We start from the raw sequence: 55830 nt of genomic DNA, 5'->3' as shown, positions 1-55830 counted from the left end.
CTACTGGCTGTCGAAGCTCGGCGTCGACAAGACCTCGATCGGCCTGTTCGCGCTGCTCGGTCTGCCCTACACCCTCAAGTTCGTGTGGGCGCCGCTGTTCGACCTGACGCCGCCACCGGGGCTCGCGCGGCTCGGGCGCCGGCGCGGCTGGCTGCTGCCGGTGCAGGCGCTGCTGGTGCCGGCGATCTACTGGCTGGGTCATACCGACCCGCTGCAGGCGCCGCTGGCCACCGCACTCGCGGCGCTGGCGGTGGCGTTCCTGTCGGCGAGCCAGGACGTGATCATCGACGCCTACCGCATCGAGATCCTGCACGACAGCGAGCAGGGTGCCGGGGCCGGCGCGACCCAGGTCGGCTACCGCTTCGGCCTGCTGGCGGCGGGTGCCGGCGCCGTGGCGGCGGCGGATTTCATCGCCTGGCCGTGGGTGTTCACCGGCCTTGCCGCGCTCGCCGCGCTCAACCTGCTGCTGACGGCCCTCGCGCCCGAGCCGCACGGCCCGGCGGCGCCGGCGCGGCCGACGCTGCAGAGCATGATCGTCGCGCCGTTCCGCGATTTCGTGCAGCGCCCGGCGTGGCCGCTGATCCTGCTGTTCGTGCTGTTCTACAAGTTCGGCGATGCCGTCAGCGGCGGCATGGCCAACCCGTTCTACAACGAGATGGGGTTCAGCGGGGTCGAGATCGCCACCATCACCAAGCTGTTCGGCGTGGTGGCGACGCTGGCCGGGGCGCTGGCCGGCGGCGCCATCGCCGCGCGCCTCGGCATGCTGCCGGCGCTGCTGCTCGGCGGGGTGCTGCAGGCGGCGACCAACCTGACCTTCGCCTGGCTCGCCGGGCGCGGCCATGACCTGGTCGCGCTCACCTGCGCGATCGGCGCCGACAACGTCGCCGGCGGGCTCGCCTCGGCGGCCTTCGTCGCCTACCTGTCGTGGCTGTGCAACCAGGCCTACACCGCCACCCAGTACGCACTGCTGACGTCGTTCATGTCGGTCGGCATGACCTTCTTCGCCGCCGGCGGCGGCTGGCTCGCCGATCGCCTGAGCTGGGCGCAGTTCTGGAGCGGCTCGGCGCTGCTCGCGCTGCCCGGGATCGCGCTGCTGCTGTGGCTGATGCGCCACCCCGGCGCGGCGCAGCCCGCGGCGGCGCCGGCGCGCGGCTGAGGCCGGCTCACATCAGCGTGCGGCCGTGCGCGGCGCCGGGCGCGGCGATGCGCTCCAGCGCCGAGAGCGTGGCGGCATCGAGGTGGATGTCGGCCGCGGCGGCGTTCTCGGCGACGTGGGCGGTGCTGCGCGAGCCGGGGATCGGCACGATGGCGTTGCCGCGTCGCAGGATCCACGCCAGCGCGAGCTGCGCCGGCCTGATCCCCAGGCGGCGCGCGATGTCGGCGAGCGGCGCGAAGTGCCTGGCGTTGTAGGCGCGGTCCTCGCCCTGGAAGCGCGGGTTGCGGGCGCGGAAGTCGTCCTCGCCGACCTGCTGCGTGCCGGCGAAGAAACCGGCGCCGAGCGGCGACCACGGGATGTAGCCGATGCCGAGCTCGCGCAGCGTCGGGAACAGCAGCGTCTCGTCCTCGCGCCGCCACAGCGAGAACTCGTTCTGCACCGAGGCGATCGGGTGCACCGCGCAGGCCCGGCGGACCTGGTCGGAGGTCACGTTGCACAGCCCGAGGTGGCGCACGTGGCCGGCGCGCACCTCCTGCGCCATCGCCCCGACGGTTTCCTCGATCGGCGTGGCCGGGTCGGGGAAGTGCAGCTGCCACAGCCCGATGCAGTCGGTGCCGAGCCGCTCCAGGCTCGCCTCCAGGCAGCGCCGCGCGTACTCGGGGCGGCCGTTGACCCGCAGCGTGATGCCGAAGCCGGTGGCGAGTTCGGTGCCGGGGCTGCGCTCGTCGTAGACGATGCCGAACTTGGTCGCGATCACCATCCGCTCCTGGCTGCCGTGGAAGGCGCGGCCGACCAGGGTCTCGTTGTGGCCGGCGCCGTAGGCGTCGGCGGTGTCGATCAGCGTGATGCCGCAGGCCGGTGCGGCCCGCAGCGTGGCGATCGCCTCGGTGTCGTCGACCGCACCGTAATAACCTTCGAGCACCATGGCGCCGTAACCGATGGCGGACACTTCCGGCCCGGTACGGCCGAGTCTGCGCGTATGCATGATGGGTCTCCTGAGCGGGGGCGCGGCGGGCGCGCCGACACCTTCAAGCGTAGGTCGCCCCGCCACGATCAGGCGGTTTGACAACGCGCCGCGCGCCGTGATCCGCGCCCCCCGTGCGCTCAGAACGGCCAGTCGTAGTCGAGCGTCAGCGGGGCGTGGTCGGAGAAGCGCGCGTCCTTGTAGATGGCGGCGGCGCGGATGCGCACCTTCAGGCCTGGCGTGACCACCTGGTAGTCGATGCGCCAGCCGACGTTCTTCGCCCAGGCCTGGCCGCGGTTCGACCACCACGTGTACTGCTCGGGTTCCGGGTTCACCGCGCGGAAGGCATCGACCCAGCCGACGGTATCGAACAGCGCGTCGAGCCACGCCCGCTCCTCGGGCAGGAAGCCCGAGTGCTTCTGGTTGCCGCGCCAGTTCTTCAGGTCGATCGCGCGGTGGGCGATGTTCCAGTCGCCGCAGATGACGTACTCGCGCCCGCTCGCGCAGAGTTCCCGCAGCCGCGGCAGGAAGCGCTCCATGAAGCTGAACTTGACCTGCTGGCGCTCCTCGCTCGACGAGCCCGAGGGCAGGTACAGCGACACCACCGACAGCGCGCCGAAGCGCGCCTCGACGTAGCGGCCCTCGGCGTCCATGTCCTCGAAGCCCGCGCCGAGGCCCGTGATCACCGCGTCGGGCGCGCGCCGCGCATACAGCGCGACACCGCTGTAGCCCTTCCTGACGGCATCGACGTAGCTGCAGTGGTAGCCGGGCGGGTAGTGCAGCGCGGCTTCGAGCTGGTCTTCCTGCGCCTTGGTCTCCTGCAGGCAGACGACGTCGGCGTCCTGCGCGGCGAGCCAGGTGAAGAAGCCCTTCTTCGCGGCCGAGCGGATGCCGTTGACGTTGAGCGTGACGATGCGCATGCGGGCGTCCGGGTGGCGGGGGCGGGGGCGGCATTCTCGGCGAGGCGCCGCGACGCTGCCAGCCGCCGCGCGCGGTTGACCGCACGGCCGAACTCCCCTAGACAGGCGCCTCTCCCGCGTTCACGAGTTCCGCCCCATGCAGTCCTACCAGCGCGATTTCCTCGACTTCGCCCTCGCCCGCGGCGTGCTGCGCTTCGGCCGCTTTACGCTCAAGTCCGGCCGCGAGAGCCCGTACTTCTTCAACGCCGGCGTGTTCGACAGCGGCGGCGCCATCGCCCGCCTCGGGCGCTTCTACGCCGATGCCATCGTCGCCGCCGGGGTCGAGTTCGACATGCTGTTCGGCCCCGCCTATAAGGGCATCCCGCTCGCCGCGGCCACCGCCATCGCGCTGGCCGACCACCATGGCCGCGACCTGCCCTGGTGCTACAACCGCAAGGAGGCGAAGGACCACGGCGAAGGCGGCACCACCGTCGGCGCCGCGCTGGCCGGGCGCGTGCTGATCGTCGACGACGTCATCAGCGCCGGCACCGCGGTGCGCGAGTCGATGGCGCTGCTCGCGCGCGTCGGCGCCGAGCCGGCCGGCGTGGCCATCGCGCTCGACCGCCAGGAGCGCGGCCTCGGCGCGCGCTCGGCGATCCAGGAGTTCGAGCAGCAGTTCGGCAAGCCGGTGGTGAGCATCGTCACCCTCGCCGACGTGATCGCCTACGTCGGCCAGCGCCCCGAGTACGCCGTGCACCTGCCGGCGATCGAGGCCTACCGGGCGCAGTACGGGGTGTGATGCGGTCAGCGCCGCGCCACGCGGCCGGTACCTGCCTGCCATCCGCCGGTCATGCCGGCGTCATCACCGGCGGCGAACATCGCGGTCCGTTCAGGACCTCGATGGGGCCGCCGCGATGCCCAAGCGCCACTACCGCTCGATCTGGATCTCCGACATCCACCTCGGCCTGCCCGACTGCAAGGCCGGCTTCCTGCTCGACTTCCTCGAAGCCACGCAGTGCGAGCAGCTCTACCTGCTCGGCGACGTCATCGACCTGTGGGACCTGGGCCGGCGCCAGCGCTGGCCGGCCGAGCACAGCCGGGTGCTCGCGCACCTGATCAACCGCGCCGCCAGCGGCACCCGCGTGATGTACATCCCCGGCAACCACGACGAGCGGGTGCGCGAGTTCGCCGGGCTGTTCTTCGGCGGCATCGAGATCCAGCCCGAATGGGTGCACCGCACCGCCGACGGCCGCCGCCTGCTGCTGGTGCACGGCGACGGCTTCGATGCCGAGGTGCGCGGCGCGCCCTGGCTCGACCTGATCGGCGACGGCGCCTACGACCTGCTGCTGTTCATCAACCGCTGGGTGCACCGCGCACGCCGGCTGCTCGGGCTGCCGTACTGGTCGGCGGCGCGCGAGCTGAAGACGCGCATCGACCTCGCCGCGCGCGCGATCGCGCGCTTCGAGCACGCCGCCGCGCGCGAGGCGGCGCACCGCGGGCTCGACGGCATCGTCTGCGGGCACATCCACCAGGCGGAGCTGCGCAGCCTCGACGGCGTGCTCTACTGCAACGACGGCGACTGGGTCGAAAGCTGCACGGCGCTGGTCGAACACGCCGACGGCCGGCTGGAGGTCCTGCACTGGGCCGACGAGGCGCACGTCACCCACCGCGAGCACCCGGTGCCGGCGCCGGCACCGACCACGCCGCTGCCGGCGGCCGCACGGCGCGGCTTCGAGCCGGGCTGGTACGGCTGGGCCGCGCTCGACGGCGTGCGCGGCTGGCCGTTCGCCGCCGGCCGGCGCGCCTGAGCGGAGGCCTCGCGCCGGCGCCGTGCTCAGCCGGCGAAGAGCGCCTGCGGGTGGCGGAAGGCCGTGAACTCCAGCGCGTTGCCGGCGGGGTCGAGGAGGCACATCGTGGCCTGCTCGGCACGCTCGCCGGCGCAGCGCAGCTGCGGCGCCAGCACGAAGTCGACGCCGTTCGCGCGCAGGCAGCCGGCGAGGAACTGGAACACCTCCCAGTCGAGGACGGCGCCGAAATGCGGCATCGGCACCGCCTTGCCGTCGACCTGACCGAGATTCGCCGGATCGTGCACCGGCGTGCCGAGGTGCGCCGAGAGCTGGTGGCCGAAGAAGTCGAAGTCCACCCAGGTCGGCGCGCTGCGGCCCTCGCGACAGCCCAGCAGGCCGCCGTAGAACGCGCGCGTGGCGGCGAGGTCGGTGACGAGGAAGGCGTAGTGGAAGGGGGGCATGCGACGCTCCGGGCCGGGGTTCGCCGCCGAGGCTGAACCCGCCGGCGCACGACGGCAAGCCCGGCGGCGGCGCTTCATCCGCCCGCCTCCTGCGCGTCGGGCACGGTGGCGTCCACGGTGCCGGCGGCGAGCGCGGCGTAGAAGCCGGCGAGCGCGGCCGCGGTGGCGTCGGCACGCCAGCGCCGCGCGTGCGTGCGTGCCGCGGCGCCGAGGCGCGCGCGCAGCGCCGGGTCGTCGAGCACGCGCGCGACCTTGGCGGCGAAGTCCGCGGGGTCCTCGCGGGCGACCAGCGCGCCGACGCCGGGGCCGACGATGTCGCGCGTGCCCATCACCGCGGTCGATACCACCGGCACGCCGAGGCTCATCGCTTCGAGCAGCACCAGGCCCTGGGTTTCGGTGCGCGAGGCGAACACGAAGGCGTCGCCCGCGCAGTAGCAGTCGGGCAGCGCGCGCTCGCGCTCCAGGTAGCCGACGAACAGCAGGTGGGCGCCGAGCCCCAGGCGTTCGCCGAGGCGGCGCAGGTGCGCGGCGGCCGGGCCTTCGCCGGCGATCACCAGCAGCACCTGCGGATGGCTGCGGCGCAGCGTCGCCAGCATGTGCAGCAGGAAGTCGATGTTCTTCTCGTGGGCGACGCGCCCGACGTGCACCAGCAGCGGACGCCGCGGGTCGATGCCGTGTGCGGCGCGAAACGCCGCGCCGTCGCCGTGCGCTGCCGTGTCGCGGTCGAGGCCGGTGGGGATGATGCGGGCCGGTGTGCGCACGCCGTAGCCGCGCAGCACGTCGAGCATCGCCTGCGACGGCACCACCAGGCCGTCGAGGGCGTTGCACTGGCGCCGCGACAGCGCGCGCGCCGCGGCGCGCAGCCAGGCACGGGGCAGCGCCGGCACGTAGTGGAACAGGTATTCCTCGAAGAAGGTGTGGTAGGTCTCCAGCGTCGGCACGCCGAGCGCGCGCGCCAGACGCACGCCGAGCCAGTGCGCGACGAACGGCGTCTGGATGTGCACGAGGTCGAAGCGCCGCGCGCGCAGCTCCGGCAGGTGCGCCCACACCGGGCCGGTGCGCAGCATGCGGTCCTCGGGGTCGACGACGACGCCGCGCGCCGGCAGGCGCAGCAGGTCGGGCTCGGCCGGGTCGTCGGGGCCGTAGGCGGGCGCGAGCAGGCAGACCTCGTGGCCGAGGCGCTGCAGTTCGCGGCGGAAGGTGCGGATCGAGGTCGACACCCCGTTAACACGCGGGAAGTAAACATCGGAGAGCATGAGGATGTTCATCGGCGCGCCTTGCGGCTGTCGGCACTCGGGGTGCCGCGCAGCCTAGGCCGCCGATGTTGCCGTTTCGCGACGGCCGCGCGGCGACACCGCGCGCCGGGCGCGTGCACACCGTCGTTCGGCCGCCGGCGAGGCCTGCGGGGAGCGCGGTTGTGCGGGGCCGACGCTTGTGTAACTCTGCGCGTCGCGCGCCGGTCGGACCCGAAAACCGTCTTGCGGTGAGGTGCGAGGGCGAGCGCCGCGCGGTGCTGCACCGCGATCGCGCGGCGCCTCTAGAGGCGTCTACAACGATGACACGATTCGTGAGGAGTAACGATGGCTAACAGTAAGAAAGTCGCATTGGTCACGGGCGGCATGGGCGGCATCGGCAATGCGATCTGCGAAGCGCTCGGCAAGGCCGGGAACAAGGTGATCGCGACCTACACCGCCGACCGTGACGGGCGTGTCGCCAAGTGGCTGGACGACATGAAGTCCAAGGGCTACGACGTCGATGCGGTGCAGTGCGACGTGACCGACTGGGATTCCTGCGTGGCGATGGGCCAGAAGGTCGGCGCGGTCGACATCGTGGTCAACAACGCCGGCATCACCAAGGACGGCATGTTCAAGAAGCAGGACCGCGAGCGCTGGGACGCCGTGATGGGCACCAACCTCACCAGTTGCTTCAACGTCTGCAAGCAGTTCGTCGACGGCATGGTCGACCGTGGCTGGGGCCGCGTGATCAACATCTCGTCGATCAACGGCGTCAAGGGCCAGCTCGGCCAGACCAACTATTCGGCCGCCAAGGCCGGCATGCACGGCTTCACGATGGCCCTGGCGCAGGAAGTCGCCCGCAAGGGGGTCACCGTCAACACCATCTCGCCGGGCTACATCGGCACCGACATGGTGATGGCGATCAAGGAAGAGATCCGCAACTCGATCATCGCCGGCATCCCGGTCGGCCGCCTCGGCAAGCCGGAGGAGATCGGCGCCGCGGTCGCCTACATCGCCTCGGAAGACGCCGGCTTCATGACGGGTGCCAACCTGAACATCAACGGTGGCCAGCACACCCACTGAGGTCGCGTCCGGCGTAACGCCCGCGCACCACGAAGCCCCGCCGCCGCGGGGCTTTTGCTTTTCCCGCCGGGGCCGTGCGCGATCCGCCGCGCTCCGGCCCGTCCTGCGCCGGCCTCACCCGGGCCGCGGCCGGAGACCACGCCATGATCACGCTCGACGACATCCACAAGGCCCGTCGCCGCATCCGCGACACCCTCGCCGACACCCCCTGCTCGCGCGCCGTGCGCCTGAGCCGCGCGTTCGGCTGCGAGGTGTTCCTCAAGCTCGAGAACCTGCAGATGACCGGCTCGTTCAAGGTCCGTGGCGCGCTGTCGAAGATGCTGCTGCTGACCGAGGCCGAGCAGGCCGCCGGGGTCATCGCCGCCAGCGCCGGCAACCACGCGCAGGGGGTGGCCTACGCCGCGCAGCGCCTGGGCCTGCCGGCGACCATCGTGATGCCCGAGACCGCGCCGCTCGCCAAGGTGCGCGGGACGCAGGCCTTCGGCGCCACCGTGGTGCTCGCCGGCACCAGCTACGACGCCGCCTACGCGCGCGCGGTCGAGATCCAGCGCGAGACCGGCGCCACCTTCATCCACGCCTTCGACGACCCGGCGGTGATGGCCGGCCAGGGCAGCATCGGCCTCGAACTGCTCGAACAGCTGCGCGACGTCGATGCGGTGGTGGTACCGGTGGGCGGCGGCGGGCTCGCCGGCGGGGTGGCGACGGCGATCAAGGAGACCCGCCCGAGCATCCGCGTGATCGGCGTGCAGGCGGCGCGCATCCCCGGCATGCAGGCGAGCATCGCCGCCGGCCACGTCACCGTGCTGCCGCCCGCGGCGACCCTCGCCGACGGCATCGCGGTCGGCCGCGTCGGCGTGCACACCTTTCCGCAGGCCGCGCACTACCTCGACCGCATCGTCACCGTCGACGAGGAGGCGATCGCCCGCGCCATCCTGACGCTGCTGGAGGAGGAGAAGCTCCTCGCCGAAGGCGCCGGCGTGGTCGGCGTCGCCGCGCTGCAGAGCGGGGCGCTGCCCGAACTCGCCGGCAAGCGCGTGGTGGTGGTGGTCAGCGGCGGCAACATCGACACCATCGACCTGACCAAGATCGTCGAGCGCGGCCTGGAGCAGGACGGCCGGCTCGCGCGCCTGCGCGTGGTGGCGCCCGACCGCCCCGGCACCATCGCCGAGATCGCCGGCGTGCTCGCCGCGCAGCGCGCCAACATCCTGCAGATCCAGCAGAGCCGGCCGGCGGCCGACGTCGGGCTGCGCGAGGCCGAGATCGACCTCACCCTCGAAACCCGCGGCCACGCCCACGTCGCCGAGATCACCGCCGAGCTGCGCGCGCACGGCCTCACCGTCAAGTAGGCGCGCGGCCCGCCGCGGTCACGGCCGGGGCGGGTCGTCGGGGTGCGGGCAGAAGGCCGCGGTGCCGAGCAGCGTGGCGAGCGCCGCCGGCAGGTCGAGCGCGGGATCGGCGGCGAGCGCCGCGGCGGCGGCGTCGAGCAGCGGCGTGCCGGCGACGAGTGCTCCGACCAGCGCGTCGAGCCCGGCGTCGAGCGCGCGCTGCTCGACGCGCCCGTCGCGCCGCCACACCAGCACGGTCTCGGCGCGCGCGAGGTCGATGCCGTCGAACCTGACCGGATCGCGCTGGTGCGCGCGCCACAGCGCATCCACCGGGTGCGCGGCGTGCAGCAGGCGCAGCGCCGGGTGGGGGTGCAGGCGCAGCGCGGCGAGCCGCTCGGGCGCCAGGCCGGCGAGGGCCCCGGGGGCGAGCGCGGCGGCCTCGGCGGCGAACCAGGCCTCGTGGCGCGCCCATTCGAGCGCCGCGAGCGGCGCCAGGCAGGGCCAGTCGACGGCGATCGGGTGCGCCGCGAGCCAGTCCGGCCACTCGGCGCCCCAGGCCAGCAGCCAGGGCCGGCGCGGCGGACGCTCCGCGCTGAAGGCGAGCGCGAGCGCCGTGAAGCACGCCTCGCCGAGCATCCGGCGCAGCACCGGGAAGGCGGTTTCGAGGCCGGCGAGCAGCGTGCCGCGCACGCTGTTGCGGTGGACGGCAAGGCGCGCGGCCGGTGCCGACGCCCAGGCGCCGCCGGCGACGGCGGTTTCATCGAGCAGCGCCGGGGCGAGCGCGCGCTGGTCGTCGAGCAGGCTCATGCGGCCACCGTCGCGGCGCGCAGCGCGGCCTCGGCGCGCGTGGCCTCGGCGAGCAGCTCGGCGAGCGGCGGGATGCGGGTGTCGCGCTCCAGCAGCACCGGCACCGGGCCGCAGCGGCGCAGCGCCGCGTCGAGCAGCGCCCAGACGGGCTCGGCGACCGCCGCGCCGTGATCGTCGATCAGCAGCGTGGCCGCGCCCTCGCCGCAGGCCGCGTGGCCGGCGACGTGGATCTCGCCGACCGCGGCCGCGGGCAGCGCGGCGAGCCAGGCGAGCGGGTCGAAGCCGTGGTTGCACGCGCTCACGTAGACGTTGTTGACGTCGAGCAGCAGCCCGCAGCCGCTGCGGCGCACCACTTCGGCGAGGAAGTCCGGCTCGTCGTAGTCGCCCGCGGCGGCGAGGTAGGTCGACGGGTTCTCCAGCAGCAGCCGGCGGCCGAGCAGCGTCTGCGCGTGGTCGAGGTTGCGCACCACCACCGCGAGCGCCTCGGCGGTGTAGGGCAGCGGCAGCAGGTCCGGCAGGTAGTGGCCGTCGAGCCGGCACCAAGCCAGGTGCTCCGAGACCAGCCCCGGTTCGAGGCGCGCGTACAGCGCCCGCAGGCGCCGCAGGTGCTCGTCGTCGAGGCCCTGCGGCGAGCCCGGCGAGAGCCCGACGCCGTGGCAGGCGAGCGGCCGGTCGCGGCGGATGCGTTCGAGCGCGGCCAGGCGCGGGCCGCCGTCGCCGAGGTAGTTCTCGCTGTGCACCTCGACCCAGGCGACCGGCGGCCGGCCGTCGAGGAACTCGGCGACGTGCGGCGAGCGCAGGCCGATCCCGGCGCGCAGCGGGATCGCGCCGGCGGCGGCGCGGGCGGGCATCGCGGGCGGCCCGCTCACATCGCCTTGGGCATGCCCTTGCCGTCGAACGGGGCGAGCTTGCCGCCCAGCTTCTCGCAGGTCCCCGCGGGTGCGTACTTCCACTCCCGGCCGTCCAGCGCCACCGTGCTGTTGCCGGAGCACGCATGTGCCGCGGAGGCGCAGTCGTTCTCGCCGGCCTTGGCGATGCCGTAGCACTTCTCCTGCTCGGCGGCCTGCGCGGCGACCGGGGCGGCGAGCGCGCTGAGCGCGCCGGCGACGGCGGCGGCGAGGCTCAGGCTGTTGAGGGCGGTGCGGGACATGGGGCGATCTCCTCGGCCGGGGCCCGATGCCCCGTCAGCGCTACCTTACGCGACGGCGCCCGCGGCGGATGCCCCCGCGCCGGCCGGCATCCGCCTGCCGCGGTGCGGTTCAGGCGCGCGCGGCGAGTCGGTGGGCGCGGATCGCGAGCAGCGACAGCATGCCGAGGGCGGCGACGATCAGCACCATGCCGACCTGTTCGGCGCTGCTCGGCACCTCGCCGAGCAGCCACCAGGCCAAGGCCACGCTGAGCGCCGGCGTGGCGAGCGAGGTCAGCCCGGCGACCCCGGCGGAGAGGTGGCGCAGCGCGTACAGCCACAGCAGCCACGCCGAGGCGGTCGCGCACAGCGCGTTGAATGCGAGTGCGCCGAAGAAGTACGGCGTCGGCAGCAGCGGGCGCTGGTGCAGGAACGGCGTCACCACGCACAGCGCCAGCGCGCCGAACAGCATCTGCCAGGCGGTCATCGACAGCACGTCGAGCGGCGTGCGGGCCTGGATGCGCTTGGCGAGCACCGCGCTCAGCGCCCAGGTGAGCCCGGCCGCCAGCGGCAGCAGGCTGCCGGCACCGAGTGCGACGCGGCCGGCCGGGGCGATGATCAGCCCGAGCCCGAGCGCGGCGAACGCCACGGCCGCCCACTGCGCGCCGCGCACGCGCTCGCCGAGCAGCGGCCAGGCGAGCAGCAGCAGCCAGAACGGCATCGTGTAGGTGATCACCGCCGCCTTGCCGGCCCCGCCGTAGACCACCGCGAGCTGGATCAGCAGCGAGAACAGGCCCGTCTGCAGCAGCCCGAGCAGCATCAGTGGCGCCACCGGGCCCGGTCGCCACGGCTTGCCGAGCACGGCGAGCAGCCCGAACAGCGCCGCGGCGCCGAGCACCGTGCGCATCGCGGTGAAGTCGAAGGGGTCGACGTAGGCGATGACCTGCTTCATGACGATCCAGTTGAGGCCCCAGATCAGCGACAGCACGAGCAGGGCGAGCAGGGCGCGGGGTGTATGGGCGTGTGGCATGGCGGAGCATCCCGATGCAAGGTGCACGGCGGCCGTCGGCCCGGGTGAACCGACGGTATGCACGATTAGTTTATATAGAATACAAAAATAGTCGTTTTTGTCTACAATTTTGCATGGCTGCAACCGTGACGCATACCGCCGCGTCACGCAACCATCACCGTGCCGTCAACGGGTTGTCGCGGGGCGGGGCGATAGTGGCGGGCATGATGCCGACGCGCGCGAGCCCCGCTGCCGTGGCCGCGCGACCGCTCGCGGTCGCGCTGGTCACCGAAACCTTCGCCCCCGAGATCAACGGCGTGGCGATGACCCTCGGCCGCCTGGTCGACGGCCTGCTGGCGCGCGGCCACCGCGTGGAACTGCTGCGGCCGCGGCAGCGCCGCGACGAGGCGCCGGGCGTGACCGGCGCGCTCGCGGTGCAGCCGCTGCCCGGCTGGCGCCTGCCGATGTACCGCCAGCTGCAGTTCGGCCGGCCGGCGCCGCGGTGGCTGCTGGCGCGCTGGCGGGCCGCGCCGCCCGACCTGGTGCACATCGCCACCGAAGGGCCGCTGGGCGCATCGGCGCTGTTCGCCGCGCGCCGGCTCGGCCTGCCGGTGGTCGCCGGCTTCCACACCAACTTCCACGCCTACAGCCGGCATTACGGCTGGGCGGCGCTGGCGACGCCGATCCGCGCCTATCTGCGCGCCTTCCACCGCCGCTGCGACTGCACGCTGGCGCCGACCGAGGAGCTCGCGCGCGCGCTCGCCGCCGACGGCTTCGGCGCGATGCGGGTGCTCGGGCGCGGCATCGATACCGCGCTGTTCCACCCCGGGCGGCGCAGCGCCGCGCTGCGCGCCGAGTGGGGGCTCGGGCCGACCGACCCGGCGGTGCTGCACGTCGGCCGCTTCGCCCCCGAGAAGAACCTCGAGCTCGCGCTCGCCGCCTTCGCCGCGGTGCGGGCCGTGCGCCCCGGCGCGCGCCTGATCCTGGCCGGCGAAGGCCCGCTCGAAGCGCGCCTGCGCGCGCGGGTGCCCGCGGCGGTGTTCTGCGGACCGCTCGCCCCCGAGCGGCTGGCCGCGCATTACGCCTCGGCGGACCTGTTCGTGTTCCCGAGCCTCACCGAGACCTTCGGCAACGTCACGCTCGAAGCGATGGCGAGCGGCCTGCCGGTGCTCGCGTTCCGCTACGCGGCGGCCGCGCGCTTCATCGACGACGGCGTCAGCGGCTGCACGGTGCCGCCGGGCGACGCGGCGGCATTCGTCGCCTGCGCCGGCGCGCTCGCCGCCGACGACGAATGGCGCGAGCGCCTCGGGCGGGCGGCGCGCGCGGCGGTCGCACCCGCCGCCTGGGGGCGCGTGCTCGACGCGCTCGAAGCGATTTACGACGAGATCATCGACAGCGGAGGGCGCCACCATGAACGCACACGGCTTGCCGCCGGCGCGGATGCAGCGGCTGAGTGACTACGAACTCGCCTGGTGCCGGCGCTTCAACGGCGCCGCCCGGCGGCGTGCGGTGGAGCGCCTGTTCGCCGGCGTCAGCCGGCTCGGCGACGGGGTGTTCTGGTACGCGCTGATGGGCGTGATCGTCGCCTGCGAGGGCGCCGCCGGCGCCAGCGCCGTCGCCCGCATGCTGGTGGCCGGCGGCCTCGGCCTCGCCCTCTACAAGTGGCTGAAGCGGCGCACGGTGCGGCCGCGGCCGTGCGCACGCTCGGCGGCGATCAGCGTCACCGTGGCGCCGCTCGACGAGTTCAGCTTTCCCTCCGGCCACACGCTGCACGCCGTGGCCTTCACCACGGTCGCACTCGCCCACTACCCGGCGCTGGCCTGGCTGCTGCTGCCGTTCACGCTGCTGGTGGCCGCCTCGCGCCTGGTGCTCGGCTTGCACTATCCGAGCGACGTGCTGGCCGGCGCGCTGCTCGGCGGCGCGCTCGCGCGCACCGTGCTGGCGCTGTCATGACGGCCCGGCCGGTGGCTGAGAAGGTGTAAAAAAAGTTATTGCGTTGCAGCACGAGCGTGGTATGCTGCAACGCAACAGGAACCCAATCACCTCCAAACTGAGGAAACTGCCATGACCAAGCTCACCGTCCCCTCGCTCGAAGCCGTCGTCGCCCCGGTCGTCAGCGCCAACAAGCTGGCCGTCGCCAACCTCGAGAAGCTGACCGCCTTCCAGTTCGGCGTGCTGCGCAGCTACGCCGACCTCAGTGTCGCCCGTCTGAAGGCCGCCACCGACGTCACCGACGTCGACAGCCTGAAGGCGTTCGGCGAGAGCTCCGTCGAAGTCGCCAAGGAGCTGGGCGCCAAGGTCCAGGCCGACGCCAAGGCGCTGGCCGACCTGCTGGCCGGCTTCAAGGCCGAGTTCGACAAGCTCGCCAAGGTTGCCTGAACCTGCGCCGCGGCGCCCCGCGCGGGCGCCACGTGCCGATGAGCGACCGCCCGGCCCCGTGCCGGGCGGTTTCTTTTTGGGCGTCCGGCAGGCGGGCCGGGCTCAGTCGGGCAGTTCGACGCCGCGCCGGCGGCAGGCGGCGGTGAGGGTGTTGTGCAGCAGGCAGGCGATGGTCATCGGGCCGACGCCGCCGGGCACCGGGGTGATGTGGGCGGCGACCGTCACGGCCTCGGCGAAATCGACGTCGCCGGTCAGGCGGGCGCGCCCGTCGGGCAGCCCGATGCGGTTGATGCCGACGTCGATCACCGTCGCGCCGGGCTTGATCCAGTCGCCGCGGATCATGCCCGGCCGCCCGACCGCGGCGACCAGGATGTCGGCGCTGCGGCACAGCTCGGGCAGCGCGCGGGTGCGCGAGTGCGCCACGGTGACGGTGCAGTCCTCGCGCAGCAGCAGCTGCGCCATCGGCTTGCCGACGATGTTGGAGCGGCCGACCACGACGGCGTTGAGCCCGCGCAGGTCGCCGAGGCGGTCGCGCAGCAGCATCAGCGCACCGAGCGGGGTGCAGGGCACCAGGCCGAAGCCGTTGCCGGTGGCGAGCAGGCCGGCGTTGAGCGGGTGGAAGCCGTCGACGTCCTTGGCCGGGTCGATGGCGTTGAGGATGACGTCGGCGTCGATCTGCGCCGGCAGCGGCAGTTGCACGAGGATGCCGTCGACCGCGGGATCGTCGTTGAGGCGGCGCACCAGCGCGAGCAGTTCCGGCTGCGCGGTGTGGGCCGGCAGGCGGTGCTCGAACGAGATCATGCCGGCTTCGAGCGTCTGCGCCGCCTTGTTGCGCACGTAGACCTGGCTCGCCGGATCGTCGCCGACCAGCACGACGGCGAGCCCGGGGGTGAAACCTTCTTCTGCGACGAGCCGCGCGACGCGGCGGCCGATGTGGGCGCGCAACTGGGCCGCGAACGCCTTGCCGTCGATGATCTCTGCCATGGGGGTGTTCTCGTGGGCACGCGCGCCCTGCAGGCGCGCAAAGGGCGCATTCTACCCGCTCGGCGCGCCGCCGACGTGTCGCGGCGGGTGTCCGGTTGTGCCACTGCGGCGGCGCTGGCACTCTGGCCGCCCCAGGACCACCCCCCGGAAAACGGCTGCTCCATGTCCGACGACGCGCACTACATCCTCACCCTCGCGTGCCCCGACACCACCGGGATCGTCGCCGCGGTGTCGGGATTCCTGGCCGATAACGCCTGCAACATCGTCCAGGCCGCGCAGTTCGGCGACAGCCACAGCGGGCGCTTCTTCATGCGGGTGAGCTTCCTCGGCAGCCCGCTGCGACCCGACCGCGCCTCGCTGGCCGAGGCGTTCGCGCCGCTGGCGACGCGCTTCGCGATGGACTGGCACCTCTATGATCTCGCGCTGAAGCCGCGCATGGTGATCATGGTGTCGAAGTTCGGGCACTGCCTGAACGACCTGCTCTACCGCTACCGCGTCGGGGCGCTCAAGGTGGAGATCCCGGCGGTGATCTCCAACCACCGCGACTTCTACCAGCTGGTCGCCGGCTACAACATCCCGTTCCACTACCTGCCGATCATCAACGGCGACAAGGCCGCCCAGGAGGCGCGCGTCTACGAGGTGATCGAGCAGGAGCAGGCCGACCTGGTGGTGCTCGCGCGCTACATGCAGGTGCTGTCCGACGATCTCTGCCGCAAGCTCGCGGGCCGCGCGATCAACATCCACCACTCCTTCCTGCCGAGCTTCAAGGGCGCCAAGCCCTACCACCAGGCCTACGAGCGCGGGGTCAAGCGCATCGGCGCGACCGCGCACTACGTGACCTCCGACCTCGACGAGGGGCCGATCATCGAGCAGGAGGTGGCACCGGTGAGCCACGCGATGACGCCCGACGACTTCATCGCCGTCGGCCGCGACCTCGAAAGCGTGGTGCTGGCGCGTGCGGTCAAGGCGCACCTCGAACGGCGCGTGCTGCTGAACGGCCAGCGCACCATCGTCTTCGCCTGAGCCGCGGCCGCCGCGGCGCGCACGCTATAGTCTGCGCAGCTTCGAGGGCCGCAGCCGTGCCGCGTCCGTGACCGACCTCTCCACCGCCTTCGCCACCGCCCTGCGGCTGATCACGACGCTCGACGCGGCGCTGGTCGAGATCGTCACGCTGTCGCTGCGGGTGAGCTTCGGCGCGGTGCTGGTGGCCTGCGTGCTGGGGCTGCCGCTCGGTGCGGCGCTGGCGCTGGCGCGCTTCCCCGGCCGCCAGGCGCTGGTGGTGCTCGGCAACGCGCTGATGGGGCTGCCACCGGTGGTGGCGGGCCTCGTCGTCTACCTGCTGCTGTCGCGCGCCGGGCCGCTCGGCGAATTCGGGCTGCTGTTCACGCCGAGCGCGATGGTGATCGCGCAGGTCGTGCTGATCACGCCGATCATCGCCGCGCTCGCGCGGCAGGTGGTCGAGGATCTCTGGGCCAGCCTCGGCGAGCAGTTGCGCTCGCTCGGCGCCGGCCCGTGGCGGGCGGTGCCGACGCTGCTGTGGGAGGGGCGCTTCAGCCTGGTCACCGTGGTGCTGGCCGGGTTCGGCCGCTCCATCGCCGAAGTCGGCGCGGTGATCATCGTCGGCGGCAACATCGCCCACGTCACCCGCACCATGACGACCGCGATCGCGCTCGAAACCAGCCGCGGCGACCTGCCGCTCGCGCTGGGCCTGGGCTTCGTGCTGATGCTGCTGGCGGTGCTGGTGAACGGTGCGGCGTACTGGATACGGGATTTCGCCCGCGCGCGCGGAGGCTGAGCACGTGGCGATCCTGCCGCTCGCGCTCGCCGGGGTGCGCTTCGTGCGCGCCGGCGAGACCCTGCTCGGCCCACTCGACCTCGAACTCGGCGCCTGCGGCACCAGCGTCGTCATCGGCCCCAACGGCGCCGGCAAGAGCCTGCTGCTGCGCCTGTGCCACGGGCTGCTGGCGCCGAGCGCCGGGCGCGTGCGCTGGTGCGGCGCGGATGCCGGCAGCGCCGCGCAGCGCCAGGCGATGGTGTTCCAGCAGCCGGTGGTGCTGCGCCGCTCGGTGCTGGCGAACGTCGATTACGCGCTGGCGCTGCGCGGCCTGCCGCGGCGCGAGCGCCAGCGGCGCGCGGCCGAGGCGCTGGCGCTGGCCGGGCTCGAGGCGCTGGCGCGCCGTCCCGCGCACGTGCTGTCGGGGGGCGAGCGCCAGCGCCTCGCGCTCGCCCGCGTCTGGGCGCTGCGCCCCGAGGTGCTGTTCCTCGACGAGCCCACGGCGAGCCTCGACCCGGCGGCGACCGCCGCGGTGGAGGCGCTGATCGGCCGTTTCCGCCAGGCCGGCACGGTCGTCGTGATGACCACGCACGACCTCGGCCAGGCGCGCCGGCTCGCCGACGAGGTGCTGTTCCTCTACCGCGGACAGGTGCGCGAACGGGCCCCTGCCGCCGCTTTCTTCGCCGCGCCCGCGTGCGCCGAGGCACGGGCCTTCGTGCGCGGCGAGCTGCTGTGGTGACCGCGCCCGCGCGGTCCGCCGACCCACCCGACGAGAGGAGCCCCCGATGCGTTCGTTGATCCCGATGGACCTGCTGCGTCGCCTGACGCTGCTCGCCTGCGCCGCCGCGACCCTCGCCTGGGGCACGGCGGGGGCCGAGGAGCGCTTCATCACCGTGGCCTCGACCACCTCGACCGAGCAGTCGGGCCTGTTCGGCCACCTGCTGCCGCGCTTCACCGCGAAGACCGGCATCGCCGTGCGCGTGGTCGCCGTCGGCACCGGGCAGGCGATCCAGATCGCCGAGCGCGGCGACGCCGACGTGCTGTTCGTCCACCACACGCCGTCGGAGGAGAAGTTCGTCGCCGACGGCTTCGGCGTCAAACGCTACCCGGTGATGTACAACGACTTCGTGATCGTCGGGCCGAAGGCCGACCCGGCGGCGATCCGCGGCGGCAGCGACGCCGTCGCGGCGTTCGCCGGGATCGCCCGCGCGCAGGCGCCGTTCGCCTCGCGCGGCGACGACTCGGGCACGCACAAGGCCGAACTCGCACTGTGGAAGGCCGCGGCGGTGGACGTGAAGGCCGCCTCGGGGCAGTGGTACCGCGAAACCGGCTCGGGCATGGGCCCCACCCTCAACACCGCGGCCGGGCTCGGCGCCTACGCGCTCACCGACCGCGGCACCTGGGCGGCGTTCAAGAACCGCGGTGAGCTGGAGGTGCTGCTGGCGGGCGACCCGCGCCTGTTCAACCCCTACGGCATCATCCTGGTCAACCCCGCCCGCCACCCCCACGTGAAGGCGGCGGACGGCCAGGCCTTCATCGACTGGGTGATCTCGCCCGCGGGCCAGCAGGCGATCGCCGACTACAAGGTCGACGGTGAGCCGCTGTTCTTCCCCAACTACCGCCCCTGAGTCCGGGCGTGGCGCCGCTGCCCCTGCCGCGGGGCGCGGCGCCGCCCGTCCCCCCGCAGGTCCTCCGCAGCGCCCCGCGGCGGGCGAAATCCTGACCTGCATCAACGGCGCACGCGTTGCCGCGACGACGGGCGCGACAGCTCCGCGATGGTGCACTACGTTCGTTCGCAAACACCCGTGCGGGAACGCGGCCGGGGGCGTTGCCGTGCGCCGGTGCGACCGCGCCGGCGATGCCGGGGCCGTGACCCGCGCGCATCGGGGGGCCGGGCCGTTGCGTCGCGGTGCCGGCCGCGCCGGAAGGCGAGGAGGGGCGTGATGGGCTGGCCAGTGATCGAGAAACCCCGCGGCCTCGCCGGGCCGGCTCCCAACCTGGCCGACTACGCGGCGGCGCGGGCGGGCTTTTCCTGGGAGGCGGCCCGCCGCGAACTCGACGGCCTGCCGGGTGGCGCCGGGCTCAACATCGCCCACGAGGCGGTGGACCGCCACGCCGCCGGGCCGCGCCGCGAGCACCTCGCGCTGCGCTGGCTCGGCGCCGACGGCCGCGTCGAGGATTTCAGCTACGGCCGGCTCGCCGCGCTCAGCAACCGTTTCGCCAACGCGCTGCAGGCGCTCGGCGTGCGCCGGGGCGAGCGGGTGTTCGTGCTCACCGGGCGCATCCCGGCGCTCTACATCGCCGCGCTCGGCAGCTGGAAGGCGGGCGCGGTGTTCTGCCCGCTGTTCTCGGCCTTTGGCCCCGAGCCGATCCTGGCGCGCATGGGCATCGGCGACGCCCGCGTGCTGGTGACCACCGCGCCCCAGTACCGGCTGAAGATCGCCGGGCTGCGCGAGCGCCTGCCCGGCCTGCGGCACGTGCTGCTGGCCGGCGCGCGCGACGAGGCCAGCGCGCTGCCCGGCACGCTCGATTTCCAGGCGGCGCTCGACGGCGCCGCGGACACCTTCACGATCGCCCCCACCGAGCCCGAGGACTGGGCGCTGCTGCACTTCACCAGCGGCACCACCGGCAGGCCCAAGGGCGCGATCCACGTCCACGGCGCGGTGCTGGTGCACCACCTGACCGGCCGCTACGCGCTCGACCTGCACCCCGACGACGTGTTCTGGTGCACCGCCGATCCCGGCTGGGTCACCGGCACCTCGTACGGGATCATCGCGCCGCTGTGCAGCGGCGTGACCAGCATCGTCGACCAGGACGAGTTCGACGCCGAGCGCTGGTACCACATCCTCGCGGCGCAGCGCGTCAACGTCTGGTACACCGCGCCGACCGCGATCCGCATGCTGATGAAGGTGGGCACCGAGGCGGTGCGCGGCCACGACCTCGCGTCGCTGCGCTTCCTCGCCAGCGTCGGCGAGCCGCTGAACCCCGAGGCCGTGGTGTGGGGCAACGAGGCCTTCGGGCGTCCCTTTCACGACAACTGGTGGCAGACCGAGACCGGCGGAATCATGATCGCCAACTACGCCGCGATGCCGATCAAGCCCGGCTCGATGGGGCGCCCGCTGCCCGGCGTCGAGGCGGCGATCGTGCGCCATCGCGACGGCGGCCTCGAGGTCGTCGACGCGCCCGACACCCAGGGCGAGCTCGCGCTGCGCCCCGGCTGGCCGTCGATGTTCCGCGGCTACCTGAACGAGGACGAGCGCTACCGCAGGTGCTTCGCCGACGGCTGGTACCTGACCGGCGACCTGGCCCGGCGCGACGCCGACGGCTACTACTGGTTCGTCGGCCGCGCCGACGACGTGATCAAGTCCGCCGGCCACCTGATCGGCCCCTTCGAGGTGGAAAGCGCGCTGATGGAGCACCCGGCCGTGGCCGAGGCCGGCGTGATCGGCGTGCCCGAGCCGGTGGCCGGCGAGGTGGTCAAGGCCTTCGTCGTGCTGCGCCCCGGCGTCGTGCAGGACGAGGCCCTGCGCCGCGGGCTGCTGGGCTTCGCGCGCAAGCGCCTGGGGGCGGTGGCGCCGCGCGAGATCGATTTCCGCGCGGCCCTGCCGAAGACACGCAGCGGCAAGATCATGCGCCGGCTGCTGAAGGCGCGCGAACTCGGCCTGCCCGAGGGCGACCTGTCGACGCTCGAGGAGGACGAACGGCGATGAACGACGTGGCGCACGATGAACACCGGCGGCAGCTGCTGCGCGAGATGCTGCGCATCCGCCGCTTCGAGGAGAAGTCGGCCGAGCTGTACACGCAGGAGAAGATCCGCGGCTTCATGCACCTGTACGTCGGCGAGGAGGCGGTGGCGGTGGGGACGCTGCAGGCGCTCGACGCCGACGACGCCGTGGTCTCCACCTACCGCGAGCACGGCCACGCGCTGGTGCGGGGCATCCCGGCGCGGGCGGTGATGGCGGAGATGTACGGCCGCCAGGAGGGGTGCAGCCGCGGGCGCGGCGGCTCGATGCACATCTTCGACGCGGCGACGCGCTTCTGCGGCGGCAACGCCATCGTCGGCGGCGGCCTGCCGCTGGCGGTGGGGCTCGCGCTCGCCGACAAGCTGCAGGGGCGTGCGCGCGTCAGCGCCTGCCTGTTCGGCGACGGCGCGGTGGCCGAGGGCGAGTTCCACGAGTCGCTGAACCTGGCCGCGCTGTGGAAGCTGCCGGTGCTGTTCCTGTGCGAGAACAACTTCTACGCGATGGGCACGGCGCTGGCCCGCGCCCAGTCGCAGCCCGACCTGCACCTGAAGGCCGCGAGCTACGCGCTCGGCGCCGAGGTCGTCGACGGCATGGACGTGCTCGCCGTCGAGGCGGCCACGCGGCGGGCGGCGCAGGCGGTGCGCGGCGGTGGCGGGCCGTACTTCCTGGAGCTGCGCACCTACCGCTTCAGTGCCCACTCGATGTTCGACGCGCAGCTCTACCGCGACAAGGCCGAGGTCGAGGACTGGCGCCGGCGCGACCCGATCGTGCTGTTCGAGCGGCAGCTGCGCGCGGCGGGGGTGCTCGACGACGCCACGCTGGCGCGGATGGAGGCGGAGATCGCGGCCGAGATCGCCGCGGCCGTCGCCTTCGCCGAGGCCGGCAGCTGGGAGCCGGTCGAGGACCTGACGCGCTTCGTCTACAGCGAGGGCCCGGCGCCATGAGCACGGTCACCACCACCTACCGTGAGGCGATCCGCGAGGCGATCCGCGAAGCCCTGCGCCGCGACCCGCGGGTGTTCCTGATGGGCGAGGACGTCGGCGCCTACGGCGGCTGCTTCGCGGTCAGCAAGGGCCTGCTCGACGAGTTCGGCCCCGAGCGCATCCGCGACACGCCGCTGTCGGAGTCGGCCTTCGTCGGCGCGGGGATCGGCGCGGCGCTGGGCGGCATGCGCCCGATCGTCGAGATCATGACGGTCAACTTCAGCCTGCTCGCGCTCGACCAGATCCTCAACAACGCCGCCACGCTGCTGCACATGTCCGGCGGCCAGTTCAACGTGCCGCTGGTGATCCGCATGACCACCGGCGGCGGGCGCCAGCTCGCCGCGCAGCATTCGCACAGCCTCGAAGGCTGGTACGCGCACATCCCCGGCCTGCGGGTGCTGGCGCCGGCGACGCTGGAGGACGCGCGCGGCATGCTGTGGAGCGCGCTCGAGGACCCCGACCCGGTGCTGATCTTCGAGCACGCGCTGCTCTACAACCAGGCCGGCACGCTGCCGGCCGACGCCGGCGCGGTCGACATCCGCCGCGCCCGGGTGCGCCGGCCGGGGCGCGACGTGAGCCTGATCACCTACGGCGGCAGCCTGCCGAAGACGCTGGAGGCGGCCGGGCGCCTCGCCGCCGAGGGCATCGACGCCGAGGTGATCGACCTGCGCAGCCTGCGCCCGCTCGACGACGCGACGATCCTGGCCTCGGTGGCGGCGACGCGCCGCGCGGTGATCGTCGACGAGGGCTGGCGCAGCGGCAGCCTCGCCGCCGAGATCAGCGCGCGGATCATGGAGAACGCCTTCTACGAGCTCGACGCGCCGGTGGCGCGCGTGTGCAGCGCCGAAGTGCCGATGCCCTACGCGCGCCACCTCGAACAGGCGGCGCTGCCGCAGGCGGACACCGTGATCCGCGTCGCCCGCGGGCTGGTGCGGGGCGATGGCTGAGTTCCGCATGCCCTCGCTCGGCTCCGACATGGAGGCGGGCACGCTGCTGGAGTGGCGGATCGCCCCCGGCGACGCGGTCAGCCGCGGCGACGTGGTCGCCGTCGTCGACACCTTCAAGGGGGCGATCGACGTGGAGATCTTCGAGACCGGCGTGGTCGAGGAGATCCTCGTCCCGGTCGGCGAGAAGGTGCCGGTGGGCACGCCGCTGGCGCGCCTGCGCGTCGAGGGCGAGCCTGCCGCCGCCCCGGTCGCTGCCGCGCCCGCGGCGCCCGTGCCCGCAGCGGCGGCCGTGGCGCCGCCCGCCGCCGTCCCCGCGCCGGGCGGACGGCTGCGCGCATCGCCGGCGGCGCGCCAGCGCGCCGCCGCGGCCGGCATCGACCTCGCCACGCTGCGCGGCAGCGGGCCGCAGGGCGCGCTGACCCTCGCCGACGTCGAGCGCGCCATCGCCGTCCGTCCTGCCGCGCGGGCGATGGCACCGGCCGAGCGCCTCGCCGGCATGCGCCAGGCGATCGCCGCGGCGATGCTGCGCTCGAAGCGCGAGATCCCGCACTACTACCTCGGTACCACCCTCGACATGGCGCGCGCGCTGGCGTGGCTGGAAGAGGAGAACGCGCGCCGCCCGGTCACCGGGCGCCTGCTCGCCGGCGTGCTGCTGCTGAAGGCGGTGGCGCTGGCGCTGCGCCAGGCGCCCGAACTCAACGGGCACTGGCTCGACGGCGGCTTCCGGCCGGGGAGCGGCATCCACGTCGGCACCGCCATCGCGCTGCGCGGCGGCGGCCTGGTCGCCCCGGCGCTGCACGCCGCCGACGCCGCGACGCCGGATCAGCTGATGGCGGAGCTGCGCCAGCTCGTGCAGCGGGCCCGCGCGGGCTCGCTGCGCAGCTCCGAACTGGCGGACGCCACGATCACCGTCACCAGCCTCGGCGAGCAGGGCGTGGACACGGTGTACGGCATCATCCACCCGCCGCAGGTGGCGCTGGTCGGCTTCGGCCGTATCGCCGAGCGGCCCTGGGTGGTCGACGGCCGCGTCGTCGCCCGGCCGCTGCTGCAGGCGACGCTGTCCGCCGACCACCGCGCCAGCGACGGGCACCGCGGCGCCCGCTTCCTGGCGCTCGTCGAAAGCCTGCTGCAGGAGCCCGAGACGCTATGAGCGACACCCCGATCCGCGACACCGTGCTGCGTGCCCTCGGCGAGGCGGTGCCCGACGCCGACGTCGGCCACCTCGACCCCGACCGGCGCCTGCGCGACCAGCTCGACTACTTCGACTCGATCGACTTCCTCAATTTCGTCGAGGGCCTGCACAAGGCATTCAACCTCGACATCCCCGAGCGCGACTACCCGCAGCTCGCGACCCTCGCGGGCTGCATCGACTACCTGCAGACGCGGCTCGCCGCGCGCTGACCCGGCGCGCGCGGCACTCCGGCCGCAGCACCCTGCGGCGGGCGGCGCTGCTCAGGCGACGACGGGCCGGTTCTCCGGGTGGAAGCCCAGGCGGGCGGACAGCTTGTCGCCGGCCTGGCGGATCGTCGAGATCCACGCTTCCCGGCGGCGCTCGATGGGGGCCGATACCGAGATGCCGGCGACGATGTGGTTGGTGCTGTCGCGCACCGGCACACCGATGCAGCCGACGCCGAGCTCGGCTTCCTGGTCGTCGAGCGCGAAGCCCTGCTGCAGCGAGCCTTTGACCGCCCGCCACAACTGGGTGGCGTCGGCGATCGAGTGCGGCGTGTTGGGCGGCAGCCCCGTGCGCGCGGCGTATTCGAGGCAGGCCTCGGCACCGCCCTCGGCCAGGAACAGCTTGCCCACGGCGGTCACGTGCAGCGGCGAACGGCCGCCGATCACCTGCTCGACGCGCATCATGCGGTTGGGCGTCACGCGCTCGACGTACACCACTTCGTCGCCCTCGCGCACGATCAGGTTCACCGTTTCCCCGGTCTCGTTGCGCAGCCATTCCATGATCGGGCGCGCCTCGCGGCGAATGTCCAGCCGCCCCTGCACGCGCGATCCGAGCTGCAGGAGCTTCACGCCGAGGCGGTAGTGCCCGGACGAACTACGCTCCACGAAGCCGTGCTCGGACAACGAGGCCAGGATGCGGAACGCCGTCGAGGGATGCAGGCCGGTTTCGGCGGAGAGCACCTTGAGGCTGACCGGGTTGTTGCTCGCGGCGATGGCATCCAGCAGGCGAGCGAGGCGATCGATGACCTGAATCGACGAAGTGGTGTGATTGACCATGGCGCTCCGCGGTCCCCGTGCAGTCCGAGTGGAGAAAACCGTTCTACATCATGAAACGAAGTATATTGCGACGCACCATAAATTTCCATAAGAAGCGAACATTGCGGTGTGAATTTCATAATACAGAATATAGGTGATTTCATAATTGGTAAGGCCATTTGACCAATGATTTCAACGATGGCATAGTGCGCAGCGATTCGCTCGATAGAAGTGAACGCAAAATACCGATGAGGCGGCCGTCGACACGGGGTCGTCAGTTCAGGATCGCGAGGAGAGGAGGTAAGACCAATGTCTGCTCCCGTCAATCTGTACACCAAGCTTGCCGCTGGCGTGCCCGAGCACCTGTTGCTCGTCGAAACGGAGGATTTGCGGCCCTACGAATGCGACGGGCTGTCCGCCTACCGCCAGGTGCCGCTGCTGGTGGCGCTGCCCGAGACCATCGAACAGGTGCAGCACGTGCTGCGCACCTGCAACGAGCTGCGGGTGCCGGTGGTCGCGCGCGGGGCCGGTACCGGGCTGTCGGGCGGTGCGCTGCCGCTCGCCGAGGGCGTGCTGCTGTCGCTCGCCAAGTTCAACCGCGTCCTCGACATCGATCCGGTCAACCGCACCGCGCGCGTGCAGCCGGGCGTGCGCAACCTGGCCATCTCGCAGGCGGTCTCCGACCTCGGCCTGTACTACGCGCCCGACCCGTCGTCGCAGATCGCCTGCACGATCGGCGGCAACGTGGCCGAGAACGCCGGCGGCGTGCACTGCCTCAAGTACGGGCTGACGGTGCACAACATCCAGTCGATCGAGCTGGTGACGATGACCGGCGAGCGCCTGACGATCGGTTCGCAGGCGCTCGACAGCGCCGGCTTCGACCTGCTCGCGCTGCTCACCGGCTCCGAGGGGCTGCTCGGCGTGATCGTCGAGGTCACCGTCAAGCTGCTGCCGAAGCCGCAGGTCGCACAGGTGGTGATGGCGGCGTTCGACCGCGTCGACACCGCCGGTGCGGCGGTGGGGCGGATCATCGCCGAGGGCATCATCCCCGGCGGGCTGGAGATGATGGACCAGGGCTGCATCCAGGCGGCCGAGGACTACCTGCACGCCGGCTACCCGACCGGGGCGGCGGCGATCCTGCTGTGCGAGCTCGACGGCACCGCCGAGGAGGTCGCCGAGCAGATGGAGCAGGTGCAGGCGCTGCTGCGCGACGCCGGGGCCACCGAGCTGCGGGTGTCGCGCAACGAGCAGGAGCGGCTCCTGTTCTGGGCCGGGCGCAAGGCGGCGTTCCCGGCGGTGGGGCGCCTGTCGCCCGACTACTACTGCATGGACGGCACCATCCCGCGCAAGGAGCTGCCGCGCGTGCTGAACGGCATCGAGGCGCTGTCGCAGGAATTCGGCCTGCGCGTGCTCAACGTCTTCCACGCCGGCGACGGCAACCTGCACCCGCTGATCCTGTTCGATGCCAACCGCGAAGGACAGCTGCACGCCGCCGAGGAACTCGGCGGGCGCATCCTCGAACTCTGCGTCGAGGTCGGCGGCGCCATCACCGGCGAGCACGGCGTCGGCATGGAGAAGATCAACCAGATGTGCGTGCAGTTCCGCCGCGAGGAGATCGTGCAGTTCCACGCGCTGAAGGCGGCCTTCGACCCGCATGGGCTGCTCAATCCCGGCAAGGCGGTGCCGACGCTGAACCGCTGCGCCGAGTACGGCGCGATGCGCGTGAGCCGCGGCGAGCTGCGCTTCCCCGAACTCGAACGCTTCTGAGCGCCGCGGGCGCAACGGCATCGCCGAGGCCGCCGTCGCGAGCGGCCCGGTCCGCACCTGGAGAGAGAATCCCATGCACGATCAGGATCTGAGCGCCGCGCTCGCCGAGGCGGTCGTCGACGCAGCCGCCGCGGGGCGGCGGCTGCGCATCGAAGGCGGCGGCAGCAAGGCCTTCTACGGCCGCCAGGCCGAGGGCGAGCCGCTCGCCGTCGGCGCGCACCGCGGCATCGTCAGCTACGAGCCCACCGAGCTGGTGCTGACCGCGCGCGCCGGCACCCCGCTCGCCGACATCGATGCCGCCCTCGCCGCGCAGGGCCAGATGCTCGGCTTCGAACCGCCGGGTTTCGGCCCCGGTGCCACGCTCGGCGGCACCGTTGCCTGCGGCTTCTCCGGCCCGCGCCGTCCCTACGCCGGTTCCGCGCGCGATTTCGTGCTCGGCGTGCGGCTGCTGAACGGCAGGGGCGAGAACCTGCGCTTCGGCGGCGAGGTGATGAAGAACGTCGCCGGCTACGACGTGTCGCGCCTGCAGGTCGGTGCGCTCGGCTGCCTCGGCGTGCTGCTCGACGTCTCGCTGAAGGTGCTGCCGCGCCCGCAGGCCGAGCTCACCCTGGTGCAGGACGTGACCCTCGCCGGTGCGGCGATCGAGCGCCTGAACCGCTGGGCCGGCCAGCCGCTGCCGCTGTCGGCCAGCGCCTGGGACGACGGGCGCCTGTACCTGCGGCTGTCGGGGGCCGGCAGCGCGGTGCGCGCCGCGGCCACGAGCCTCGGCGGCGAGGTGCTCGCCGAGGACGCCGCCGCCGCGTACTGGCAGGGGCTGCGCGAGCACACGCATGCCTTCTTCGCCGGCGATGCGCCGCTGTGGCGCTTCTCGGTCACGCCGGCCGCCGCGCCGCTCGATCTGCCCGGTGCGACCCTGATCGAGTGGGGCGGGGCGCAGCGCTGGTGGCGCGGCGAGGCTGAGCCCGCAGCGCTGTTCGCGCTGGCGCGCGCCGCCGGCGGCCACGCCAGCCGGTTCCGCGGCGGCGATCGCGGCGGCGAGGTGTTCCAGCCGCTCGCACCGGCGCTGGCCGCCCTGCACACGGGCCTGAAGGCGAGCTTCGACCCGCGTGGCGTGTTCAACCCCGGCCGGCTCTACGCCGGGCTGTAAGCCGACCCCAGGTACCGACCATGCAGACCCAGCTCGCCGATTTCATCAAGGACACCCCGCAGGGCCGCGAGGCCGACGCCATCCTGCGTACCTGCGTGCACTGCGGCTTTTGCACCGCCACCTGCCCGACCTACCAGTTGCTGGGCGACGAACTCGACGGCCCGCGCGGGCGCATCTACCTGATCAAGCAGGTGCTGGAAGGCCACGAGCCGACCGCGCGCACGCAGACGCACCTCGACCGTTGCCTGACCTGCCGCTCCTGCGAGACCACCTGCCCGTCGGGCGTGAAGTACCACCGCCTGCTCGACATCGGCCGCGAGGTCGTCGCCGGGAAGGTCGGGCGTCCGCTCGGCCAGCGCCTCGCGCGCTGGGCGCTGCGCCGCGTGCTGCCGCATCGCGCGCGCTTCACGCCGCTGCTGCGCCTCGGCCAGGCGCTGGCACCGATGCTGCCCGCCGAGATGCGCGCCAAGGTGCCGCCGCAGCGCGCGGCCGGGCCGTGGCCGCAGGTGCGCCACGCCCGGCGCATGATCGCGCTCGACGGCTGCGTGCAGCCGGGCATCGCGCCGAACATCAACGCCGCCACCGCGCGCGTGCTCGACCGTCTCGGCATCGCCCTCGAGGTGGCACCGGCCGACGGCTGCTGCGGCGCGGCGAGCTTCCACCTCGACGCGCAGGACGAGGGGCTGGACTTCGCGCGCCGGCGCATCGACGCCTGGTGGCCGCTGATCGAAGCCGGCGCCGAGGCGATCGTGATCACCGCCAGCGGCTGCGGCGCCTTCGTCAAGGAATACGGCGACCTGCTCGCCGACGATCCGGCCTACGCGGCACGCGCCGCGCGGGTCTCGGCGCTCACCCGCGACATCGTCGAGGTGCTCGCCGACGAGGCGCTCGAGCACCTGGCGCCGCGGCCGCAGGGGCGGCTCGCCTTCCACTGCCCGTGCACGCTGCAGCACGCGCAGAAGCTCTCCGGCAAGGTCGAGGGGCTGTTGCGTCGGCTTGGCTTCGACCTGGCGCCGGTGGCCGACGCGCACCTGTGCTGCGGCTCGGCGGGCACCTACTCGCTGCTGCAGCCGGAGCTGTCGCTGCAGTTGCGCGCCAACAAGATCGCCGCGCTGGAGGCCGGCGCGCCGGCGGCGATCGCGACCGCCAACATCGGCTGCCTCGCGCACCTGCAGGGCGGCACCGCGAAGCCGGTCAGGCACTGGATCGAGATCGTCGACGAGGCGCTCGCCTGAGACCGGCCCCGCCGCCCGCCGCCCGCCGGGCGGCGGGGAGGCGTGGGCGGCTGCGCAGCGGGGCCGCCCGGGTTTGCTAGAGTGCGTGCGCGCATCGGCAGCAGTCGATGTGTTCATTCGAACATTATCGCGCGCGCCCGGGAGCAAACGAACATGCAGTTGAGCAAGCGTCAGCAGGCAGTGCTGGACCTGGTGCGGGCCCAGCGCTTCGTCACGGTCGAGGCGCTGGCCGAGCACTTCGACGTCACCCCGCAGACCATCCGCCGCGACTTCAACGCCCTCTGCGACAGCGGCCTGCTACGCCGCCACCACGGTGGTGCGGGCTTGCCGTCGAGCGCCGAGAACCTCGCCTACACGACACGCCAGGTGCTGCAGCGCGAGGAGAAGGAGCGCATCGCCGCGCTGGCCGCCCGGCAGATCCCCGACTACGCCTCGCTGTTCATCAACCTCGGCACCACCAACGAGGCCTTCGCCCGCGCGCTGCGCAGCCACCGGGGCCTGCGCGTGATCACCAACAACCTCAACGTCGCCACCGAACTCTGCGATTACCCCGGCTTCGAGGTGATCGTCGCCGGCGGGCAGGTGCGCGCGCGCGACCGCGGCGTCACCGGCGAGGCGACGATCGACCTGATCCGCCAGTTCCGCGTCGACTTCGGCGTGATCGGCGTATCCGGCATCGAACCCGACGGCACGCTGCTCGACTTCGACTACCACGAGGTGCGGGTGTCGGAGGCGATCATCGAGAACTCGCGCCAGGTGTTCCTGCTCGCCGATCACACCAAGTTCGGCCGCAACGCCATGGTGCGGCTCGGCCACATCGCACAGGTGCACGCGCTGTTCACCGACGCGCCGGTCCCGGAGGCGCTGCAGCGGGTGATCGTCGAGGCCGGCACCCAGGTGCACATCGCTGCAGTCGATTAAAAATGTTCGAATGAATTGTTTTTGATCTTCACTTAAACATTTTTTCGCGCCCTGATACTTTCTTTCGAAACGACGGTGGCGTCGGCCGCGCGCGGCGGGCATCCCCTCCGGTGCGGTGCGAACGAGGTAAGGGCAGATGGCGGCGAACGAGCGGTACGACCTGCTGGTGGTCGGCGGCGGCATCAACGGGGCGGGCATCGCGCGCGATGCGGCGGGGCGGGGGCTCAGCGTGCTGCTGTGCGAGCAGGACGACCTCGCCGGCCACACCTCGAGCGCGAGCACCAAGCTGATCCACGGCGGGCTGCGCTACCTGGAGCAGCGCGCGTTCCGGCTGGTCGGCAAGGCGCTCGCCGAGCGCGAGGTGCTGCTGCGCGCCGCGCCGCACATCAGTTGGCCGCTGCGCTTCGTGCTGCCGCACCAGCCGCACCTGCGCCCGGCCTGGATGATCCGCCTCGGGCTGTTCCTCTATGACCACCTCGATTTCGGCAAGCGCAAGCTGCTGCCGGGCTCGCACGCCGTCGACCTGCGCACGCATCCGGCAGGCGGGCCGCTGCAGCCGGAGCTGGTCCGGGGTTTCGTCTACTCCGACGGCTGGGTGCAGGACGCCCGCCTGGTGGTGCTGAACGCGCTGGCCGCCGCCGAGCACGGGGCGAGTGTGCTGACGCGCACGCGCTGCGTCGGCGCGCGCCGCGTCGACGGCCTGTGGCGCGTGCGGCTCTGCGGCGCCGACGGCGGCGAGCACGAGGTCGAGGCGCGCGCGCTGGTCAACGCCGCCGGGCCCTGGGTCGCGCGGCTGCTCGACGAGGTGCTGCACGCACCCCACGCGCGCGCGCTGCGGCTGGTCAAGGGCAGCCACATCGTCGTGCCGAAGTGCTTCGACCACCCCTACGCCTACATCTTCCAGAACCCCGACCAGCGCATCGTGTTCGCCATCCCCTATGAGCGCGACTACACGCTGATCGGCACCACCGACGTCGAGTACGCGGGCGACCCGCGCGCGGTGGCGATCGACGACGACGAGATCCGCTACCTGTGCCAGGCGGCGAGCCGCTACTTCCGCCAGCCGGTGCTTCCGGCCGACGTGGTGTGGTGCTACAGCGGCGTGCGCCCGCTGCTCAACGACGACAGAGGCGCCCCCGCCGAGGTCACGCGCGACTACCAGCTGGAACTCGACGCCGGTCCGGCGCCGCTGCTGTCGGTGTTCGGTGGCAAGCTGACCACCTACCGCAAGCTCGCCGAGGAGGCGGTCGACCGGCTGGCGCCGCTGCTCGGCTGCAGCGCGGGGGCGTGGACCGGAGCCGGCGCGCCGCTGCCCGGCGGCGACATCGCCGATGCCGACGTCGAGCGCTTCCTCGCCGGGCTGCGCACCGCCCACCCGTGGCTGCCGCCGGAACTGGCCGCGCGCCTGGCCCGCACCTACGGCACCCGCACGGCGCGGCTGCTCGGCACGGCGACCCGCCTCGCCGAGCTCGGCGAATGCCTGGGCGCCGACCTGTACGCGGCCGAGGTCGACTACCTGGTGGCCGAGGAGTGGGCGTGCAGCGCCGAGGACATCCTCTGGCGCCGCACCAAGCTCGGCCTGCGCTTCGATGCCGCGGCGGTCACCCGGCTCGAACGCTACCTCGGTGTCCAGGCCGAGCTGCCCGCGCGCCGCTGCGGCTGAGCCGCCAGCGTCCATAACCAGAACGGCCCCCGACCACCCTGCGAGGAGACCCCCATGGACAAGCCCTACATGCTGGCGATCGATCAGGGCACGACGAGTTCGCGCGCGATCCTGTTCGACCGCGCCGGGCGCATCGTCGGCAGCGCGCAGCGCGAGTTCACGCAGCTGTTTCCGCAGCCCGGCTGGGTCGAGCACGACCCGCTGGAGATCCTGTCCTCGGTGCTGGGCACCGTGTCCGATCTGCTGGCCGAGCAGCGCGTCGATCCGCAGCGCATCGCCGGCATCGGCATCACCAACCAGCGCGAGACCACCGTGGTCTGGGAGAAGGCCACCGGCCGGCCGGTGTACAACGCGATCGTCTGGCAGTCGCGCCAGACCGCCGGCCTCTGCGACGAACTGCGCGCCCGCGGCTACGAGGAGCTGGTGCGTGCCCGCACCGGGCTGCTGATCGACGCCTACTTCTCCGGCACCAAGCTCAAGTGGATCCTCGACACGCTCCCCGGGGCGCGCGAGCGTGCCGGGCGCGGCGAGCTGCTGTTCGGCACGGTCGACACCTGGCTGATCTGGAACCTCACCGGCGGGCGCGTGCACGTCACCGACTACTCCAACGCCGCGCGGACGCTGCTGTACGACATCCACGCCCGGCGCTGGGACGACGAGCTGCTGGCGATGCTCGACGTGCCGCGGGCGATGCTGCCCGAGGTCCGCCCCTCCAGCGAGGTCTACGGGCTGACCGCCGAGCGGCATTTCTTCGGCGCCGCGGTGCCGATCGCCGGCGTGGCCGGCGACCAGCAGGCGGCGCTGTTCGGCCAGGCCTGCTTCACCCCCGGCATGGCCAAGAACACCTACGGCACCGGCTGCTTCATGCTGATGAACACCGGCGAGCAGGCGGTGGCCTCCCGCCACGGCCTGCTCACCACGATCGCCTGGGGTCTGGAGGGGAAGGTCGAGTACGCGCTCGAAGGCAGCATCTTCGTCGCCGGCTCGGCGGTGCAGTGGCTGCGCGACGGTCTGCAGCTGATCGGCAGCGCCGCCGAGTCCGAAGCCCTGGCGCTGCGCGCGGCCTCGACCGACGGCGTCTACTTCGTGCCGGCCTTCGTCGGGCTCGGCGCCCCGTACTGGCAGAGCGACGTGCGCGGCGCGATGTTCGGGCTGACCCGCGGCAGCGGGCGCGAGCAGATCGTGCGCGCGGTGCTGGAGTCGCTCGCCTACCAGACCCGCGACGTGCTCGCGGCGATGCAGGCCGATTCGGGCATCGCGCTCACCGCGTTGCGCGTCGACGGCGGCGCCGTGGCGAACGGCTTCCTGCTGCAGTTCCAGAGCGACGTGCTCGGCGTGCCGGTCGAGCGTCCCCGCGTCGCCGAGACCACCGCGCTCGGCGCGGCCTGCCTCGCCGGGCTCGCGGTCGGCTTCTGGCACGACCGCGCGGAGCTCGCCCGGCACTGGGCGCTGGAGAAAAGCTTCCACCCGCAGATGGACGCGGCGGCGAGCGCGGCGCTCTACGCCGGCTGGCAGCGCGCGGTGCAGGCGACGCTCGGCTTCCGCGTCGAGCCGCCGTCGCGTTAGCCGGTGCGCAACGGCGCCGTGATCCGGCGCCTTCCGGATGGTAGCTTGCGGTCTCTCGCACCGCCGCGGCGGGGAGGGGGGTGAACCGTGCCGCGGGCGCTTGCGCCGGAGGCCGGTGGCGCCGCCCGGCCGGTGCAGCCTGGGAGGTCGGTCCACAGCCCTGCGGCGCCGCGGACCGGACCGCATAACATTCCGATAAAACAAACATTCGAGTTTTCCTATGGAGACGACCGATATGCGCCGCAGACTGGTGCTGGGCAACTGGAAGATGAACGGCTCGCGCGCCTCGGTGCAGACCTGGTGCGCGGCGCTCGGCACCGCGGCGGCGGGCGGCGGCCCCGCCGTGGGGGTGTTGCCCCCGTTCCCGTATCTGCACCTGCTGGCCGAAACGCTCGCCGACACCGACTGGCGCGTCGGCGCGCAGGACATCTCGATCCACGCCGCCGGCGCCTACACCGGCGAGGTGGCGGGCGCGATGCTCGTCGACGTCGGCTGCCGCTGGGTGCTGGTCGGCCACTCGGAGCGGCGCACGCTGCACGCCGAGGGTGACGCGCTGGTGGCGACCAAGTTCGGCGCGGCGCTGAAGGCCGGGCTGACGCCGGTGCTGTGCGTCGGCGAGACCCTCGCCGAGCGCGAGGCGGAGGTCACCGAGGAGGTGATCGCACGCCAGCTCGGCGCGGTGCTGGAGGCGCACGGCGCGGCGGGCTTCGCCCGCGCGGTGGTCGCCTACGAGCCGGTGTGGGCGGTCGGCACCGGCCGCACCGCCTCGCCGGCGCAGGCGCAGGCGGTGCACGGCTTCATCCGCGCCCGCGTCGCCGCCGTCGACGGCGCGGTCGCCGCGGCGTTGCCCATCCTCTACGGCGGCAGCGTGCGGGCGGCGAACGCCCCCGAGCTGTTCGCGATGCCCGACATCGACGGCGGGCTGGTCGGCGGCGCCTCGCTCGACGCCGCCGAGTTCGTGGAGATCGTGCGTGCCGCCGGCTGAGCCGTCGGTGCGTCGCGTGCGGGCGCGGGGCGCACGCCGGTGAACCGTGCCCCGGCGCGTGCCCGCGACGCCTTCACCAGTCGCCTCGGCGTCATCCTCGCCACGCTCGGCTCGGCGGTCGGCCTTGGCAACATCTGGAAGTTCCCCTACCTGACCGGCGACAACGGCGGTGCGGCCTTCCTCGTCGTCTACCTGCTGGCGACACTCGCCGTCGGCCTGCCGGTGATGATCGCCGAGCTGGTGATCGGCCGGCGCGCGCGCGCCGACGCGGTCAGCAGCTTCGAGCGCCTCGCCCCGCCCGGCGGCGGCGCCTGGCGCTACGTCGGCGTCGCCGGCGTGTGCAGCGCGGTGTTCCTGCTCGCCTTCTACAGCGAGGTGGTGGGCTGGGTGTTCGCCTACCTGTTCGAATCGCTGCGCGGGGCGGCGCTGAGCAGCGACCCGGCCGCCAACGCGGCGCGCTTCACGGCGCTGGCGCACGACCCCGTGGCCGCCCTCGGCTGGCAGTGGGCGGCGCTCGCCTGGGCCGCCGGCATCATCGTGTGCGGCGTCGCGCGGGGCATCGAGGCGGTCACCAAGCGGCTGATGCCGCTCCTGTTCCTGCTGCTCGCCGGGCTCGCGGTCCACGCCCTGACGCTGCCCGGCGCCGGCCGCGGCCTCGCCTTCCTGCTGCAGCCGGACTTCTCGCGCATCGGCCCGGCGGTGGTGCTGACCGCGCTCGGGCTCGCCTTCTTCAAGCTCTCGCTCGGCATCGGCGCGATGATCACCTACGGCTCGTACTTCCGCGCCGACCAGGACATCCCGCTGACCGCCACGCGCGTGATGCTCGCCGACCTGACGGTATCGCTGCTCGCCGGCATCGCGATCTTCCCGGCGGTGTTCAGCTTCGGCTTCGCCCCGGCCTCGGGGCCGGCGCTGGTGTTCATGACGATGCCGGCGGTGTTCTCGCAGCTGCCGGCCGGCGGCGTGCTGCTGGCGGTGTTCTTCGCGCTGATCGCGATCGCCGCCACCGGCGCGATGCTGTCGATCCTCGAAGTGCCGGTGGCGTGGCTGGTGGAGCGCCACGGCTGGGGCCGCGCCCGCGCCACCGTGGCCGCGACGCTGGTGATCGCGCTGTTCGGCGCGCCGGCGGCGCTGTCGCAGGGGGTGGGGGCGGCGTTCACGCTCGCCGGGCGCAGCGTGTTCGAGCTCTACGACTTCCTCACCTCGCAACTGCTGATGCCGCTCACCGGCATCGCCATCGCGCTGTTCGTCGGCCGCACCTGGAGCGCCGCGGCGCTCGCCGCCGAGCTCGGCCAGGGTGGCGGCGCGCGCCGTGCCGCGCTGGTCGGTCCGCTGCGCGTGCTGCTGCGCTGGGTCGCGCCGCTGCTGATCGCGGTGGTGCTGCTGCACGGCTGGTGGGGCGGCTGACGGCGCGCGGCAGTCGCCAGCGGCGACGCCGGCGGGCAGAATCGGCGGCCGGCTTTGCAAACTGGAAGGCCCATGGACCCCGCCCGCCGCCGACGCCTGGTCGGCCTGCTCCTCGTGCTCGCCGCCGCCGCGAGCTTCGGCCTGATGGCGCTGTTCGCGCGCCTCGCCTACGCCGCGGGCATGAACCCGCCGTCACTGCTCGCGCTGCGCTTCATCATCGCCGGCGCCTGCATCGCGCTGATGGTGCGCTGGCGCGGCGAGCGCATGCCGCGCGGGCGCGCGCTCGGCGGGCTGGTGGCGATGGGCACGGTGTTCTACGCGCTGGTCGCGCAGGCGTACTTCGTGGCGCTGCTGCACGCCTCGGCGGCGCTGGTCGCGCTGGTGCTGTACACCTTCCCGGTGCTGGTGATGGCGGCGAACATCGCCTTCTTCGGCGAGCGCGCGACCGGGCGCAAGCTCCTGGTGGCGCTGCTGACCATGCTCGGGCTGGCGACCACGATCGGCGGCGAGCTGCGCGGCGAGTGGCTCGGCATCGGCCTCGCGCTCGCCGGTGCGTTCGGCTATGCCGCCTACATCATCGTCGGCGATCGCCTGGCGCAGGGCGTGCCGCCGCTGCCCGGCGGGCTGGTGGTGATCCTCGGCTGCGCCTTCACCAGCGCCGTCTTCGCGCTCGCCGCGGGCGTGCGCCTGCCGCAGACCGCGCTCGGCTGGGCGGCGGTGTGCGGCATCGCGCTGCTCTCGACGGTGTTCGCGATCGCCGCCTTCCTCGAAGGCCTGAACCGGGTGGGTTCGACCACCGCGGCGATGGCCTCGACCCTCGAACCGGTGGTCACCGTGCTGAGCGCGGCGGCCCTGCTCGGCGAGCCGCTGAGCGCGAGCACCGTCGGCGGCGGCCTGCTGATCGTCACCGCGGTGATCCTGCTCGCCCGCACCCCTCACCCCAGCCAAGGAGTTGTCACATGATCCCGCGCCTGCGCCGTTCCGTGCTCTACATGCCCGGCGCCAACGCCCGCGCGCTCGACAAGGCGCGCGCGCTGACGGTCGACGCGCTGATCTTCGATCTCGAGGACGCCGTCGCCCCCGAGGCCAAGGGGCTCGCCCGCGAACAGGTGGTGGCCGCGCTCGGGCGCGGCGGCTACGCCCCGCGCGAGGCGATCGTGCGGGTCAACGCGCTCGGCACGCCTTGGGGGCACGACGACATCAAGGCGGTGGCGAAGATCGGCGCCGACGCGATCCTGCTGCCGAAGGTCGAGACCCCGGAGCAGGTCATCGAGGCGGTGGCCGCGCTCGACGCCGCCGGCGCGCCGCCCGGGCTGTCGCTGTGGATCACCATCGAGACGCCGCGCGGAGTGCTCGGCGCCAACGCCATCGCCGCCGCCAGCCCGCGCGTCGGCGCGATCGTGGTCGGCACCAACGACCTCGCCAAGGACCTGCGCGTGCGCCCGACCGTCGACCGCCGCGGCCTGCTCGCGGCGCTGTCGGCGTGCGTGCTCGCCGCGCGTGCCCACGGCCTCGCCGTGCTCGACGGCGTGCACGCCGACCTCGACGACGAGCCCGGCCTGCGGGCCGCCTGCGAGCAGGGGCGCGACCTCGGCTTCGACGGCAAGACGCTGATCCACCCGCGGCAGATCGCCGCCGCCAACGCGGCGTTCGCGCCGGGCGAGGCCGAGATCGTGGCCGCGCGGGCCGTCGTCGCCGGCTGGGAGCGCGCCCAGGCCAGCGGCCAGGGCGTGTGCGTGGTCGACGGGCGCATGGTCGAGCGCCTGCACGTCGACGAGGCGCTGCGCACGCTCGCGCTCGCCGCGGCGATCGAGGCGCAGCCATGAGCGGCGTACCGGCCCTGCTCGGCGTGCACCACGTCGCCATCATCACCGCCGACTACGCCCGCTCGAAGCGCTTCTACACCGAGGTGCTGGGCCTTCGCGTGGTCGCCGAGACCTGGCGGGCCGAGCGCGAGTCGTGGAAGCTCGACCTCGCCGGCCCCGGTGGCATCGCCATCGAGCTGTTCTCGTTTCCCGCGCCGCCGCTGCGCCCCGGCCGTCCGCACAGCGCCGAGGCCTGCGGCCTGCGCCACCTGGCCTTCGCGGTCGCCGACGTCGCCGCGGCCAAGGCGGCGCTGGAAGCCGCCGGCGTCGTCGTCGAGCCGATCCGCGTCGACGAACTGACGCAGCGGCGCTTCACCTTCTTCTTCGACCCCGACGCCCTGCCGCTGGAGCTGTACGAGACGTGAGCGGACCGCCGCGGCAGCGTGTCAGCGCGCCGGCGCGGCGAGGAGGGTGTCGAGCATGTGGCCGATCGCCGCCGCGTTGTGCGCGGCGACCAGCAGCGTGTACGCGGCGAGCGCTGCGGTGATGCGGGGTGCGGCGTGGCGGCGCAGCAGCAGTGCGAACAAGAACCACACCGCCGCCTGCCAGTGCTGGCTGTAGAGGAAGTATTCGTTGCCCCACACGGCGTGCAGCGCGCCGTTCCAGGCCAGCAGCAGCAGCGCTGCCGGCAGCAGCGCGCTCCCCGCTGCCGTGCCGCCGAGCCCGGCGCGCACACCTCCCGCCAGCGCCAGTGCGCCGATGCCGGCGAGCGCCAGTCCGAAACCGAGCGCCATCGGCACGGCTTCGAGCGAGAAGGCGAACAGGTAGCGTGTCTCGGGTGTGGCGGCGAGCCGTGCGGCAACGGTTCCGACCGTCGCCGGTGCGATGGCTTCGGCGAGCGCCAGCGGAAAGCGCGCCAGCGTGGCGAGCGGGTCCGCACGCAGGTAGCTTTGGGTGAACTGCACGGTCGTCGCGAGATCACCGCCCTCGGCGTGGTAGGCGAGGTTGAGGAGTTTCTGCAGCACGAGGTTGGCAGCCACCGCGACCACCATCAGGAGCGCCGCACGCGACAGGGCCGATCGCCAGGTCGAGCTCCGTCGCAGTACACAGCAGGCGACCGCCGCGCAACCCAGCAGGTTGGTGATCGTGATGCCCGCGGTGAGCACGGCGAGCGCGAGCCATCGCGGCCAGCGCAGGTGGCCGGCACGCAGGTCGGCCAGGCCGAGCAGGAAGGCCAGGGTCAGTGACAGGCCGCCAAGGCCGAAGTGATCAGGGATGCTGAAGAACACGAGGCCGCTGAACGCGCTCGCCGACAGCGCCGCGAGCAGCAGCGCCGGCAGGAAGGTCATGCCGGCGAACGTGGCGATGCCGTACACCGCCAGCGTATTCAACGTGCCTGCCGCCGGCAGGATGCGCAGCGCGATCGCCTCGCGCAGCGCCTCCTCGCTGTCGCCGCCGACGCTTGCAAGCCCCTTGGCCAGGGCGCGCACCGGCGGATTGATGAAGTTGCACAGGTTGGGGTGCTGGATGCTGCGCCCCTCCTGTTGCCAGCCGTGGGCGAAGCAGCCGAGCCGCTGATTGGGATCGGCGTCGAACAGCACGTTGTACTGATCGAACACGCCCAGCGCGCGCCAGCGTTGCGCGAGCCCGTCGTGCGCCACGAAGACGAGCGTGGCGAGCAGGGCGAGCGCCAGGGCCCGCACCCCGGCATGTACGGTCGTTCCGGTATCCGCGATGGCCGACACGGTGCACCGCTCAACTGCGCGCGAGGCAGGCAATGCCGGCCATCACCAGCAGGGCGCCCGCCCAGCGGGTCGGGCCGACGGCCTCGCCGAGCACCAGCGCGCCGAGCACCAGCGTCAGGATGAAACCCAGCCCGACGAAGGGGTACGCCTGGCTCACGTCGACACGCGACAGCACGGCGAGCCACACGAGTGCTCCCAGGCCGTAGAGCAGGAAGCCGAGCAGCACGTAGCCGTTGCTGATCACCGCCCACGCCTGGGTGAGCCGGCCGGCGTTGCGCACGAGGGGGTCGAGCGGCGTCGAAACGCCGAGTTTGAGAACGATCTGCGCCAGCGCGGAGATGCTCACGCTGAGCACGATCAGGCCGAATACCTGCCAGGTCATCTTGCTGCCCCTCATGCGGCGGCCACGGTGATGGCGGCCATCGCCACCAGGATGATCCAGCTCGCGCGGTCGCGCAGGCTGTAGACCAGCGGGTCTTCGTGCATCTCGCCGCGCCAGGTCTTGATCCACAGCCGGCTGACCCAGTACAGCATCAACGGGCACAGCAGCCAGAGCACCCACACGTGCGTGTAGTGCGCGACGCTGCCGGGGCTGTCGATGAACAGTGCCAGCACCAGCACGGCGAGGTAGCCGCTGCTCACGCCCATGGCGCCGAGGCACGGGAGGTCCGACACGCGGTAATCGCGCCCGCGTGCCGCGGTGCGCTGCAGCCGCTCCAGCGTGAGCAGTTCCGAGCAGCGCTTGACCAGCGCCAGGCTCATGAAGATGAAGGTCGAGAACGCCAGCAGCCACGACGATACGGCGACGTCGATGGCGAAGGCGCCGGCGACGATGCGCACGGTATAGAGCCCGGCGAGCAGGATCACGTCGATCAGCATGTAGGTCTTGAAGTGCAGCGAGTAGCTGACCGTCAGCACCAGGTAGGCGAGCAGCGTGAGCGGGAAGGCCGGCGGCAGCGTGGCCGCCAGGCCGAGGCCCGTCGCCAGCAGGGCCGGCATCAGCAGCACCGCGTGCATCAGCGGCAGGTCGCCGGCGGCGAGCGGGCGCCGCGACTTGCTCGGATGCACCCGGTCCGCCGGCAGATCGAGCAGGTCATTGAGCAGGTAGGTGGCGGAGGCGCACAGGCCGAAGGCGACGAAGGCGACGATCGCCGCGCCGATCGCGTCGCCGTCACTCCAGGCATGGGCGGTGAGCACCGGCACACCGAGCAGCAGGTTCTTCATCCACTGATGGACGCGCAGCGCCCGCAGGTATGCGCGCAGCGCCGGCGGGCGGTCGTCGAACACCCGCTCGACGCGCGCCCCGGCGCGGGCGGCGCGTTCGATGCCGGGCTCCGGGTTGACCACCACGGCACGGCGTGCCCGCGCCCAGATCGCCAGATCCGGGCGCGCATTGCCGGCGTAGTCGAACGCACCGCCGCCGGTGACTTCGAGGATGGCCTCGCGCTTGTGGGCACCGGCCAGGTTGCGCCGGCCGTCGCTCGCCAGTACGCCGGCGAACAGGCCCAGGTATTCAGCGATCGGCGTCACCAGCCGCGCATCGGAGGCGCTGGCGAGCCACACCGGGCGCTGCGCGGCCTCATCGCGCAGCCAGGCGAGAAAGTCCTTCTGGAATGGTAGGGCCGCGGTTTCGAGCGAGGCACGCTGCGCGATCTCCGCCTTCAGGCGGGCCTTGCCGTGCAGCAGCCACATGAGCATCGGGAAGATCATCAACGGCGCACGCTTGAGCAGCGCGAAGGCGCTTTCGACCAGCAGGTCACTCTTCAGCAGGGTACCGTCGAGGTCCACGAACAGGGGCACGGCCGTATCGGCCGTGTCGGTAGCGTCATGCATGGCAATGGCCCCGGAATAATCAAGACGGACCGCAGCTTGCGGTCCGGCCGGCATTGTAACCGGGTGGTCCGCGTGCCACTGCCACCGACACGATTCGACACGACGCCCGCGGACCGCCGCGGCGTCAGCCGCGGCGGCGTTCGGGGCGGGTCAGCAGGTAGACCAGCAGCGTGGTCGCGCCACAGGCGAGCAGCACGGCGAGCGGCAGCGGCGTGACGGGCAGCGTGAGGGTGAGGCTCGCGAGGATGCCGAGGCTGGCGTAGCGCTTGGCGCGGGCGTCGAGCACGCCGTGGCCGAGCCAGTCGGCGAGCGTGCGGCCGTAGCGCGGGTGGGTGAGCAGGCGCTGCGCGAGGCGCGGCGAGCTCTTGGCGAAGCACCACGCGGCGGCGATCCAGAACACCGTGGTCGGCAGCAGCGGCACGGCCAGACCGAGCGCGCCGAGGGCGAAGCAGGTGGCGCCGGCCGCGGACAGCGCCATGCGCAGCGGGCGGCTGCCGGCGGGGCGGATGCGGACGGCGGTGTCCATCAGGGCGGTCTCCGGGGTGGTGCCCGCGGCCGGCGGGTGGCCCGCCGCGGGTCGGGATCCGCGCAGCCTCGACCGGGTCCGGCATGAGCCGGGCCCGCCCGGGGCTGCGTGGTGCGGGAGGTTTGAGTCCCGCCCTTCACGATCACGCCAGGTCGAAGCGATCCAGGTTCATCACCTTGTTCCAGGCCGCCACGAAGTCGCGCACGAACACCCCCTGCGCGTCGCTGCACGCATACACCTCCGCCAGCGCGCGCAACTGCGAGTTCGAGCCGAAGACGAGGTCGACGACGGTGCCGGTCCACTTCAGCTCGCCCGTCGCCCGGTCGCGGCCCTCGAAGACGCCTTCGTCGGCGGCGGACTTCTGCCACTTCGTACCCATGTCGAGCAGGTTCACGAAGAAGTCGTTGGTCAGCGTTTCCGGGCGCTTGGTGAACACGCCGTGGGGGGTTTGGCCGGCGTTGGCGTTCAGGGCGCGCAGGCCACCGATCAGCGCCGTCATCTCGGGGGCGGTCAGCGTCAGCAGCTGCGCCTTGTCCACCAGCCGCTCGGCCGCCGATCCTTCGAGCCCCTGGCGGGCGTAGTTGCGGAAGCCGTCGGCGACCGGTTCCAGCACGGCGAACGCGCTGACGTCGGTCTGCTCCTGCAGCGCGTCGGTGCGCCCCGGTGCGAAGGGGACGGTGAGGTCGTGGCCGGCCTGCTTCGCCGCGGCCTCGACGGCGGCGCAGCCGCCGAGGACGATCAGGTCCGCGAGCGAGACCTTCTTGCCGCCGGCCTGCGCGCCGTTGAAGTCCTGCTGGATCGCTTCCAGCGTCCGCAGCACCGTGGCCAGTCCGGCCGGCTGGTTGACCTCCCAGTCCTTCTGCGGTGCCAGGCGGATGCGCGCGCCGTTGGCGCCACCGCGCTTGTCGCTGCCGCGGAACGTCGCCGCCGACGCCCAGGCGGTGGTGACCAGCTGGGAGATCGACAGTCCCGAGGCGAGGACCCTGGCCTTCAGGGCGGCGATGTCCTGTGCGTCGACCAGGGGGTGGTCGACGGCGGGAACCGGGTCCTGCCACAGCAGCGTCTCCCTGGGCACGAGCGGGCCCAGGTAGCGCGACAGCGGGCCCATGTCGCGGTGCGTCAGCTTGAACCACGCCCGCGCGAAGGCATCCGCGAGCTGATCCGGATGCTCGTGGAAGCGCCGCGAGATCTTCTCGTAGGCCGGGTCGAAGCGCAGCGACAGGTCGGTCGTCAGCATGGTCGGCACGTGTTTCTTCGACGGATCGTGGGCGTCCGGGATCGTCGCGCCAGCGCCCTTGGCGACCCACTGGTGGGCACCGGCCGGGCTCTTCGACAGTTCCCATTCGTAGCCGAACAGGTTCTCGAAGTAATTGTTGCTCCACTGTGTGGGCGTGGTGGTCCAGGTGACTTCGAGGCCGCTGGTGATCGCGTCACCGCCCTTGCCGCTGCCGAAGCTGCTCGCCCAGCCCAGGCCCTGCGCCTCGATGGGGGCGGCTTCGGGCTCGGGCCCCACGTTCGAGGCCGGGCCGGCGCCGTGGGTCTTGCCGAAGGTGTGGCCGCCGGCGATGAGCGCCACCGTCTCCTCGTCGTTCATCGCCATGCGCCCGAAGGTCTCGCGGATGTCCCGTGCCGCGGCGAGCGGGTCCGGGTTGCCGTTCGGGCCTTCCGGGTTCACGTAGATCAGGCCCATCTGCACCGCGGCGAGCGGGTTTTCGAGATCGCGGTCGCCGGAGTAGCGCTGGTCGCCGAGCCAGGTCTTCTCGACGCCCCAGTCGATGTCCTCTTCCGGCTCCCAGATGTCCTCGCGCCCGCCGGCGAAGCCGAAGGTCTTGAAGCCCATCGATTCCAGCGCGACGTTGCCGGCGAGGATCATCAGGTCGGCCCAGGAGATCTTCTGCCCGTACTTCTGCTTGATCGGCCACAGCAGCCGGCGCGCCTTGTCGAGGTTGCCGTTGTCCGGCCAGCTGTTCAGCGGGGCGAAGCGCTGGTTGCCGGTCCCCGCGCCGCCGCGACCGTCGCCGATGCGGTAGGTGCCGGCGCTGTGCCAGGCCATGCGGATGAACAGCGGGCCGTAATGGCCGAAGTCCGCCGGCCACCAGTCCTGCGAATCCGTCATCAGCGCGTGGAGGTCCTTGATCACGGCATCGAGGTCGAGGCTCTTGAATGCCTCGGCGTAATTGAACGCCGTGCCCATCGGGTTGGACTTGGCGGAGTGCTGGTGCAGGATGTCGAGCTTCAGTTGGTTGGGCCACCAGTCCGCATTCGTCGGGGCGTCCGCCACCGTGTGCCGGGGCGCGCCGCCCGAGAACGGGCACTTCGATTCGTTTGACATGGCTCTCTCCTCCGGTTGTTTGCGATGCACCACCCGGTCCGCTACAGGGCTGCGGCCGTGCACGTCCGTTCGTGGCCCGGGGCAGCGGCTGCCGTCCCACGCAAGCAAAAAGTAGAAGCGGATCGGCCCGTCGTGAAATGAATCCTTCGTATCGGCGCGATGCTTCGCGGCTATCGCACCGGCGGCGCATCACACCAGCAGCAGCACCAGTGCGAGCGCCGGCGCCGACAGGAGCGTCGACAGCAGGATGCCGCCGGTCGCGATCGCCTCGTCGCCGTCGAACTGGCGCACCAGCACGTACGAGGCCGCCGCGGTCGGCGTGGCGAGCAGGATCAGCGCGGCGCGGGTGTGCTCGGCGGACAGGCCGAACAGCCAGGCGCAGCCCCAGCCGAGCAGCGGCAGCAGCGCCGTCTTGATCAGCGCGGCGATCAGCGTCGGCTTCAACTGCCCGTGCAGGTGCACGCCGAGCAGCGAGCCGCCGATGCCGAGCAGCGCCAGCGGCAGCGCCATGTGCCCCAGGGCTTCGAGGCTGCGCGCCAGCGCCGGCGACAGCGGCAGCCCCAGCGCCGCCCAGGCGAAGCCGCCGGCCGCGGCCAGCAGTTGCGGATTCTTCAGCACCCCGCCCCAGGCGCCGCCGCTGGTGCGTGCGCCGTCGCGGCTCGCCTGCAGCACCAGCACCGCCACCACGCTGTAGAGCGCCACGGTGGGGGCGAACACCATCAGCGTCGCCGCCTTCACCGCGGCGTTGCCGGGCATCGCGTAGACGATCACCGGCAAGCCGATGAAGGCGAGGTTGCCGCGGAACGCCACCTGCACGAAGGTGCCGCGCGCGCGCCGGTCCGCTCCGCAGCGGGCCGCGCCGTACCAGGCCAGCACCCCGCCGGCGAAGGTCGCCAGCAGCACGCTGAGGAACAGCCCGGTCGCCGGGCCCAGCGCCACCGGCGCGGTGGCGATGCTGACGAAGGTCAGGCAGGGCAGCCCCACCCAGTACGCCAGCCGGTTGACGTCGGCGAGCGCCTGCGCCGACAGGAAACCGCACGCGCGCAGCGCGGCGCCGAGCGCGACGATCAGGAACACCGGCGCGAGCGATTCGAGGATGGGGGTCGACATGGCAGCGGTACGGGCAGCGGGGCGGGGCCGCCAGCATGCCCGAAAGCGGCTTTCGGCGGTCTGTCGCCGCGGGCTGGCGCCGCGCTCAGCCGGCTGGCGTGCCGATCACGCCGCGGCGGAGCTGGTCGCGCTCGATCGACTCGAACAGCGCCTTGAAGTTGCCCTCGCCGAAGCCGTCGTCGCCCTTGCGCTGGATGAACTCGAAGAACACCGGCCCGAGCACGGTGTTGGAGAAGATCTGCAGCAGCAGGCGCGGGGCGCCGCCGCGCGTGCTGCCGTCGAGCAGGATGCCGCGTGCCTGCAGCGCGCCGGGGTCCTCGCCGTGGCCGGGCAGGCGCTCGTCGAGCATCTCGTAGTAGGTTGCCGGCGGCGCGCTCATCAGCGGCACGCCGGCCGCGCGCAGGCGGTCGACGCTCGCCGGCAGGTCGTCGGTGAGCAGCGCCACGTGCTGGATGCCCTCGCCGTTGAACTGCATCAGGAACTCCTCGATCTGCCCGCCGCCCTGGCGCGACTCCTCGTTCAGCGGGATGCGGATGCGGCCGTCGGGCGCGGTCATCGCCTTCGAGGTGAGCCCCGTGTACTCGCCCTTGATGTCGAAGTAGCGCAGCTCGCGGAAGTTGAACAGCCGCTCGTAGAAGTCGGCCCAGTAGCCCATGCGCCCGCGGTAGACGTTGTGCGTCAGGTGGTCGATCAGCTTGAGGCCGTGGCCGCGGGGGTGGCGGTCGACGCCGTCGATGAAGGCGAAGTCGATGTCGTAGATCGACTTGCCGTCCTCGAAGCGGTCGATCAGGTACAGCGGCGCGCCGCCGATGCCGCGGATCGCCGGCAGGCGCAGCTCCATCGGCCCGGTCGGGATGTCGACCGGCTGCGCGCCGAGCTCGAGCGCGCGGGCGTAGGCGCGGTGCGCGTCGCGCACGCGGAAGGCCATGCCGCAGGCCGAGGGGCCGTGCTCGGCGGCGAAGTACCAGGCGATGCTCTTCGGCTCGTGGTTGACGATGAAGTTGATGTCGCCCTGGCGGTACAGCGCGACGTCCTTCGAGCGGTGGCGCGCGACCAGCGTGAAGCCCATGCGCTCGAACAGCGGCTCCAGCACGCCGGGCGTCGGCGCGGCGAATTCGACGAATTCGAAGCCCTGCAGGCCCATCGGGTTGTCGAAGAGGTCGGTCATGGCGGGTACTCCTGGCGAGCGTTGACGGTGGGCCCCGGGCGCCGGCGGCTCAGCGCCGCGGCAGCACGGTCTCGGCGACGAAGTGGGTGACCAGCGGCGGGTCGTCGCCGAGGTGCAGCGCGTAGCGGCGCGTGCGCATCTCGACGTCGTAGGCGGTGACCCGCTCGTGGTGGCGCAGCAGCGCCACCCAGGAGTCGTCGATGAAGTGTTCGAGGTAGCGCGACGGATCGGTGGCGTCGCGGAACAGCTCCCACGAGCGCGCGCCGTAGCGCAGCCGGCGCCGCCGGCTCGCGCGCATCAGCGTGAGGAATTCCTCGGCGCGCGCCGGATCGATGCGGTACTCGATGGTGGTCAGCACCGGGCCGCGCTCGGGCTCCATCGCGACCTGCAGCTTCGGCCGCTGCGACAGCGGCGCCGGCGTGAGGTCCTCGATGCTGCCGCCCACCTTGAGGCGGCGCGCCGCCAGCAGCGCGAGCAGCGCCGCGGCGGCGGCGGCGAGCAGCGCGGTGCGCAGGTCGGAATGGGTGGCGACCGTGCCCCACAGCGCCGCGCCGGCGGCGCTGCCGCCCATCATCGCCATCTGGTAGATCGCCATGCCGCGTGCCTTGACCCAGTCCGGCAGCGACAACTGCGCCGCCACCGTCAGCGAGTTGGCGGTGGAGATCTGCGCCATGCCGGCGGCGAGCAGCGCCGGTACCGCCACCCAGACGCTTGGCGCGAACGCCGCGAGCGCGGTCGCCGCCGCGCTCAGCAGCGTGCCGTTGCGCACCATCTGGTCGCGCGTCATCACCTGGCGCAGGCGCGGCAGGAAGTTGGCGGCGATGATCGCGCCGCTGCCCATCGCCGCCATCAGCACCGTGTAGGTGGCCGCACCGCCGCCCGGCAGGCGCTTGACCAGCAGCGGCAGCAGCGCGATCACCGGGATCGCGTTGAGGAAGAACAGGAAGCCCCGCAGCATCACCGCGAGCACGAACGGCGATTCGCGCACGTACTGCACGCCGACGCGGATCGCGCCGAACAGGCGCTCGGGCGGCAGCGTGCTGACGGTGTGCTCGCGCTGCCAGCGCAGCAGCGACAGCCCCACCGTCAGCGACAGCACCGCGTTCAGCACGAACACGTAGGTGCTGCCGGCGCTGGCGATCAGCGCGCCGGCGACCAGCGGGCCGAAGATGCGCGAGGCGTTCATCGCGATGCCGTTCAGCGCCAGCGCCACCGGCAGTTCGCGCCGCGGCACCAGCTCCGGCACCAGCGCCGCGAACACCGGCCAGCGCATCGCCAGGCCGACGCCGTTGGCGAAGGTCAGCGCCAGCAGTAGCGCCGGCGTCAGCAGGCCGAGGAAGGACATCGTGCACAGCACCGCGGCGACCGCGGCCACCCAGAACTGCGTGGCGATGAAGTAGCGGCGCCGGTCGAGGATGTCGGCCAGCGCCCCGCTCGGCAGCCCGAGCAGGAACACCGGCAGCGTCGACGCCGTCTGCACCAGCGCGACCATCACCGGCGCCGGCGACAGCGAGGTCATCAGCCAGGCCGCGGCGACGTCGTTCATCCACATGCAGACGTTGGCGCTGAGCCAGCCGACCCAGAGCAGGCGGAACACCGGATGGCGCAACGGTGCCCACGCCGACACCGGCGCGAGCGCCTCGGGGGGAGCGGACATGATCGGTCGGTTTCTCCTCTGCGCGGCGGCGCGCGCGGACATGCCGCAGCCTTCAAGCTTGGCGCGTAATCGCGGCGAATCCAGTGCGCGAGGGGCGGGCGACGCACGCCTCAGCCGCAGCAGGGCGTCGCCGAGGCCGCCACCGGTACGCACGCGCCCGGCGTGTGCGCCGCGGGCGGCCATACTTGGGGCGTCGCCAGCCCCTGCGGAGCCGCCGCCATGCCCAGCGAACGCTGCATCGCCTTCTGGAACGTCGAGAACCTGTTCGACCAGGTCGACGCGCCGCCCGAGCGCCGCCCGGCGAAGATCGCCGGCAACCGCGAGCTGATGAAGTACCTCGCGGGCTGGGACGCCGCCGTGCTCGACCGCAAGCTCGGCCAGCTCAGCGCGATCGCCGCGCAGCTCGGCGACCACGGCCCCGACGTGCTCGGCGTCGCCGAGGTCGAGAACGCCCACGTCGTCGGCCTGCTCGCCGCACGCCTGGGCGCCGCGACCGGGCGCCGCTACCAGGTCGTGCACCACGACACTCCCGACCGTCGCGGCATCGACGTCGCCTTCCTCTACGACGCCGCGGTGTTCGAGGCCGACCCGGCGGCGATCTTCTCCCGCGAGATCCAGTCGCACCTCGCCACGCGCGAACTGCTGCAGGTCACGCTGCGCGACCGCCGCGGCCACGAGCTGGTGCTGATCGGCAACCACTGGCCGTCCCGCCTCGGCGGCGAGCAGGAGAGCGAGGCCTACCGCATCGTCGCCGCCGAGACGCTGAGCTACTGGCACCGCCGCGTGCGCGAACTGAAGGGCGTCGACGTCAGCCTGATCGCCCTCGGCGACTTCAACGACGAGCCCTTCAACCGCTCGCTGATGCAGCACGCCGGCGCCGAACGCAGCCGCACGCGCCTGCTCAACCGCCGCAACGGCGTCGACGACACGCCGTATCTGCTCAACCTGATGTGGCCCGCGCTCGGCACCGGCCAGGCCAGCCACGTCTACGAGGGCGACCCCAACGTGCTCGACCAGATCCTGGTCGCACGCGGCCTGCTCAACGGCAAGGGGCCGTTCCAGCTGGTGCCAGACAGCGCCCGCATCGAAGCCCTGCCGGCGATGATCCGCCGCGGCGAATACCGCGCCCCACGCCCCTTCGGCGCCCCGAGCCAGGGGCGCGATGGTTACGACCCCGACGGTTATGCGGATCACTTTCCGGTGAGCGTGAGGGTCAGGTAGCGGGAGGCGGGTGCCGGGGGCCACCGACGCGCGGGCGATGTTGCACAATGCCTGGCGTACCCCTGCGGAAGCGAACCGCCGTGATCACCGAGATCCGAATCGAGGACTTCAAGAGCTACCACGCTGCGACATTGCCGCTGGCGCCACTCACCGTGCTGATCGGCGCCAACGCGTCGGGTAAGAGCAATGCGATCGAAGCGATCCGGTTCCTGTCGTGGCTGGCGCAGGGGCGGCGCTTGCCAGAGATTCTGCGTGTGACGCAGGACTCGGATTCGTGCGTGCGCGGAGGCCTGAACGATCTGGCCTACCCCACAGAATCGGCATTCACGCTGGGGTGTACGCTGGCTGGTGAAAAATGGAATCGATTCCGCATTCGCATCCGCGTCGATGGTGATGACCTGCGAGTGGATTACGAATCCATCAGCGACCCCGCTGAAAGGGTGCCCTTGTACGAAATCGACCAGCCGGCCCAAGGGCTCAGTCACGATGTGCGCGTCGCCTACAACAATTTTGCGCGGGGGGGCGTGAAACCGAAGATCATCTGCTCCGACCAGTTCGCGATTTTCATGCAGCTCGAAAGCGCCGCTCGCTTCGATGTCGGCCACAAGACCGCGCAGAGCACCATTCCGAAAATCACCGGCGACTTGCGGCAGCAGTTGAGCAGCGCCTTGTTCCTCGATCCACGACCGGCCGTGATGAGGGATTACAGCTTTACGTCCGACAAGAAACTGCGGGAAGACGGGCGCAATCTCTCCAGCGTGCTGTTCAATTTGTGGTGGGACGCGTCGAACCGCGAATCTATTCTCAGCTTTATTGCGAGCCTGCCCGAACAGGATATTCGCGATCTCAATTTTATCACCGCGCCGCGCGGTGAGGTGATGTTCGAACTCACGGAGACCTTCGGTGGTACGGAGCGCAAGGTTCCCGCGCCGCTGCTGTCCGATGGGACGCTGAGGGTATTGGCGATCGCCGCTGCGTTGTTGTCGGCACCCGAAGGGGCCTTGGTGGTGATCGAGGAGATCGATAACGGCGTACATCCGGGGCGCGCCGCGACGTTGTTGAAAGGCATTCTGGGGATCGCCGAGCGTCGGCACCTGGAGGTGCTGCTTACCAGCCACAATCCTGCCTTGCTGGACGCCTTGCCCGACCGCGCGGTGCCGGACGTGGTGTTCTGCTACCGCGACCCGGTCGAGGGCGACAGTCGGCTGGTGCGGCTACAAAATATCGCTGACTATCCCGAATTGATCGCGCAGGGCGGCGTCGGCTATCTGCTGACCACGGGGATTCTCGATCGCTTTGTCAAACACCATCCGCGGCCCGATGAGAAGAAAGCCAAGGCGCTGGCGTGGCTGGAGTCGCTCAGGTCCGGTGACGGTGCATGACGGTCTGCATCGTCGATACCAGCATCTTCTGTAATGTGCTAGATATTCCGGGCAAGAATCAGCGGTGCGACGAAGCCCGGGGTGAACTGGCCAAGCACATCGAAGCACAGTGGAGCTTGTTGTTGCCGATGGTTGCGATCATCGAAACTGGCAATCACATCGGCCATCTCAGGGATGGTGGCGATCGCCGTCGGTACGCTGAGCGATTCCGCGATGAAGTGCGCAAGGCATGCAATGGAGAGGCACCATGGGTAACGACGCCGTTTCCGGACAAAGACTCCATTCTCGAATGGCTCGATGACTTCCCCGAACATGCAGCGTGCGGGCGCGGTTTTGGCGATCGCTCGATCGTGGCGGAATTCGATCGCCAGTGCATACTCAATCGCGCGCGGCGCGTGCTGATCTGGTCGCTGGACAGGGATCTGGCCGGTTACGACCGCCGTCTCTGAATCGCGCTGCCGCGAACCGCATCCTTTGCGTTTCGGTGAAGGCGATGATCGCATCGTCCCCTTCGCCGATCATCAGATTGAAGAGCACCGACAAGTATCCGTCAGGAGGCCTCCCATGCGTTCACCGCCCGCGCACCGTGCATCCCCACCGATGCCCGTCGAGAACGCCCTCGATGCGATCGGCAATACGCCGGTGGTGCGGTTGCGGCGGGTGGTGCCGGCCGGGTGCGCGTCGGTGTTCGTCAAGCTGGAGTTCTTCAACCCGACGGGTTCGTACAAGGACCGGATGGCGCGGGCGATGGTCGAGGAGGCCGAGCGGCGGGGGGTGCTGAAGCCCGGCATGACGGTCGTCGAGTACACCGGCGGCAGTACGGGCTCGTCGCTCGCGTTCGTGTGCGCGGTCAAGGGGTACCGGTTCCGCGTCGTCTCGTCGGATGCGTTCGCGCCGGAGAAGCTCAAGACCATGGCGGCGTTCGGCGCCGCGCTCGACCTGGTGCACAGCCCGAGCGGGAACATCACGCCCGCACTGATCCCGGCGATGATGCGCCGCGCCGGCGAACTGGCGGCGGACGGCGACTGCTACGGCACCGACCAGTTCAACAACCGGGACGCGCTGATCGGCTACGAGGAGATCGGCACGGAACTGCTCGAACAGTTCCCCGGCGGCATCTCCGCGTTCTGCGGCGGGGTGGGGGTGGCCGGCATGCTGATGGGGGTCGCCCGGGCGCTGAAGCGGGCGGCTCCGCGGACCCGGATCGTCGCCCTGGAACCCGCTTCGTCGCCGGTCATCTCGACCGGGCGGGCCGGCGAGCACCACGTCGAAGGGCTGGGCGTGGGCTTCGTGCCGCCGCTGCTCGACCGGCAACTGCTCGACGAGGTGCGCTGCGTGCCGGAAGCCGCCGCCCGCGACATGTGCCGGCGCCTCGCGCGCGACGAGGGGCTGCTCGTCGGCATCTCGTCCGGCCTCAACGTGGTGGCGGCGCTCGAACTCGCCCGCGAGCTCGGCCCGGACGCGACGGTCGTCACGGTGGCGTGCGACACCGGGCTCAAGTACATGGCGAGCGAGCTGTTCGCCCGGGACGCCTGAACGCGCGCCCGCGCCCGGCTGCGATCCGCCACGCCGGTCGCCCGAAGTGCCGGCCCGCGCACCGCCCCCGTCCGCCGCGCCGGTGGGCGCCCGCCGGCGCGGCCGTCCTCACGCCGCGGCGCGCAGCATCCCCTGCGTTTCGATGAAGGCGATGATCGCGTCGAGGCCCTGGCCGGTCTTCAGGTTGCTGAACACGAACGGGCGCTCGCCGCGCATCCTGCGGGCGTCGCGGTCCATCACCTCGAGCGAGGCGCCGACGTAGGGGGCGAGGTCGATCTTGTTGATCACCAGCAGGTCGGAGCGGGTGATGCCCGGACCGCCCTTGCGCGGGATCTTGTCGCCGGCCGAGACGTCGATCACGTAGAGCGTCAGGTCGGACAGCTCGGGGCTGAAGGTCGCCGAGAGGTTGTCGCCGCCGGATTCGACGAACACCACGTCGAGGCCGGGGAAGCGCACGCAGAGCTCGTCGACCGCGGCGAGGTTCATCGAGGCGTCCTCGCGGATCGCGGTGTGCGGGCAGCCGCCGGTCTCGACGCCGATGATGCGCTCGGGGGCGAGCGCGCCGTTGCGGGTGAGGAACTGCGCGTCCTCCTGCGTGTAGATGTCGTTGGTGACCACGGCGATGTTGTAGCGTTCGCGCAGGGCCTGGCACAGCGCGAGGGTCAGCGCGGTCTTGCCCGAGCCGACGGGGCCGCCGATGCCGACGCGCAGCGTGGGGGTGGACTTCATGGTGGTGATCTCCGCGGGGTCGGAAGGTCGCTAGCTGCGGAACAGCCGCGAGTACTGGGTTTCGTGGCCGGCGCTGGCGAGCGCGAGGCCGGGGGCGCTGGCGCCGAGCTCGTCGTCGGGCAGCGCGCCGGCGGCGGCCGCGCAGGCGGCGATCTCGGGCAGCAGCGCGGCGAGGATGCGCTGGGTGGCGCTCTGGCCGAGCGGCAGCAGGCGCGTCGCCGCGGTCACCTGGTTCTCGGCCCAGGCCCACAGGTAGCCCTGCGCGGCGGCCTGCGGCGCCACCTGCCAGCGCACCGCGGCGAGCGCGAACAGCGTCGCGAAGCACGCACGCGTGCCGCCGGCGCACCAGGGCTCGGCACCGGCCACGCCGAGGCCGGCGAGCAGGCGTGCGAGCGCGTGGCCGAGGTGCTGGTCCTCGGCACGCAGTTCGCGGGTCTCGCGGCAGGCGTAGAGCCAGGCGTTCCAGCGTGCCACGGCGTCGAGGTCGTCGGCGTCCCAGGCGGCGTGCAGGCGCAGCAGCACGGGGGCGTCCTGGTGGCGCAGCGGGTGGCGCAGCAGGCCGCACAGCCAGGCGAGCAGGTCGTGCTCGTCGGCGATCCAGCCGCGCTCGACCGCGCCTTCGAGCCCCTGCGAGTAGGCGAAGGCACCGATCGGCAGCGCCGGGCTGACCAGGTGCATCAGCCGCAGCAGCGGCAGGCCCTCAAGCGGGCGCGAGGCGGCTGGGGGCGTGGGCATGGGCGTGTCCGGCGTAGGCGCCGGCCTCGGGTTCGAAGGGGGCGTCCTCGTGCAGCAGGTCGAGGCCGAGTTCGGTGACCATCTGGTCGAGCACGTGGTCGCGCAGGTAGCGCATCCAGCCCACGCCGATCTGCAGCGGCACGTGGCGGTTGCCGAGGTGGTAGGCGGCGCGCACCAGCAGCAGGCTGCCCGGCGTGCTGACCGTGGTCACCGCCTCGCGCGCGGCCACCACGCGCACGACGCGCCCGTCGCTGGCGCGCAGGCGGTCACCGTCGCGCAGCACTGCGCCGCGCGGCTGGAACAGGCCGACCGCCTCGCCGCCGTCGAGCGCGGTGAGCAGGCGCGACTTCTGGCGCAGCTCGAAGGGCAGGGTCAGGGTGGCGTCGCAGGGTCCGTGGGCATCGAGCTTTTCGGTGATGAGCAGTGTCATCGACGGCGTCCTCGCGGGAGCGGCAGCGGTTGCCGGAAGATAACATCGGCCATGTGGCGATGCAGCATGTGAACTGCGCCATCGGGGCCGCTGCGAACGGCCCCTGCGCCACGGCTGGCGCAGGGAGCCCGGCGATCGCGGCAACCTATACTTCCCCGCAGCCCTCGAAGACAGGAGCGCGCGCGGGTGCCCCAGCATGCAACGGCCGACGGCCGCAACAACGTCATCGTGCAGATCGAAGGCGACGGCAACACGGTGGTCGGCGGCCTGCCGCACCTGACGCTGGTCCGCCACCGGAAGTCGCGCAAGCCCCGCAACGAGATCGAGTGGCTGAACCCGTATTTCCGCGCGCCGGAGCTGCTGGTGGGGCGCGATCGGGAACTGGCGAGCCTGCAGGGCTGGCTGGCGAGCCCGGCGCCGGTGTCGGTGCGCGTGCTGACGGGCGGCGGCGGCGCAGGCAAGACGCGGCTCGCGCTGGAGCTGTGCGTCCGTATCGGGAAGGACTGGGACGCCGGCTTCGTCGAGGAGCGGGAACTCGCACGCTTCCAGGGCCAGCAGAACCTCGCCGACTGGGGCTGGCGCCGGCCGACCCTGGTCGTCGTGGACTACGCCGCCGCCCACGCCCAGCGCTTGCATGCCTGGCTGAGCGAACTGGCCGACCGCGATCCCGGCTCGGCTCCGCCGCTGCGCCTGCTGCTGCTGGAGCGCCACGGGGCTCCGGGCGGCGGCTGGTGGCAGAGTGTCTTCGAGCAGGGCGGCTGGAGCGAGGCCGGCGTGCGCGACCTGCTCGACCCGCCAGCACCGGTGACGCTGCCGGCACTGCCTGAACGGGAGCAGCGGCGCGAACTGTTGCAAGCGCTGTTCGCCGCCGTGCAGCCCGGGCTGAGCGTGCCCGCTGCCGGCGCCAGGCCCGAGTTCGACCGGCGGCTGGCATCCCTCGACTGGTGCGGCGATCCGCTGTACCTGCTGATGGCCGGCCTGCTCGCGGCGCAGATCGGCCTCAGTGATGCCCTGGCGCTGGGCCGGCTCGATCTGGCCGCCCGGCTGGCCAAGCGGGAAGGCGCCCGCATCGGCCGCATGGCCGACGCGCACGGGCTCGACCGCACGCTGCTCGAACACGTCGCGGCGTGCGTGACGCTGTGCCGCGGTTTGCCACGCCCGGCGGCGCTGAGCCTGATCGAAGGCGAGCAGCAGGCGCTCAAACGCACCAGCGGCGGTGACCCGGCACGGATCGCCGACGCGCTGCACCTCGCGCTGCCGGGTCCGGAAGGTGCCATCGCTGCGGTGCTGCCCGATCTGATCGGCGAGGCGCTGGTGCTGGCGGTGCTCGCCCGGCCCGAGAGCCAGCCGGCGCCGGCGGCCGTGCAGCGCACCTGGGCACACGCCGGCCTGCCGGTCATCGAGACCTTGATCCGCTGCGTGCAGGACTTCTCGGCCACACCGGACGGCCGCCGCTCGGATCGGCACGCGCCGGCCCTGGGCTGGCTCGAAGGGCTGGTGCAGTCGCTGGCGGATGAGGTCGCGATCCTGCAAGCCGTGGCATCCGCCCTGCCGCAGGCGACGACGGTGCTGCGCCCGCTGGCGGCGGAGGTCGAGCGCCGGCTGGCCGCCTGCCTGCAACGGACCGCTGCACCGACGCCCGACCTGGCGCTGTCGCTCAACAACCTCGCCGTTCGCCTCAGCGCGCTCGGCCAGCGCGAGGCGGCGCTGGAGGCGGCGCGCGAGGCGGTCAGCCTCTACCGTGCGCTCGCCGCCAGCCGGCCCGACGCCTTCACCTCCAACCTGGCGGCCTCGCTCAACAACCTCGCCGTTCGCCTCAGCGCGCTCGGCCAGCGCGAGGCGGCGCTGGAGGCCGCGCGCGAAGCGGTCGACTTGCGCCGTGCGCTTGCCGCCAGCCGGCCCGACGCCTTCACCCCCGACCTGGCGATGTCGCTCAACAACCTCGCCAGCTTCCTCAGCGACCTCGGCCAGCGCGAGGCGGCGCTGGAGGCCGCGCGCGAAGCGGTCGACCTGCGCCGTGCGCTCGCCGCCAGCCGGCCCGACGCCTTCACCCCCGA

54 protein-coding genes (1 of these 54 only partly in view) are annotated in these 55830 nt (G+C 72.4%); 33 read left to right on the top strand and 21 right to left on the bottom strand.

Going from position 1 to position 55830, the window contains the following annotated elements; genetic code table 11:
- Nucleotides 1-1156, top strand: the 3' portion of a protein-coding gene (locus tag EV699_RS17485) for an AmpG family muropeptide MFS transporter (protein WP_243662721.1). The gene continues 137 nt to the left of window position 1, outside the view; 1156 of the gene's 1293 nt are visible here — the last part of the coding sequence; its start codon lies off the left edge, out of view; it ends in the stop codon at nt 1154-1156.
- Between the two features lie 7 nt (nt 1157-1163).
- Here the strand turns inward: EV699_RS17485 and EV699_RS17480 are convergent, their stop codons facing one another.
- Both EV699_RS17480 and EV699_RS17475 read right to left on the bottom strand, forming a co-directional pair.
- Nucleotides 1164-2141, bottom strand: a complete 978-nt coding sequence (locus EV699_RS17480) for an aldo/keto reductase (protein WP_132545191.1) — start codon at nt 2139-2141, stop codon at nt 1164-1166.
- 119 nt (nt 2142-2260) lie between these two features.
- Entirely contained in the window at nt 2261-3040 is a 780-nt protein-coding gene (locus EV699_RS17475; protein WP_132545189.1) for an exodeoxyribonuclease III, read from the bottom strand.
- Nucleotides 3041-3176: 136 nt separating this feature from the next.
- On the opposite strand from EV699_RS17475, the gene pyrE reads away from it, so the two are divergent.
- Nucleotides 3177-3818: an orotate phosphoribosyltransferase gene (gene pyrE / locus EV699_RS17470; RefSeq protein WP_132545187.1), complete on the top strand. Its 642-nt coding sequence runs from the start codon at nt 3177-3179 to the stop codon at nt 3816-3818.
- Nucleotides 3819-3933: 115 nt separating this feature from the next.
- Complete coding sequence (locus tag EV699_RS17465) at nt 3934-4827, top strand: UDP-2,3-diacylglucosamine diphosphatase (protein ID WP_132545185.1); 894 nt, start codon at nt 3934-3936, stop codon at nt 4825-4827.
- 26 nt (nt 4828-4853) lie between these two features.
- On the opposite strand, the gene EV699_RS17460 is transcribed toward EV699_RS17465, so the two are convergent.
- Entirely contained in the window at nt 4854-5267 is a 414-nt protein-coding gene (locus tag EV699_RS17460) for a VOC family protein (protein ID WP_132545183.1), read from the bottom strand.
- Between the two features lie 74 nt (nt 5268-5341).
- Nucleotides 5342-6535 (bottom strand): glycosyltransferase, encoded by a 1194-nt coding sequence (locus tag EV699_RS17455; RefSeq protein WP_132545181.1) that lies wholly within the window; start codon nt 6533-6535, stop codon nt 5342-5344.
- Nucleotides 6536-6847: 312 nt separating this feature from the next.
- On the opposite strand from EV699_RS17455, the gene phbB reads away from it, so the two are divergent.
- Together phbB and ilvA are read left to right on the top strand one after the other, a co-directional pair.
- Entirely contained in the window at nt 6848-7585 is a 738-nt protein-coding gene (gene phbB / locus EV699_RS17450; protein WP_132545179.1) for an acetoacetyl-CoA reductase, read from the top strand.
- A 143-nt stretch (nt 7586-7728) separates the two neighbouring features.
- The gene (ilvA, locus tag EV699_RS17445) at nt 7729-8931 is read left to right on the top strand and encodes a threonine ammonia-lyase (protein ID WP_132545177.1); all 1203 of its coding nucleotides are present in this window, start codon (nt 7729-7731) and stop codon (nt 8929-8931) included.
- Nucleotides 8932-8949: 18 nt separating this feature from the next.
- Here ilvA and EV699_RS17440 read toward each other — a convergent pair whose 3' ends face one another.
- The 4 genes from EV699_RS17440 to EV699_RS17425 all read right to left on the bottom strand — a co-directional run bounded on the left by EV699_RS17440 (nt 8950) and on the right by EV699_RS17425 (nt 11873).
- Nucleotides 8950-9717, bottom strand: a complete 768-nt coding sequence (locus tag EV699_RS17440) for an HvfC/BufC N-terminal domain-containing protein (protein WP_132545175.1) — start codon at nt 9715-9717, stop codon at nt 8950-8952.
- A complete protein-coding gene (gene bufB / locus EV699_RS17435) occupies nt 9714-10568 on the bottom strand; it encodes an MNIO family bufferin maturase (RefSeq protein WP_132545173.1) in 855 nt (284 codons plus the stop codon). Before bufB ends, EV699_RS17440 begins: the two co-directional genes overlap by 4 nt.
- 14 nt (nt 10569-10582) lie before the next feature.
- On the bottom strand, nt 10583-10867 hold the full coding sequence (locus tag EV699_RS17430; RefSeq protein WP_132545171.1) for a BufA1 family periplasmic bufferin-type metallophore: 285 nt from the start codon (nt 10865-10867) through the stop codon (nt 10583-10585).
- Between the two features lie 109 nt (nt 10868-10976).
- A complete protein-coding gene (locus tag EV699_RS17425; protein ID WP_165904193.1) occupies nt 10977-11873 on the bottom strand; it encodes a DMT family transporter in 897 nt (298 codons plus the stop codon).
- Nucleotides 11874-12076: 203 nt separating this feature from the next.
- On the opposite strand from EV699_RS17425, the gene EV699_RS17420 reads away from it, so the two are divergent.
- From EV699_RS17420 to EV699_RS17410, 3 genes are all read left to right on the top strand, one after another.
- Complete coding sequence (locus EV699_RS17420) at nt 12077-13309, top strand: glycosyltransferase family 4 protein (RefSeq protein ID WP_165904192.1); 1233 nt, start codon at nt 12077-12079, stop codon at nt 13307-13309.
- Nucleotides 13278-13805 (top strand): phosphatase PAP2 family protein, encoded by a 528-nt coding sequence (locus EV699_RS17415; RefSeq protein WP_132545219.1) that lies wholly within the window; start codon nt 13278-13280, stop codon nt 13803-13805. The genes EV699_RS17420 and EV699_RS17415 overlap by 32 nt, the downstream gene beginning before the upstream one ends.
- Nucleotides 13806-13916: 111 nt before the next feature.
- Nucleotides 13917-14231, top strand: a complete 315-nt coding sequence (locus tag EV699_RS17410) for a phasin family protein (RefSeq protein WP_132545167.1) — start codon at nt 13917-13919, stop codon at nt 14229-14231.
- 102 nt (nt 14232-14333) lie between these two features.
- Here EV699_RS17410 and folD read toward each other — a convergent pair whose 3' ends face one another.
- A complete protein-coding gene (gene folD, locus EV699_RS17405; protein ID WP_132545165.1) occupies nt 14334-15215 on the bottom strand; it encodes a bifunctional methylenetetrahydrofolate dehydrogenase/methenyltetrahydrofolate cyclohydrolase FolD in 882 nt (293 codons plus the stop codon).
- Between the two features lie 162 nt (nt 15216-15377).
- Between folD and purU the strand changes: the two genes are divergently transcribed.
- From purU to EV699_RS17360, 9 genes are all read left to right on the top strand, one after another.
- Entirely contained in the window at nt 15378-16238 is an 861-nt protein-coding gene (gene purU / locus EV699_RS17400) for a formyltetrahydrofolate deformylase (protein ID WP_132545163.1), read from the top strand.
- A gap of 67 nt (nt 16239-16305) precedes the next feature.
- Nucleotides 16306-17010: an ABC transporter permease gene (locus EV699_RS17395; protein ID WP_132545161.1), complete on the top strand. Its 705-nt coding sequence runs from the start codon at nt 16306-16308 to the stop codon at nt 17008-17010.
- A 4-nt stretch (nt 17011-17014) separates the two neighbouring features.
- Nucleotides 17015-17728, top strand: a complete 714-nt coding sequence (locus tag EV699_RS17390) for an ATP-binding cassette domain-containing protein (protein WP_132545159.1) — start codon at nt 17015-17017, stop codon at nt 17726-17728.
- 64 nt (nt 17729-17792) lie between these two features.
- Nucleotides 17793-18617 (top strand): ABC transporter substrate-binding protein, encoded by an 825-nt coding sequence (locus EV699_RS17385; protein ID WP_132545217.1) that lies wholly within the window; start codon nt 17793-17795, stop codon nt 18615-18617.
- 315 nt (nt 18618-18932) lie between these two features.
- On the top strand, nt 18933-20699 hold the full coding sequence (acsA, locus tag EV699_RS17380; protein ID WP_132545157.1) for an acetate--CoA ligase: 1767 nt from the start codon (nt 18933-18935) through the stop codon (nt 20697-20699).
- On the top strand, nt 20696-21676 hold the full coding sequence (gene pdhA, locus EV699_RS17375) for a pyruvate dehydrogenase (acetyl-transferring) E1 component subunit alpha (protein ID WP_132545155.1): 981 nt from the start codon (nt 20696-20698) through the stop codon (nt 21674-21676). Before acsA ends, pdhA begins: the two co-directional genes overlap by 4 nt.
- A complete protein-coding gene (locus EV699_RS17370; RefSeq protein ID WP_132545153.1) occupies nt 21673-22662 on the top strand; it encodes an alpha-ketoacid dehydrogenase subunit beta in 990 nt (329 codons plus the stop codon). The genes pdhA and EV699_RS17370 overlap by 4 nt, the downstream gene beginning before the upstream one ends.
- Nucleotides 22655-23812 carry a dihydrolipoamide acetyltransferase family protein gene (locus EV699_RS20460; RefSeq protein WP_132545151.1) on the top strand — a complete coding sequence of 386 codons (1158 nt, stop codon included), beginning with the start codon at nt 22655-22657 and terminating at the stop codon, nt 23810-23812. The genes EV699_RS17370 and EV699_RS20460 overlap by 8 nt, the downstream gene beginning before the upstream one ends.
- Nucleotides 23809-24063 carry an acyl carrier protein gene (locus EV699_RS17360; RefSeq protein WP_132545149.1) on the top strand — a complete coding sequence of 85 codons (255 nt, stop codon included), beginning with the start codon at nt 23809-23811 and terminating at the stop codon, nt 24061-24063. The genes EV699_RS20460 and EV699_RS17360 overlap by 4 nt, the downstream gene beginning before the upstream one ends.
- A 51-nt stretch (nt 24064-24114) precedes the next feature.
- On the opposite strand, the gene EV699_RS17355 is transcribed toward EV699_RS17360, so the two are convergent.
- Nucleotides 24115-24894 carry an IclR family transcriptional regulator gene (locus tag EV699_RS17355; RefSeq protein WP_132545147.1) on the bottom strand — a complete coding sequence of 260 codons (780 nt, stop codon included), beginning with the start codon at nt 24892-24894 and terminating at the stop codon, nt 24115-24117.
- A gap of 288 nt (nt 24895-25182) precedes the next feature.
- Between EV699_RS17355 and EV699_RS17350 the strand changes: the two genes are divergently transcribed.
- From EV699_RS17350 to gloA2, 11 genes are all read left to right on the top strand, one after another.
- Nucleotides 25183-26640 (top strand): FAD-linked oxidase C-terminal domain-containing protein, encoded by a 1458-nt coding sequence (locus tag EV699_RS17350; RefSeq protein WP_132545145.1) that lies wholly within the window; start codon nt 25183-25185, stop codon nt 26638-26640.
- Nucleotides 26641-26713: 73 nt separating this feature from the next.
- Nucleotides 26714-27787: a glycolate oxidase subunit GlcE gene (gene glcE, locus EV699_RS17345; protein ID WP_132545143.1), complete on the top strand. Its 1074-nt coding sequence runs from the start codon at nt 26714-26716 to the stop codon at nt 27785-27787.
- 20 nt (nt 27788-27807) lie between these two features.
- The gene (gene glcF / locus EV699_RS17340; RefSeq protein WP_132545141.1) at nt 27808-29022 is read left to right on the top strand and encodes a glycolate oxidase subunit GlcF; all 1215 of its coding nucleotides are present in this window, start codon (nt 27808-27810) and stop codon (nt 29020-29022) included.
- Nucleotides 29023-29064: 42 nt separating this feature from the next.
- Nucleotides 29065-29943 (top strand): DeoR/GlpR family DNA-binding transcription regulator, encoded by an 879-nt coding sequence (locus EV699_RS17335; RefSeq protein ID WP_424450043.1) that lies wholly within the window; start codon nt 29065-29067, stop codon nt 29941-29943.
- Between the two features lie 136 nt (nt 29944-30079).
- Nucleotides 30080-31606 carry a glycerol-3-phosphate dehydrogenase gene (gene glpD / locus EV699_RS17330; RefSeq protein WP_132545137.1) on the top strand — a complete coding sequence of 509 codons (1527 nt, stop codon included), beginning with the start codon at nt 30080-30082 and terminating at the stop codon, nt 31604-31606.
- Nucleotides 31607-31660: 54 nt separating this feature from the next.
- Nucleotides 31661-33172: a glycerol kinase GlpK gene (gene glpK, locus EV699_RS17325; RefSeq protein WP_132545135.1), complete on the top strand. Its 1512-nt coding sequence runs from the start codon at nt 31661-31663 to the stop codon at nt 33170-33172.
- 235 nt (nt 33173-33407) lie between these two features.
- Nucleotides 33408-34157: a triose-phosphate isomerase gene (gene tpiA, locus EV699_RS17320; RefSeq protein ID WP_132545133.1), complete on the top strand. Its 750-nt coding sequence runs from the start codon at nt 33408-33410 to the stop codon at nt 34155-34157.
- A gap of 39 nt (nt 34158-34196) precedes the next feature.
- On the top strand, nt 34197-35564 hold the full coding sequence (locus tag EV699_RS17315; RefSeq protein WP_132545131.1) for a sodium-dependent transporter: 1368 nt from the start codon (nt 34197-34199) through the stop codon (nt 35562-35564).
- 72 nt (nt 35565-35636) lie between these two features.
- Entirely contained in the window at nt 35637-36527 is an 891-nt protein-coding gene (locus tag EV699_RS17310) for a DMT family transporter (protein WP_132545129.1), read from the top strand.
- Entirely contained in the window at nt 36524-37390 is an 867-nt protein-coding gene (locus EV699_RS17305) for an HpcH/HpaI aldolase/citrate lyase family protein (RefSeq protein WP_243662720.1), read from the top strand. Before EV699_RS17310 ends, EV699_RS17305 begins: the two co-directional genes overlap by 4 nt.
- The gene (gene gloA2 / locus EV699_RS17300; protein WP_132545127.1) at nt 37387-37794 is read left to right on the top strand and encodes an SMU1112c/YaeR family gloxylase I-like metalloprotein; all 408 of its coding nucleotides are present in this window, start codon (nt 37387-37389) and stop codon (nt 37792-37794) included. Before EV699_RS17305 ends, gloA2 begins: the two co-directional genes overlap by 4 nt.
- A gap of 21 nt (nt 37795-37815) precedes the next feature.
- On the opposite strand, the gene EV699_RS17295 is transcribed toward gloA2, so the two are convergent.
- The 8 genes from EV699_RS17295 to EV699_RS17260 all read right to left on the bottom strand — a co-directional run bounded on the left by EV699_RS17295 (nt 37816) and on the right by EV699_RS17260 (nt 47740).
- Nucleotides 37816-39114 carry a DUF6080 domain-containing protein gene (locus EV699_RS17295; protein ID WP_132545125.1) on the bottom strand — a complete coding sequence of 433 codons (1299 nt, stop codon included), beginning with the start codon at nt 39112-39114 and terminating at the stop codon, nt 37816-37818.
- 10 nt (nt 39115-39124) lie between these two features.
- A complete protein-coding gene (locus tag EV699_RS17290; protein WP_132545123.1) occupies nt 39125-39496 on the bottom strand; it encodes an EamA family transporter in 372 nt (123 codons plus the stop codon).
- An 11-nt stretch (nt 39497-39507) separates the two neighbouring features.
- On the bottom strand, nt 39508-40947 hold the full coding sequence (locus EV699_RS17285) for a UbiA family prenyltransferase (RefSeq protein ID WP_132545121.1): 1440 nt from the start codon (nt 40945-40947) through the stop codon (nt 39508-39510).
- Nucleotides 40948-41071: 124 nt separating this feature from the next.
- On the bottom strand, nt 41072-41473 hold the full coding sequence (locus EV699_RS17280; protein ID WP_132545119.1) for a YbaN family protein: 402 nt from the start codon (nt 41471-41473) through the stop codon (nt 41072-41074).
- Between the two features lie 142 nt (nt 41474-41615).
- Nucleotides 41616-43805, bottom strand: coding sequence for a catalase/peroxidase HPI (gene katG, locus EV699_RS17275; RefSeq protein ID WP_132545117.1), 2190 nt, complete (start codon nt 43803-43805; stop codon nt 41616-41618).
- 189 nt (nt 43806-43994) lie between these two features.
- Nucleotides 43995-44915, bottom strand: coding sequence for an AEC family transporter (locus tag EV699_RS17270; protein ID WP_132545115.1), 921 nt, complete (start codon nt 44913-44915; stop codon nt 43995-43997).
- Nucleotides 44916-45000: 85 nt separating this feature from the next.
- On the bottom strand, nt 45001-46083 hold the full coding sequence (gene hppD / locus EV699_RS17265) for a 4-hydroxyphenylpyruvate dioxygenase (protein WP_132545113.1): 1083 nt from the start codon (nt 46081-46083) through the stop codon (nt 45001-45003).
- A 49-nt stretch (nt 46084-46132) separates the two neighbouring features.
- Nucleotides 46133-47740, bottom strand: a complete 1608-nt coding sequence (locus EV699_RS17260) for an MFS transporter (protein ID WP_243662719.1) — start codon at nt 47738-47740, stop codon at nt 46133-46135.
- A 219-nt stretch (nt 47741-47959) separates the two neighbouring features.
- Here EV699_RS17260 and EV699_RS20020 point away from each other — a divergent pair, with 219 nt between their 5' ends.
- The 4 genes from EV699_RS20020 to EV699_RS17240 all read left to right on the top strand — a co-directional run bounded on the left by EV699_RS20020 (nt 47960) and on the right by EV699_RS17240 (nt 51879).
- On the top strand, nt 47960-48961 hold the full coding sequence (locus tag EV699_RS20020) for an endonuclease/exonuclease/phosphatase family protein (RefSeq protein ID WP_165904191.1): 1002 nt from the start codon (nt 47960-47962) through the stop codon (nt 48959-48961).
- A gap of 80 nt (nt 48962-49041) precedes the next feature.
- On the top strand, nt 49042-50343 hold the full coding sequence (locus tag EV699_RS17250; protein ID WP_132545109.1) for an AAA family ATPase: 1302 nt from the start codon (nt 49042-49044) through the stop codon (nt 50341-50343).
- Complete coding sequence (locus EV699_RS17245) at nt 50340-50792, top strand: hypothetical protein (protein WP_132545107.1); 453 nt, start codon at nt 50340-50342, stop codon at nt 50790-50792. Before EV699_RS17250 ends, EV699_RS17245 begins: the two co-directional genes overlap by 4 nt.
- 115 nt (nt 50793-50907) lie before the next feature.
- Nucleotides 50908-51879 carry a PLP-dependent cysteine synthase family protein gene (locus EV699_RS17240; RefSeq protein WP_132545105.1) on the top strand — a complete coding sequence of 324 codons (972 nt, stop codon included), beginning with the start codon at nt 50908-50910 and terminating at the stop codon, nt 51877-51879.
- A gap of 108 nt (nt 51880-51987) precedes the next feature.
- Here EV699_RS17240 and ureG read toward each other — a convergent pair whose 3' ends face one another.
- From ureG to ureE, 3 genes are read right to left on the bottom strand one after another with little or no spacing between them, the layout of a single operon-like run.
- The gene (gene ureG, locus EV699_RS17235; RefSeq protein WP_132545103.1) at nt 51988-52608 is read right to left on the bottom strand and encodes an urease accessory protein UreG; all 621 of its coding nucleotides are present in this window, start codon (nt 52606-52608) and stop codon (nt 51988-51990) included.
- A 30-nt stretch (nt 52609-52638) separates the two neighbouring features.
- The gene (locus EV699_RS17230) at nt 52639-53343 is read right to left on the bottom strand and encodes an urease accessory protein UreF (protein WP_132545101.1); all 705 of its coding nucleotides are present in this window, start codon (nt 53341-53343) and stop codon (nt 52639-52641) included.
- Nucleotides 53309-53773: an urease accessory protein UreE gene (gene ureE, locus EV699_RS17225; RefSeq protein WP_132545099.1), complete on the bottom strand. Its 465-nt coding sequence runs from the start codon at nt 53771-53773 to the stop codon at nt 53309-53311. Before ureE ends, EV699_RS17230 begins: the two co-directional genes overlap by 35 nt.
- 186 nt (nt 53774-53959) lie before the next feature.
- On the opposite strand from ureE, the gene EV699_RS20295 reads away from it, so the two are divergent.
- A partial coding sequence (locus tag EV699_RS20295) for a tetratricopeptide repeat protein (protein ID WP_243662718.1) occupies nt 53960-55830 on the top strand: 1871 nt, incomplete at its 3' end.

Source organism: Plasticicumulans lactativorans, from assembly GCF_004341245.1.
Classification (GTDB): domain Bacteria; phylum Pseudomonadota; class Gammaproteobacteria; order Competibacterales; family Competibacteraceae; genus Plasticicumulans_A; species Plasticicumulans_A lactativorans.
This window is presented reverse-complemented; position numbering and strand designations above follow the sequence as displayed.

Bases quoted from the DNA above. Each gene is read 5' to 3' on its own strand.
- EV699_RS17245 (WP_132545107.1), top strand. From the start codon at position 50,340: ATGACGGTCTGCATCGTCGATACCAGCATCTTCTGTAATGTGCTAGAT.
- EV699_RS17480 (WP_132545191.1), bottom strand. From the start codon at position 2,141: ATGCATACGCGCAGACTCGGCCGTACCGGGCCGGAAGTGTCCGCCATC.
- EV699_RS17355 (WP_132545147.1), bottom strand. From the start codon at position 24,894: ATGGTCAATCACACCACTTCGTCGATTCAGGTCATCGATCGCCTCGCT.
- EV699_RS17465 (WP_132545185.1), top strand. From the start codon at position 3,934: ATGCCCAAGCGCCACTACCGCTCGATCTGGATCTCCGACATCCACCTC.
- bufB (WP_132545173.1), bottom strand. From the start codon at position 10,568: ATGCCCGCCCGCGCCGCCGCCGGCGCGATCCCGCTGCGCGCCGGGATC.
- EV699_RS17440 (WP_132545175.1), bottom strand. From the start codon at position 9,717: ATGAGCCTGCTCGACGACCAGCGCGCGCTCGCCCCGGCGCTGCTCGAT.
- EV699_RS17350 (WP_132545145.1), top strand. From the start codon at position 25,183: ATGTCTGCTCCCGTCAATCTGTACACCAAGCTTGCCGCTGGCGTGCCC.
- gloA2 (WP_132545127.1), top strand. From the start codon at position 37,387: ATGAGCGGCGTACCGGCCCTGCTCGGCGTGCACCACGTCGCCATCATC.
- acsA (WP_132545157.1), top strand. From the start codon at position 18,933: ATGGGCTGGCCAGTGATCGAGAAACCCCGCGGCCTCGCCGGGCCGGCT.
- phbB (WP_132545179.1), top strand. From the start codon at position 6,848: ATGGCTAACAGTAAGAAAGTCGCATTGGTCACGGGCGGCATGGGCGGC.
- EV699_RS17310 (WP_132545129.1), top strand. From the start codon at position 35,637: ATGGACCCCGCCCGCCGCCGACGCCTGGTCGGCCTGCTCCTCGTGCTC.
- glpD (WP_132545137.1), top strand. From the start codon at position 30,080: ATGGCGGCGAACGAGCGGTACGACCTGCTGGTGGTCGGCGGCGGCATC.
- EV699_RS17430 (WP_132545171.1), bottom strand. From the start codon at position 10,867: ATGTCCCGCACCGCCCTCAACAGCCTGAGCCTCGCCGCCGCCGTCGCC.
- EV699_RS17230 (WP_132545101.1), bottom strand. From the start codon at position 53,343: ATGCCCACGCCCCCAGCCGCCTCGCGCCCGCTTGAGGGCCTGCCGCTG.
- EV699_RS17260 (WP_243662719.1), bottom strand. From the start codon at position 47,740: ATGTCCGCTCCCCCCGAGGCGCTCGCGCCGGTGTCGGCGTGGGCACCG.
- EV699_RS17455 (WP_132545181.1), bottom strand. From the start codon at position 6,535: ATGAACATCCTCATGCTCTCCGATGTTTACTTCCCGCGTGTTAACGGG.
- pyrE (WP_132545187.1), top strand. From the start codon at position 3,177: ATGCAGTCCTACCAGCGCGATTTCCTCGACTTCGCCCTCGCCCGCGGC.
- glpK (WP_132545135.1), top strand. From the start codon at position 31,661: ATGGACAAGCCCTACATGCTGGCGATCGATCAGGGCACGACGAGTTCG.
- katG (WP_132545117.1), bottom strand. From the start codon at position 43,805: ATGTCAAACGAATCGAAGTGCCCGTTCTCGGGCGGCGCGCCCCGGCAC.
- EV699_RS20020 (WP_165904191.1), top strand. From the start codon at position 47,960: ATGCCCAGCGAACGCTGCATCGCCTTCTGGAACGTCGAGAACCTGTTC.
- hppD (WP_132545113.1), bottom strand. From the start codon at position 46,083: ATGACCGACCTCTTCGACAACCCGATGGGCCTGCAGGGCTTCGAATTC.
- EV699_RS17280 (WP_132545119.1), bottom strand. From the start codon at position 41,473: ATGGACACCGCCGTCCGCATCCGCCCCGCCGGCAGCCGCCCGCTGCGC.
- EV699_RS17270 (WP_132545115.1), bottom strand. From the start codon at position 44,915: ATGTCGACCCCCATCCTCGAATCGCTCGCGCCGGTGTTCCTGATCGTC.
- ureE (WP_132545099.1), bottom strand. From the start codon at position 53,773: ATGACACTGCTCATCACCGAAAAGCTCGATGCCCACGGACCCTGCGAC.
- EV699_RS20460 (WP_132545151.1), top strand. From the start codon at position 22,655: ATGGCTGAGTTCCGCATGCCCTCGCTCGGCTCCGACATGGAGGCGGGC.
- purU (WP_132545163.1), top strand. From the start codon at position 15,378: ATGTCCGACGACGCGCACTACATCCTCACCCTCGCGTGCCCCGACACC.
- tpiA (WP_132545133.1), top strand. From the start codon at position 33,408: ATGCGCCGCAGACTGGTGCTGGGCAACTGGAAGATGAACGGCTCGCGC.
- EV699_RS17410 (WP_132545167.1), top strand. From the start codon at position 13,917: ATGACCAAGCTCACCGTCCCCTCGCTCGAAGCCGTCGTCGCCCCGGTC.
- pdhA (WP_132545155.1), top strand. From the start codon at position 20,696: ATGAACGACGTGGCGCACGATGAACACCGGCGGCAGCTGCTGCGCGAG.
- EV699_RS17425 (WP_165904193.1), bottom strand. From the start codon at position 11,873: ATGCCACACGCCCATACACCCCGCGCCCTGCTCGCCCTGCTCGTGCTG.
- EV699_RS17290 (WP_132545123.1), bottom strand. From the start codon at position 39,496: ATGACCTGGCAGGTATTCGGCCTGATCGTGCTCAGCGTGAGCATCTCC.
- EV699_RS17305 (WP_243662720.1), top strand. From the start codon at position 36,524: ATGATCCCGCGCCTGCGCCGTTCCGTGCTCTACATGCCCGGCGCCAAC.
- glcF (WP_132545141.1), top strand. From the start codon at position 27,808: ATGCAGACCCAGCTCGCCGATTTCATCAAGGACACCCCGCAGGGCCGC.
- folD (WP_132545165.1), bottom strand. From the start codon at position 15,215: ATGGCAGAGATCATCGACGGCAAGGCGTTCGCGGCCCAGTTGCGCGCC.
- ureG (WP_132545103.1), bottom strand. From the start codon at position 52,608: ATGAAGTCCACCCCCACGCTGCGCGTCGGCATCGGCGGCCCCGTCGGC.
- EV699_RS17385 (WP_132545217.1), top strand. From the start codon at position 17,793: ATGGACCTGCTGCGTCGCCTGACGCTGCTCGCCTGCGCCGCCGCGACC.
- EV699_RS17360 (WP_132545149.1), top strand. From the start codon at position 23,809: ATGAGCGACACCCCGATCCGCGACACCGTGCTGCGTGCCCTCGGCGAG.
- EV699_RS17475 (WP_132545189.1), bottom strand. From the start codon at position 3,040: ATGCGCATCGTCACGCTCAACGTCAACGGCATCCGCTCGGCCGCGAAG.
- ilvA (WP_132545177.1), top strand. From the start codon at position 7,729: ATGATCACGCTCGACGACATCCACAAGGCCCGTCGCCGCATCCGCGAC.
- EV699_RS17370 (WP_132545153.1), top strand. From the start codon at position 21,673: ATGAGCACGGTCACCACCACCTACCGTGAGGCGATCCGCGAGGCGATC.
- EV699_RS17240 (WP_132545105.1), top strand. From the start codon at position 50,908: ATGCGTTCACCGCCCGCGCACCGTGCATCCCCACCGATGCCCGTCGAG.
- EV699_RS17285 (WP_132545121.1), bottom strand. From the start codon at position 40,947: ATGCATGACGCTACCGACACGGCCGATACGGCCGTGCCCCTGTTCGTG.
- glcE (WP_132545143.1), top strand. From the start codon at position 26,714: ATGCACGATCAGGATCTGAGCGCCGCGCTCGCCGAGGCGGTCGTCGAC.
- EV699_RS17460 (WP_132545183.1), bottom strand. From the start codon at position 5,267: ATGCCCCCCTTCCACTACGCCTTCCTCGTCACCGACCTCGCCGCCACG.
- EV699_RS17420 (WP_165904192.1), top strand. From the start codon at position 12,077: ATGATGCCGACGCGCGCGAGCCCCGCTGCCGTGGCCGCGCGACCGCTC.